This window comes from Dyadobacter sp. 3J3, assembly GCF_009801115.1.
Lineage (GTDB): Bacteria > Bacteroidota > Bacteroidia > Cytophagales > Spirosomataceae > Dyadobacter.
Map to the genome: position 1 here is coordinate 1 of NZ_VTOL01000026.1, position 47,956 is coordinate 47,956.

The window sequence follows — 47,956 nt, forward strand, 5'->3', positions numbered from 1 at the left end:
CATATAACCTAAAAAGGCTCTTTAAGCTATCATTAGCTTAAAAACGATGATCAACCGCCACTAAAATCCCTAAAGTTACCAATATTAAGTATACAAATGGATCCTTAATCGAGCCGCCGAGTTTTCTTCGATCAAAATTTGAAAAAAGAAATTTAAAAATCATGAGTCCGACAGGCTCCTAGGTTCTCATCATTTTGATTAGTTGCTTCTTTTAAACCCAGTACGATGTCGTGTTCAACAAGAGTATTAATGCATTTCAATTTAAGTTCTTCAAAAGTAATTGAATCACCGGAAGCTTTCTTATTAGTGATGAGTTCCTCAAATATTCCGACCCAAAATTTATCGGTAAAAAAATCGTCTATTTGCTGAAAATCATTATGGAATGAGCGAACAAATGCGGATAACTTGTTACTCGAGTCATGCAAGCCAATATCGACATACCGTGAATCGTACGATATACTATCAATAACGGGAGATATAATTAGCTGGCGAATTAACTCGTTAAATGAAGGAATGTGAATTTCTAAGGTGTCTGCTCCGATGTTCGGTTCAATATTAAATATTGTAATATTTCTTGTTCGATTTACTCTCCCTATGGCATTTTTAATTATGTATCTTGTCTGGGTTGAAAACGGAAACATAACTCCGTTATTGCCATTATTTATATCGTCATTTATCTCGATATCCAGCGCCCATTGTTGAGGATAGAATCCAATTTTATTTGTAAAACTCAGTTTCGGTAAATTGAATAAACCATTCTCGGAGAAAATATTTTGAATTAGTACAGTTTCTGTTTTTTGACTTTGGTGAAATCCCTGTAAGTCAGATATTGGGAATGGAAAATTATTTATGTTTTTTGATTTAAATGTTCGATTATGAGACGTTGGGTTTAACTTCGCAACTATTAAATCTTCAATTTCGTCACTACTTAGTGTTAGGGATGTTACAGATATATTGCTACTAGTAGACATGTCATGTATAACATGTCCGAAAAACTTATCTTCAACCAGTAAATTTAGCTCTTCCTGTGTTAGATAGATAACTTTGTCGACCTCAAACAAAATCCTGTTCCAAAAATAAAATAAATCGTCAGTTGTTGATTTGTCTTTGGCAATAACGATTTCAAACTCTCGGTAAGAAGCATTGTCAAAACTTCTTAAAATTTGAGTATTTAGGTTTCGTTTTGATAAGTTAGCTTTATTTATCGGCTTCTGTAAATGAATGATTTCGTTTAAGTTACCGGTTTTATCCTCATTTATAGTTATTTGTCTAAAACTTTTAGTGATTTCATGATCGCTAAAGCTTGCATTGGAAGATATACCAAAGTTCAAATTAAAATAATCCAAAAGAATGCTTTCTGTTTTCCACAAGTCTGATGATAAGATTATTGAGCCAGAATTAAATTGAGAAAGAAAGTAAAATGTATCAACTCCTGTCAGATCGTGTTTTGTTGGAGACTCGTCCAAATTATAATAGCCTTTAGGGTTGAATAAATTGAGATTTGTAATTATTGTTGGATCTACCAGGTCTGAATAGAAAATAAAATCTGGATCGTAAGAGCCTGTTTAAATTTTACTCAATAAATGTTTTATGGCCGATAATTTGACCATTTCTTCGGCAGTTTCCATTAGAAGTTCATAATTCCTACATAACCTGCGGTCGTTGTCGAACCAAGCGAAAGTTCGTTCAATGATCCATCTTTTATGAACAGGTTTGAAGTCTTTTTCAAACTTATCTGATCTTAATACAACCTGAATTATATATCCAAATTTCTTTTTTACTTCCGCTATTGTTTCACCGCGATACCCGCCATCAGCAAGTATAATTCTAATTCCGCAAAGCATGTCTTTTAAAACTCGCATTAGCAATAAAATTGCTTTTGAATCGTGAACATTAGCGATTGAAACCATTACTGCAATTAAGAAACCATTTTTATCTACTACCACATGGCGCTTTATTCCCTTGACTTTTTTATTGCCGTCAAAACCGTTTAAAGACCTATTGTTACCCCAACGGACACTTTGGCTGTCAACAATACCTAAGGAAGGATCAGCCTTTTGACCCATTTTTAGCCGCACTTTGCCCCTTAATTGTTCCAAAAGCAGGTCAAATTGTTCGGTATCTGACCACTTCTTGTAGTAGTAGTAAACTAGTTGCCACTTGGGGAAATCTGATGGTAACATTCGCCATTGACATCCGGTTTTGACAAGATAAAGAATCCCATTCCAAATCGTACGAAGGCTATGCTTTCGCTTTCTGTCGTCGTATTGTAATGTTTTTTTTATATATTTCCACCGGGCATCTGATAAGTCTGTTGGGTACATTTTTTAAAGTTTGGTCGCTTCAAAGAACGTTACTTTAACTTACTTGCCGATGCCCATATTCTTTTTTCATTCTAATTTTTAAACAGGCTCTAAGACTTAATAAGATTAACATAGCCATCCGCTATTGAATTATTTTTTACAGGTACTATTGGATTGTATCTTCCTCCCCAGAAATTCTGGTTATTATTCATTAATTTTAATAAATCCGAATAAGAATATCTTTCGTCAATGAAATATAAATAACGAAGGTGCCTGGCCCTTGATTTAATTTGAAATTTTTTCATAAGAGAACAAAATTGTTAAGTCTAATTGTAATCGTTTGAGCATTGTTTAACTACTTTGTAATATGTATTTTTCTTTAATTATCTAAAGTTCGTTGGAGGGATCCTTATACTTTTAATCTATTTAACTTTTATTGGTAACTTTTTCAAGAATGAAAGTCGGTATCAACTTAATAACTTGGATTTAAATGGATATTTGTCCATTTATAATATAAAGAAGCATGTGGGAATTTACGAGTAAACTATTTGGAATATGCTGTGGTATAATCTTTTAAAAAAATCTCAATTAATTCAATGCGATACATTGACCTTTCCTTTTTTATTAGGAGCATATCGGGTGAGAAATGGATCCAACTCTTTTAACTTCGAGGATTTGTTAAACGAGATTGGCGAAACGATACTTGACTCTAATGGACTTGTTGCTATAAGTAGATGTTCACTCATATCTCAACACGTCATCGGTCAAAGAATTAATTATGGAAAGCAGAGTCTTAGAGTTAGCCCCTTGATCTTTAATTCATATGAAAATGAACCAATTTATTATTATCCTGGGGGAGAAGATTTAGGCGGAGGTTGGGAGGATGTTTTAAACAATCTAAACGTTCTTTACTCAGAAGTTTCCAAGGAAGAGCTTTATTCCTTCGATGGTAAAACTAAGTGTTGGAGGGAATTTTCGAGGAAAGAGAATGATTTTGTTGCATTGATGTCCGACAAGTAATTTTATAAGTCAAAGGATTCTTAAGTCAGATTGATTATTCAAAAATAGGGGAGTCGAAAAAATCTTTCAAAGATAGATTGATGGATTTACAAAATTTCTGTATCGAATAAATAGAAGCTCCTCTACCTGATTCTAAACGTTGTAACATCTGCTTATCTGTATCAAGGTTCTCGTTGGCAAAATGGTTCTGCTTTTTGCCAGAAGATTTCCGTAGTTCCTTAATCCTCTTGGCAATAGCATTCTTAAGCAATAAATCTCGATCATCCAATTTTGCACTCATGGATGCAAAGAGTAGAATTTTCAAAAATAAAAAGTCAGCCATTTGGATGACTTTTTATTTTTTTCTATATTTGTTTAAGTTTAAAAACTGCGAAACTTCACAAAGAAATTGAAGCATTCGCTTAGAGTCTCACATTAGAAAACTGGTAATTTTTGGAACGAGACCATAAGTAGAATAGCTCACGACCTAGGCGTGGGTTTGCTTATTAGTTCCAGGGTATACCAGTACCTCTAATGTAATAGGTGAGTTCCACGCCTTCTAAGGCGTTCATTAGCTGCCGCACCAATGATGAACTCACCACAATGCTATTGTTTCACGCTCCGTTTTAGGAAGCAAAACTGGTAATGCATTATGGTATCGATTCTTTCACTTGTCATTTGTCCACCGGAATAGATTATCTATTTCTGCTGATTTTTGTTTTCCTTTTCTAAAAGGAATGGGGAAGAATGCGCCCAAAATATCTTTTTGAATCCATGTTGTATTTTAATTTGTAAGCTATGCAGCGGTACACCAATTATATCTTTCAACTGATTATCCGAAATCCGGAGTAGAGCCGTTATGCTTCGTTGATTTCATTGCTACCTTTCCAAGGGAAGAGAACAGGTATGCACCATTTTTTCACTCCATAACTACTGCCTGCAATGAAACTACTTTATTGCTCACCAGGGAAGCTATTGCCCTTTTTACTGTATCTGCTGCTGATCGTGCTTGCCAGCAGCAGACAAAACCCACTTTACGCCCAATCAGTCTGGGTCAAAGGAAAGATCATCGAAGCCAAAAACGGTCAGCCTTTAACGGGTGCAACGATTCAAATACGCGGTGGACTTGCCGGAACAACATCCGATGCCAGCGGCCTTTTTTCGCTTGCGGTCCCAGCAGATAATGCCCATTTGGTTGTGTCATTTATAGGCTACCGTTCAATTGATACGCTAGTTCAAGTGCCGCTTCAAAAGCCGTTGGTTTTCTCTATGCAGCAGGACGCTGCGGTGATTAATGAAATTGCTGTGACAGGCTACCAGAGCATTCCCAAAGAAAGGGCAACAGGCTCTTTTGTGCAGATCGATAACGAACTTGTTAACCGCAGGGTGTCAACCAATATTTTGGACAGGCTGGACGGTATTTCCAGCGGGCTTCAATTTAACAGCAGTGTGTCCACAGCTAAAAGCGCAAACCCGTTAGGGAGAAACCTGGGGATCAGGATCCGGGGTGAAAGCACACTGGCTGACGGCACGCAGGTAAGCCGGGATCCGCTGATCGTGCTGGATAATTTTCCCTTCGAAGGAAATCTGGATAATATCAATCCGAACGATGTGGAATCAATCACGATTTTAAAAGATGCAGCGGCTGCTTCGATCTGGGGAGCCAGGGCAGGAAACGGAGTCATCGTCATTGTGACCAAAAAAGGGAAAGCCAACCAGCCTGTGAAGTTTGAATTTAACACGAATCTGACTGTCTCTAACAAGCCCAATATCCATTATGATCAAAGTTTTTTAAAATCAGCGGGGTACCTTGATGCCGAGCAGTATCTGTTCTCAAAGGGCTACTTTGATGCTGATCTTGTCAATACATCCAACCGTCCACCTATTTCTCCGGCAGTTCAAACAATGTCTTTGGCTAAGGCCGGTACGATCTCGCAGCAGCAGTTAAACAGTCAGCTCGATGATTTGCGTGGTACTGATGTAAGAGATGACTTTGAAAAATATGTGTATCAGAAGTCAGTGAAACAGCAGTATTCACTTGGTCTTCGGGGCGGAACTGCTAATGCCACCTATCACCTTTCGGCAGGCTACGATAAAAACATAGCATCCGCGGTAGGTAACAGTTATCACCGTTTTACAGTCAACTCCCTGAGCACCTATTCGCCCTTGAAAGGATTGAAGATCACGGCGGGTCTAAATTACAGCACCAATAAGACCACCGAAAATAATTACCAAAACCAGTATGGCTCAATGTCGGTAGGAGGCAGATATACCGACCTTTTTCCTTACGCAAGACTGGCAGATGCAAATGGAAATGCTCTGGCTGTTACTAAAAATTACAGTGATGCCTATACAACAAGCGCAGCGTCACGGGGATTTTTGGACTGGAAGTATAGACCACTGGATGAAATTGCACTGGCCGACAACAGCACCAGTGCTTCAGATCTAATTTTAAAGACTGCTGTTTCCTACGCTTTCAGCAAGTTTTTGAATGCTGAAATTCAGTACCAGAATGAAAGGCAGCTGATTGCGGTTAATAATTACCACAGCCCGGATACCTATTATGCAAGGGATCTGGTCAACCGATTTTCGGTAGCCGGCAGCGCAGGGGATTTTACTTACCCGGTTCCCAAAGGCGGGGTTCTGGAATTTAACCAGGCTGAATACAATGCCAACAACCTTCGCACGCAGCTTAATTTTGATCAGACTTTCGGCAAGAAACACGTAGTCCGCGCGATCGCAGGAGCGGAAATCCGTCAGCTGAAAACAAGTGGATTTAACAGATTATCCTACGGTTACCAAAACGAAACGGGTATTGCGGTCAATAACCTTGATTATTCCCAGTATCTGCCTACAAATCCGGCAGGAAGCTCAATGATCCCTTATCCGGATGGTAATGTGTCTGGCTTTACCAACCGCTTTATTTCCTATTATGCGAACGGAAGTTACACCTTTGACAAAAAGTATACGCTCACTTTAAGCGGTCGCAGGGATGGGGCCAATATCTTTGGGGCAAAAACCAATGACCGAATCACGCCGCTTTGGTCGGCAGGCGCCGGCTGGGATATTTCCTCGGAGCGTTTCTACCATGCAAGCTGGCTTCCTTACCTGAAACTGAGGGTTTCGTATGGAACAAGCGGAAACGTTTACCAGGGCTCTGTGTATGTAAAAGGGAATTACCTGCCCAGTGATCTGACCGGAGCGCTGTACATTAATAACATCACCGCGCCTAATGCGGAGCTGAAATGGGAAACGATTAAAACCCTCAATCTGGGTGTGGACTTTGCGCTGATTAAAGACCGGATTTCAGGCACGGCCGAATATTACATCAAAAGGGGAACAGACCTGATCCAGAACCAACCCCTGGCGCCTTCGGCGGGTTTTGGGTCGTTCTATGGAAATTCAGCGGGCACCAAAACACAGGGGATTGATTTGACTCTGCACTCCAATAATCTTACGGGCAGATTTAAATGGTCGACCACTGCCTTGATTAGTCATCTGGCTGATAAGATTACAAAGTTTGATGCCAAAATGAACGCAGTAAGTATGCAAGGAACCAGCAGCAGCAGGGTAGGCGTGGTAGGCAAACCAATATATGGTCTTTACAGTTATAAATGGGCAGGTCTTGATCCTTTGAGCGGAGACCCGCAGGGGTATTTGAATGGCGAAGTCAGCAAGAATTATGCCGGGATCATCAACAATTTTACGGCTGATAGCCTGGTCTATCACGGCTCAGCGGTGCCAACCTGGTTTGGCTCGATACGAAATGATTTCAGCTTTCGCCGCTGGTCGCTTTCTTTGAATTTGGTCTACAAGCTGGGTTATGTCATGCGCCGACCGGGAACTTCGATCAACTACACAGAAATCTTGTCCGGATTTGCGCATCAGGATTTTGAAAACCGCTGGCAGAATCCAGGTGATGCGTTGAAGACCCAGGTACCCTCCATGGTTTATCCTTCCAACGCCCAGCGAAACACATTTTACCGCTATTCACAGGCACTTATTGAGAAAGCGGACCATCTTCGTTTGCAAGACATCCGGCTTTCTTACGCGCTTGCAGGCAAAGCGAAGAAGACTTTGCGGTTTGACAACGCGCAGTTATACCTGTATGCCAGTAACCTGGGAATCCTTTGGAGGGCAAATAAACCCGGGCTTGACCCTGACTATGTGGATGCTACCCAGCGGCACCTTTTGCCAAATCCTGCATCTGTTTCCCTTGGCCTAAGGGCAGAATTTTAAACCCAAAGCAATCTGATCATGAAAAACAGTAATTCCTCATTTTTCCTGCCTACGGTGGTATGTCTTGTGGTAATGTTTGCGCTCGGCAGCTGCCACAAGCAAGACGACTGGTTGAATGTCAAACGCGACAAATCCGATATCAGCCCCAAAACGCTGGATGATTTTCAGGCTGTTCTTGACAATACCAACACAATGAATATGGGCTACCCCATGCTCGGACTGACAGGTACTGACAACCTGTATTTGCCAGACAATATCCTGGGCTCAGTGAGTGAGCCAGAGCGGAATGCATACGGCTGGGCGAAAAGTATTTATGGCGGCGTGTCCACCGGAGATTTCAGCAGTCCTTATGTTGCGATCGAGTTTTGCAATATTGTACTCGATGGCATATCGGGCCTTACAATTTCCAGCAGTCAGCAGGCCCAATTCAATAACCTGAAAGGACAAGCACTATTTCACCGGGCGATGTCTCTATACAATCTTTCCCAGCTGTTCTGTAAACCCTACAATGTTTCTACGGCGGGCACAGACCTTGGTCTGCAATTAAAAGTAAGCTCAGACCCGAATGAAAAAGTGGATCGCTCTTCGGTGAAAGAGACCTACGATTTCATACTATCGGATTTAAAAACAGCCCTGACACTGCTGCCACAGAATCAGCGGTATGCCACCAGACCTTCTAGCAGGGCTGCGCAGGGACTTTTGGCAAAAGTTTATCTTTCCATGCAGCAGTATCAGGATGCACTTGAATCCGCTGACGCTTCTTTGGGTAAAGATCCGGTTCTGCTGGATTTTAACAGCAGTAAGATCGATCCTTCTGAAACGTTTGTGTTTCCACCGTACAGCAACCAGCTTGCCAATCAGGAGATCCTTTATTTCGCTTGCGGGCAGACCATGGTCTCTCTTTGGCCGGTGTATACGGTGGGATTTGCCGATTCGCTTTTATTCAAATCCTATGATAAAAACGATCTTAGAAAAACCCTTTTCTACAACGTCAGCAGCACCGGGACGGCCCAATTTAAAGGTTCGTACAGTGGGACCTACATGAATTTTTCTGGCATTGCAGCCAATGAGCTTTTGCTGATCCAGGCCGAGTGTCTGGCAAGGAACAGCCAGCCAGCCAAAGCCAAAGTGCTTCTTGATGCGCTGCTTGTCAAACGGTTTAAAGCGGGCACCTACAAGGCGCTGAGTGTTTCTGATGACAAGGTGCTTGCTGCCGTGCTGACAGAACGCAGAAAGGAGTTGGCTTTCACAGGGCAAATCCGTTGGGAGGACCTTCGCCGTTTAAACCAGGATCCGGTCTTTGCCAAAACAATTAGCCGGACCATCAACGGGGTCAAAGTTGAGCTGCCGCCCAATGATGGCCGCTATGTTTTCGAGCTTCCACAACAGGAGATCCAGCTCAGCGGCGTGCAGCAGAATATCAGATAATAAATCTAAAAATCAGACAGAATGAAAAAAATAATTAGCGCTTTATGCCTCTTTTTTGTTTTGTCCTCAGGTTTCTGCCTGGGGCAAAAATCTGCCTCTTCAATGGTTGCGATCACCGTGCGGTTTACTGAAAGCGGGCCTGGCGATTCGCTCTTCCTTTCCTTTCAAGATGAACTTCTTAGCTTTGGCGATATAACTGAACAGAAGCTTGTCAGGCAACTGGTCGATCAAAATGGAAATTGCAGCTTTCACATTCCTGTTAAAACGCCCAAAGGCAGGTTTGTCATCTACAAATATTATGATGTGAACACGCAGCAGGATAGCACTGGAAATGGAAAGATTCTGGCCCCGTTGACACCTGATTTCTTCTGGCATCCGGCAGATAAACTGCGCATTGAAATAACGCGAAATAAAAACAGTATCAAAAGTAATCACACCACCAGTTATGATTTTCATTATCAGGTGTCAGGGCATGGGGCCCTGAAAAATATCGTTAAATGTAAAGTTGACTCGGCGTATAATTACGGGCCTTACCACTCCGAAAGAACTTTTAGTATGTTTGACCAGGATTTTAATTATCAGGACGCTTCCCAGGATATGCAAAAGGCGGCAGAACTTACCCTGGAATCGTACAAGACTAAGATCGGTAAGCTTTACTACAACGTGATCAAATCTGATGCGGTCTTTGCTGCAAGCTCGAGCCGGTTTTCCTTGATGAAACAGTTCTTTGAGCAAAAGGTAAAAAATGATCCAAAACTTTTACAGAAGTTTCTCACTAATTATGATCGTAGCTTAAACGCGCATTTTCTACCGGCAGTGGATTCCAATAGTATCGCTGGTTTAAGGTACCTATACAGGAAGGCCGTATTCGATGATTATGTCCATCACGGTGAGGTGGATGCTGACCGGCTCATTCATAAGATATACAAAAACTATCAGGGAGCCTATCAAGATAGGCTGGTAAGTTTTGCTTTGAGTGAGACAGCACCTGCAAATTTTAACAGCCTTCTTGACAGCGCGCTTACTGTTGTCAAAGATCCCGCAAGTCTGATGCTGCTTAAAAAGTTAAGCGCAAGAAGGTCCGGACAGACTCCTTTCGCCTTTAGTCTGCCTGATGCTTCGGGCAATTATATTAAACTCGAAGATCTTAAAGGGAAGGTCGTGTTTGTTGATTTTTGGTTTACAGGCTGCGGGGGATGCACGGACTATTTCAGTAAAGTACTTTCAAAAGCAGAAGAGCATTTCGAAGGAAAAGATATCGTTTTTGTAACGATCAGTGGCGACTTGGGTAAACCACTTTGGTTAAGAAGCGTAAAATCCGGAACTTATGTGTCTGATAAATCAGTCAATCTTTTTACGGAAGGTAAGGGATTCAAACATCCTGCCATCAGCCATTATAATTTCGAAAGCTACCCGTCGCTTCTTCTGATCGACCGAAATGGGAAAATACAGGAGTTTAATACCCAGGCACTGTTAAAAAGAGACCCCGATCATTTGATCAGGGTCCTTCAGAATGCAATCGATAAATAGGTAATTACGTTAGAAGTTTTCCTAAAGGGGATCTTCTAACGTTTCTTAGTTTTTCCAGCCGCTTGCAGTAGCCTGGGTCTTTTCAATCCGGTTGTTCGCGTCGGGTGTTGCACTGGTCGTAATTTTACAAACCTGTGATCCGGCGGACAAACAATTTGGATCAGGTGTGGTTGTTACCTGGTAAGAGGTAGCGTTCTCATTTACAACATAGAAAGTTGCCACAGCCGCCTTACTTTTTTCCTCCTTTTTCTCACTTGCTGCAAAAGCCGCTCCGATGGCAATCATGGCTGCCAAAACCGGGAAAATGATTTTTTTCGTTGTCATAATCGTACTTTGAGTAAACTGTGAATTACTACGCCTACTATCTTACAGGTCTTCGGCTTTCTCCTGATTCACCTTGCGCAATGGAATATCTTTAAGCGGGTTATTCTAATACCTTGTAAATTGCCTACCAGACATTGATGCTTAAAAGTACCAGCTGGCAAAGCTGGGATACTGCACAAAAGGCAAGAAATGAAACGGAAGCTATTTTCTTTTTGCACGGATTCTGCTGAGCGTGTAGGGACGGATGTTTAGAAAATAGGCAATGTCCTGAAGAAGAATCCTGTTACAAGGAAAATGCTGACAGAAAGCCGGGTATGCTTTAACCGCTGGCAGCACCAGAAGCGCAGCGCGCTGATACTGTTTTCTGCTGTCCTTGAAATGGATTTTGCGGCCAAGCTTGTAGGTTTCACTAAACGCGTGATAGGCAAATTCAATTTGCTTGTTGTGGATGGAAAGCAGCTTGCAATCTTCCAAAAGAATGATATCTTCCAGGGATTCCATGTTTTCCATAAACCCGCCTTTGGGAAGCACAATCTCGTTTTCTTTCCAAAAACGGGTAACCACCTGTTTGCCGTCTTCATCAAAATATCGGGACTTGATCAGGCCAGCCAGCACAAAAAAGGTTTGGCTGAATTTATCGCCGCTTTGTAGCAGGATAGTCCCCTTTGGTAGATCTGCCCTTGTGGCCGATTTATGAAGATAATTTTTAAACTCACTGCTCAGCGGCATAAGTGCAGAGAGGTATTCATTTAAGTTGGTGTCCATATTTGGCATATTTAATATTCCTTGACCCATTCAATGATGCTTTCGAGCGTTTTTATCAAAACTTCCTTGTCGCGCTGCTCAACCGAGTAGGATTTATTACGCATACTTTCCCAGGATATGTCCTGCTTTCTGGGCGTGGACAAATAGGGTGTAATGCTTTGATAGACCTGGTTCAGCGAGCGGGCTTTCAGGATCCGAAGTGAGTCCATGGCCCTGAAAAGCAGACCGATCTGGTCAACCGACAGAAAGCATAGAATTTTGAAGCGTTCCGATAAACTGTTTGCCGGTGGGGATGGATTATAATCCTGCAGCGGACTTACATCCCACTGGTTTTTCTTTTCCAGATACAGGATCTCCTGGGCAAACCAGTTTCCAATGACCTTTTTTACGTCTGCATAGTTAGGGTTCAATTTTACGCCCGGCTTTCGGTGCATCTGGTTAAATTCCTTATAACAAAGAAGTAGCTGCGTCATCTTATCACGTATCGGGCCATAGGCATTTATCTTCTGGGCGAGCTTCTGGGTGTAATAGTTCATAAAGGACCGGGAGTTGAAATTCAGATAGACCAGAAGCTCGATCACCGCATCGTGCACCTTGTCCTGATCTTTGATAGCATGAATTTTTTCAAGGCCTTTGATCACTTCTTTTTTATAGAATACTTCCCGCAGCGAAACCGGCCGGCTGTGATGCTCGCTATTAAAGTTGCCAAGCACACCCAGCAGAATATCCGTCAGGTTTTTATTTCCGACCCGCTGAATCAGACCCGGCCTGATAGAATCAATCCGATTGGCCACTTCCTTTTTGATCTGGGTAAGGTAGGCGGCCGGGACGCGCTCGTCCAGACTGATATATTCCCAGAAATGGTTTTCAATAAAGGTCAATAACTCATCGACGCATCCGATGATCGTTTGGATGGTGCTGATCATGACCGGATTTGAGGTACTGAGTTTTAATGCATTTTCACAGGCCTGGTCTAGTAAAATAACCAGTGTACTATGATGCTGTTTGATCAGATGCTGAATTTTACGTTTACTGGATACCGTAAATGTCTGCTGCTTCAGAAATGTCTTGTTTATGTGGATTTCAGATAATGCCTTGGCAATGATCGTTTCGGCTTCTTTTTGTCCCAAAGCATCGACATTGGTTTTGGATGGATCCAATGTGAAGGTGATGATCAGATCAAGCCACTGGAGTGTATACTTTTTTTCTTGCATGGCACGCTGAGTGTTTTAGTAACTAAAATTTCATCAGCGAGAAGGGTATGATTTTGTACTTTATCTGCAAAATTCCATGGTAACTTTTAAAGTCCTAACATCTGGGATAAGCCGCTTAATCCTGGGACGAAGCATAGGTTTTGGGGACTAAGTAAATTAGAATTCACCTGGGTGGGTCATTCTGTCAATCGATTAGACAAAAAAGTAAGACCCATAGCTATGCCATAGGTCTTTGCTCTTTAACGTTTACCATGTTTGAGGATCGTGCTGATAATGGTGCATGTGGTGATACCATCCAGGGTTCTTCTGGCTGGTTGATCCAGCCAGATGTTACCTGTGAAGTTTGCGACAGGATACTTTTTGATCTTCAGGTCCTTTTTCATAATAAAAATTGTTTTGGTGGGTAGATTTATTTTGAACTTCCCAAAACAATACTTTACAGGCCTGATCTAAAAATTCGTGGTTTATAAAACCCCGGATTAGGTAAGAATGCCAAGTTCGTCCCCGGAAATTGGGACGAAGGGCATATAAAGCTCCATTTTAAAACTTCGCGCTGCGTTTGTGCTTTGAAGGGAGTAGCGCCCTGGAAAATTATGCTCCAGAATTCTTTCAATGTTCACAAGACCAATACCGGAATATTTTTCCTGTTTCGCCGCAGTCGCCTCAGCAGGCTTGCTATTACTAATCTGAAACTTTACCCCCTTTTCTTCAACGCTTAAAAAGATCTTAATCCAATTGTCATCCACAGGACTTCCCACCGAGTGTTTAAAAGCGTTTTCAGTAATAGTAAAAAGAATCAGGGAAAGGATTTTATGCTTTGGTTTGATGACGCCACGCTGCTGGAAGGATATCTGCGGGCAATTACCTCTGCGCATTTTTTCGAGTTCCAGATAACTTTTGATGCTATACAGCTCGTCTTGCAGCGGAATTGATTCATTTCTTGTGTCATACACATTATGACGAAGCAGGTTTGATAATTTCCGAAGATAGAATGCAGATTCTTTCGATACCGGCTCTATTTGCGCATAAGCTGCATTGATCAGATTGTAGATTAAGTGCGGAGCTAAGGTGGCCCTTAGACTTTTTAATTCCGCGCGGATCAGATCGTTTTCAGCACTGATTTTCAGCGCGTTTTGCCTGGTGCCATATTTTGCCATCTTTAATCCAAGCGGTAGAAAGAGAAGCTGCATTTCCATCATATCGTAAAAGAAGATAGCCGGATCAGCGCTGCCATGAGAATCCACCTGCCTGACATACAAACTCCCGATTTCAAGCAATATCGGCGATAAATTGCTAAAACCGTATAAATAATCGATCAAAATAAAGTTAAGCGTCGTAACGATATGCATTAAAATGAGCGATGAGATAAGACTGAGTACGTACAAGAAAAATGTATTTACCCTTTTCTTTAAAAAGTTAAATATCCACTCATAACAATAAAAGATCGGTACCAATCTAAGATAATGAAGGATGTAAGCCATCTTGAGTGGAGCCGAAATTAAACCGCTCCGAAAAGCAGGCATGAAATAAGAAACAAGAGCCAGAAAAGTACATGTAGCGGTATTTTTTGGCTGAAAGGCTCGTTTTCAAAACGGAACGGGATGCTTAAAAAGCGGTATCGTCTGTCATCCATTGAATGTCAATTTAGAAAGTACAAGGGCTCTTAAATCTTTTGAAATTCTCACGCGCTGGTCATTATTCATCAACATATCATTCCCCTCAATTTCTTTTACCGCCAGACGGTTCACTATAAACGAGCGGTTGGTGGTAATAAAAAGTGAGCTGGGAAGGTTGCGCATCATCACCGAAATCGGGATCCGGCAGTAACGGGTGCTGTCACCCATATAAATTTTCACATAATTTTTTGCCCCCTCTATAAAAGTGACATCCATATAGGAAATCTGAACAATACGTCCTGCTACTTTCACGATCATGGTCTCCTTGTGAAAAGCCGGGAATTTCCCCTGACTATCGTCGCTACTTTCCAGATCGATATCAAAATCTGTCGAAATGCTGTGCGGAGATAGTAATGCCTCATTATTCACTATTTCCCGCTGCTGTCTTATCCTAAATACTGTTTCGAGGAACTTGTCAAAGTAAATGGGTTTTAAAAGGAAACCTTTGACAGCATAGTCATACCCGTCGATGGCGAAATTCTGGTGCGCGGTCGTCAGAATAACCGACGCGCTAACCTTCTTTAAAAGGTCCAGTACCCTGAGTCCGCTTAAATCAGGCATCTGAACATCCAGAAAAAGAATGTCAGGTTTTAGAACCGGGATTTTTTCGAGCGCATCCAGGGCCAGGTAGGCACCATCAATACTATGCAAACCAGGGACCCGCTCTATGTACTGGTTTAGAACCTGATGTGCAGGTTTTTCGTCGTCAACGATCATGCAGGTTACCGCATTTTTGATTTGATCTTCCATTGTCAATTGGTGTTATAAGCGTGAATAACATTCAACGAGGTAGAAGGAGGTTAATACAATTTAAAGAACTAACGGTTACTTATAAAATGACTTTGATCTTTTTTTGCCATTTTTTTCAAATTCAAAACCATGTCGTAATATTTCTTCAGAAAGTGATACATGATCCATTCCTGTTTTCTGTGCATATCATTAAACCAGCGGTTTAAAAATAAGTGCATTACATGGGCTGCCGTTTCAATCAACTGCTCACCGGGCAGGATGTTAGTAGAAGACAAAGCGAGCTTGATGCAAGCGGAGAGCGAATCGAAATTTTTTGTGAACGAGGTAATAGCATTCATGTGATCCGCTTCCGGATCTAAAAAGGAGATGATCATTTTTTTCTGTGTCCTGTATTTTTGATCGAGCAGGGTAATCTCGTCAATACCTGCATGAAACTCCTGGCTAAAATCCGAGTGCAGTCTTTTGACTAGTACGAATTTTTCAAGGACCGTCAGACCTGCTCCGTTTAACAGGGTTTCACATCCCCTGAGCGCAAGCAGCCAACGCAGATCAGGATCTTTGTGCTCAGACAGTAAACCAAGCGAACTGCATACCAAATAGCTGTCAACAAAAAAGATCGTTTCGGTTTTGTCGTACGGCAGAAGGTTGTAGCGGTCAGTTTCGCGGACATACTGGTCGGTCGTAAAAGCGCTGATAAGCCCGTTTTCCAGGTAGGGCTGGACTTTGTTTTGAAAAGCCTCCAAAAGTCTGCTCCAGGACATTTTGCCCTCATTGACATTAAACCGGACACGTAGGTGCGGCTTTGGATCGTAATACCGGATGAAAAACCATTTGTTAAGCTCATCTTTTCCGTGAAGTGCTTCACAGAACGGGGCAATGATTTCAGTAAGCAGAAAGTCTGCAGCTTGTCCGCTGCAATAAAGCTTCACATAAAGCCACTCACTTCCCATATGAAAAACTGCTGGCGTGGTCTGGATGTTATCCGGGCCTTTTTGCCCTAGCTTTGGCCTGGGGTTTAGAAAAGGAATGATCACTTCGTTTGCCAGGCTACTTGATTTCTCTGATGGAAATCCCTGGCCTTCTTTTTCAAGATATTCGGTCAATGTCAGCCAGCTGTTTTTTTTAAGGGAGTCCTCAAGTAGCTGCAAGGAAAAAAGACTTTGACCGTCAATCAGAAGCTCGTTATCACCCTGTTGGATCTGAAAATACCTGGGCAGTTTTTTCTTGCTTGCAAACGCTGCCCAAGACTTTAGCTGGTCATCGCTTTTACCCATAACCGTTTCAAATTCATCGGATTCCAAATGCCAGGTGGCTTTTTGAAGGATCAGATGTTTGTAGCTCACCCTGGGAAGCATGGGCTCTGCGGAAAATTCGCTCCAGTCCCAGCCCATACTGGCACTGTCTGACTGCTGGGCAAGCTCGCACAGAAAGCGGTAAAACGGAAGGCCGTTTGCATAATAATGAGCACTGGTGAGCCTTGGGATTATTCTTTTGTCAACACGCGTGCAGCTGAGAATGATTTCCTTACCATCAGGTGAGCTTACCAGAAGCTCACCAGGTAGGATCTGGTTGGCTTGCGGCAGACTGCTATGGGACAGGTAGGGGATCTCATACGATCTAAGCGAAGGACGGCTTATTACTTTTAAGACGCTCGCATCCGGCACGTGGCAAATCTCAGCAAAGATAACATCCGGATTTTGTGCTTCTTCGAGCCGGGCGGCGTTTACAAGCTGATCCGCTAGATACGGGTCAGACTGCGCAAATCTGCTCATCAGGTTTAAAGCCGAAGGACCAGCTACCGCTTTTAAATCAAAGATAAATTCACCTGTGTCAAAGTCGGACTCCGTGCTGCTGACAACACTACCGAAAATATAAAAGCTTTCGGGCAGCGGGGTAGGAAGTTCATTTTCGAAAGCTGCAATATCCATAGGGCTAATATCGTACGCAATGCAACCGGTTTGCCTGGTTTTTTCAAGGATTTTCTTTTTAAGTCTGCAAAGCAGCGTGTCAGATTTATTTCCAACCTCTTTGTACCCTGGCTCAGCGAGGCCCGTTAGTAGTGTCAGGCTGCTCATTACCGAGGGCTCGAGCATTCCGTAGCCAATGCCGCTTGCAGGATCCAGTACGGGTAAAAGCGGAACGGACTTATTTCCAAAATGCGAAAATAGCCTGCTGGCAAATTCGGTCAGGTCGGGGTTTTCTGCTTTGTTTGAAAGGAAAGTTAGCTCCTGAATTTCAGATGATAGCATGTGGACGGTATCTCGGCTGATTTCACAGCAGCTGGTGCGGAAAGCTAAATCGGTTTGCAGAAAACTTTTCTCAGGTGACTTCACACCGGCCCTTTCAAACTCAGTTTTTAAAGCCTGCTGAACCAGCACAGGCCCGGAGCTGCTCTTAGCGAGCGACTGGATTTTGACGATTGTTGCAAGATGCTGCTTAGAACCAGTCATGTTTTTTAGCTGATTTTTTACGCGCTCTAAATAATTTTCACCCGTAGCATTCATTTCAAAGCTGCTAACAAGAAACTGGGATTCGATCAGAGAATCTATAAAGGTTTTTGCAGTTTTCTTTCCGAGGTTAGATTGCAGAAGAATTTGGATCAGTTCTGCCATAGTTCGCCCGTCTTTTGCATGTTCTAACACGTTTGCCAGATACGGGTTTGTTTTGATGGCAGATAAACCCAGCGTTTTACCGTCAGCTCCCCGCTCAATATAGCGGTAAGAATCCATGATTTTGTAAAGGGAAGTGTTCGGGAAAAATTTTAGCTGACTGACCACCTGAGGTGATTTCAAGATTTGATTCACCAGCTGCCAGCAGATGTCTGCATCTACTTTTGTATGCAGCGCCAAACTGTTTTCACCCTCGAAACGGATCGTGGTGTTTTCGGCAAGGACTCCCAAACTATATCCGGCAAATAAACCAAAAGGGGTGCAGCGGGTGCTCATACGGATCAGGTATTTATACAGTGTTTTCAAAAGGTGCTTTTTCCCGTTTTGCAGCTCGCCGTTTACAAGCCGCTGGACCTGCTGATACAATGCAGGCGAAGCCAGATGCAGAGCGTGCTGTAATAGGGGATCTGAATAGATAAGTTTTAAATACGATTCAAAGGCCGTTGGGTCATTGCCAACCGCTTTTTGAAAACTAAAAAAGAAATCTAAGCAGAGCAGTGGCCTTCGTACAACAAAAAAGTCTTGTGGTTTCATAATCAGGTTTGATTGGTGTCATAGATCCAATCAAATTCGCCACGGGACACAAGGGGCTCAACTGTTTGGGAAAAGATGGCCGGCTTTGGGTACGAAGAGGTCTTAAAGTGCTTCGTCCCAGCATATTTGGTATTAAAAGAAAACGGGCTGTAGACTTGAGGAAAACCATTCTGAAGAGTCCTGACTTAATTACGCTACAAAGTTAGGCTCACCCGGCGCTGGAACGCTCACAAAATTCCGGCATAAACACCGCGCGCGCACAGGCATTCCATGCCGGAGCTATCCTTTATTCCGTTGCTTTATGAGCGTTAGCGCCGCTCGCCAATCAGGGCACCATAATAAATTCATAAACCTTAAATTCAAATGTTATGGAAAATGGTGCTAACGTTTCAGCAATTTATCAGTTTGCAGAGGTTGAACTGGTTTACAAAAATCATGTTAAAGCAAGCGAGCGTTTTACAATTACACGTTCGCATGATGCCTACTCTGTGTTAAGACAATCCTGGGATGAAAATAAAATCGGGTTTGTTGAGCAGTTTAAAATTATACTGATCAACCGCGCCAATCGAGTACTTGGTATTTATGAAGTTAGTCAGGGAGGAACCTGCGGTGTGGTAGTCGATTTAAAACTGATTTTTGCAGCGGCTTTAAAAGCGAATGCACACGGGATAATACTGTCACATAACCATCCATCGGGAAACCTGATAGCCAGTGAACCAGATAGACTGCTGACAGAAAGAATAAAAAAGGCGGGGCAACTGCTGGATATTTTAGTAATGGATCATATCATCATAACCAGTGAAGGATATTATTCATTTGTAGATGATGATATAATGCCTTAGAAAAAAGTGAAAAACCGTAGGTCACAAACCTACGGTTTTTCACTTTTTTAACAGAGCCGTCCGCACAGTTTACTGTTAGCTACACCATGGCTTTCAGCTTTTGACTCAACATATCCAGGCCAGACTTTTCAAGACAGTCTTTTGAGATTCCAAGCAGCAGCCCAGCGAACTCGTTTAAAATGCTCTCGGGAAGGCTTGGAAGTCCTGCTTTTCCTGTTTGATCTATACCCTTCTCAATAGCGTGACAAAGAATAAGAACGGCCTTCCGTGAAATTTTCAAATCAATCTTTACGATCTCATCCATGCCAGGGCTGCAAAGCAGGGTATCATATACATTGGCAATATCAATTTTCGAATCCATATTCCAGGCGTTTAAGTGAACAGTTTTACCACTGTAAAATTACGGCGGGCTAGCCAGATGGGCCTAAGCAATAAACAGTCAGGATGCCTGAATACAGAGGACTGTCTTTAAATTGCCAGTATAAAACAATGAGCTTAAAACGCTATTTGCTAGCAGGTGATTTCTGGCAACTGACAGTAAAAAAATCATTCAAACTTATAAAAAGTAAGGAAGGCAAATGAAACGGGGTAACAGACATTTTATAGTACCTAAAGAAACCGATGTCATGGTTTTGGAAGGTTTTAAAAATAGTCTAAAAACAGGAGAGCTATTGAAAAAATCTGGGGTAATGCCTGCTTTGCTGCAAACTGCCAGATGTCAGAATGTTTAACAACATTCTTCCGGACTGGTAACCCATTCCGGATCTGGCCGCCGCAAAATCACTCCGAAGTCGTGGGCGGGGGAGTCTAAAAAGTAATAGTGTTTGAGACGGAAAGGATAGAGAAGATGGGAAATCAGAAATCAAACAAAACAAGAATTGTCGCGCTGAGACTTAGCCCGCAGGAGTTCACGCTGCTGGAACGGAAATTCAAGGGCAGCACGTGCCGTAAGCTTAGTGAATACATCCGCAAAGTCATTCTGGAAAAACCGGTCGTGGTGTACTACCGAAATGGTTCGCTCGACGATTCTGTCAAAGAGCTGATAAGGCTGAGAAATGAGCTTAATAACATCGGCAATAACTTCAACCAGGCGGTCAAAAAGCTTCACGCACTCGATCAGATTGCTGAGTTTAAATCCTGGATTATTACCTACGAGCTCGATAAAAGAAGGGTGCTTTCCCAGATCGAGGAGATCAAAAAACAGATCAATAAAACGGCAGATCAATGGTTGCGATTATAAAAACCGGACACTCGGTCCAGCGCAGTTTTTACTACAACGAAAATAAAATCTGGCAAGGGGATGCGCAGTGTATTATGGCAGCGAATTACCCAAAAGATCTGACGGAACTTAATCAGATGCAGCGGCTGAATATGCTTCTTAAAACCGCTGCTTTGAACGAGAATGTGAAAAGAAACAGTGTTCATATTTCACTGAATTTTGATCCATCTGAGAAGCTAACCAAGGATCAATTAACACAAATTGCAGGCGTCTATATGCATAAGATCGGCTTTAAAGATCAGCCCTTTTTGGTCTATGAACATTACGATGCGGGGCATCCGCATATCCACATTGTATCTGTGAAAGTCCGTCCCGATGGCAGCCGGATCGAGACCAATAACATCGGAAGAAACGAGTCTGAAAAAGCCAGAAAACAAATCGAAATGGATTTTGGGCTCGTTAAAGCAGAAGCCCATAAGCGGCAGGTTTTTGAGCTCAAACCAGTGAATACCGCCAAGGCTCAGTACGGAAAATCGCAGACCAAACAGGCGATCAGTAACGTGCTAAATACGGTGCTAAATTCCTACAAATATACCTCTGTGGCAGAGCTTAATGCAGTGCTAAAACAGTACAATGTGCTGGCGGATACCGGAGGTAAAGAATCGCGGATCAGCAAGAGTAATGGTCTTGTCTACAGGATTTTAGATGAGGGAGGAAGGTCCGTCGGAGTGCCGATCAAAGCGAGCGACTTTCATTTTAATCCGGGGCTCAAATATCTTAATGAGCGTTTCGCCCTTAATGAAACTGCGCGGCAGCCGCATAAGGCAAGAGTAAAAAATGCCATTGATTTAGCACTGATGGGGACCCCGAAGCTGGATATTCGAGGACTTGCTTCGGCCCTTGATAAGCAGGGCATCAAAATGGTTTTCAGACAGAATGAATCCGGAATTATTTATGGAATTACTTATGTTGACCACCGAACCAAATCGGTTTTCAATGGCAGCATCCTTGGGAAACAGTATAGTGCAAATGCAATTCAAGAGCGTTGCAGACCGGTGTTATTAGCCCAAGCTTTCCGCCAGGAAAAGGCGCAGCAGCATGCTAAACGCAGGGCTTATAACGAACCTGAAACTTTCAAAATAAAAGATCAGGCAGCACCTTTTGAGTCCAATTCCGGCAGCAGTAGTGGGCAAAATGAAATGCTGGATTCACTGCTTGATCCTGTAAAAGATGACAGTTCGCAGCCATTCGCGCTGCGAAGAAAAAAGAAAAGAAAGCAGAAAAATATCAGTAATCACCTTTAAACAATCCTACCATGGCTTCACAAACTGGAGAAAATCAGCAGGCGCTGCACAGGATTACCGACATGACCAGGCTAATCAGTATTCTTATTTTAGCGCTACATTTTTACTATTTTTTCTATGGCGTTTTCGCGCACTGGAAACTTTCCTCCGTATTTAGCGACCGGATACTTTCCAATATTTATGGGACCGGGCTTTTCAACGGATTTAATAAAACTAAGCTGATCGCACTGGGCCTTCTTCTGATTTCATTAATGGGGGCGAAGGGTAAAAAAGAGGAAAAGCTTAGTGTCAAAAAAGGACTTATCGTCATCGGTATCGGTACATTTCTATACTTTGTAAGCCAGATTTTTGTGGATAGAACCAGCGATTTGGTTATGATTTCCATGACTTATATGCTGATCACCACAACCGGTTTTTGCCTGGTTTTGACAGGCGGGACACTGCTATCGCGTGTGATCCATTTAAAGATGAACAGCAAAGATATTTTCAACAAAGAGAACGAGACCTTTCCGCAGGAGCAGCGGCTTTTAGAGAATGAATTTTCGATTAACCTTCCTGCCCGGTATCATTTAAAAGACAAAGTTCATCATAGTTGGATTAACATTATTAATCCGTTCCGAGGTCTTCTGGTTTTGGGATCACCAGGTGCGGGGAAGAGTTATTTCGTCATACGCCATGTGATCACCCAGCACATTATAAAAGGTTTTTCTATGTTTGTGTATGATTTCAAGTTCGATGATCTCTCTGTTATTACCTACAACACCTGGCTTAATAACCAGGACGCGTACCAGATTGTTCCTAAGTTTTATGTGATCAATTTCGATGATCTGGCCCGCACGCACCGCTGTAATCCGCTGGATCCGCAGAGCCTTCTGGATATCACCGATGCCGCTGAATCAGCCCGTACCATTCTTATGGGATTAAACCGGGAATGGATCAAAAGACAAGGCGATTTTTTCGTAGAATCACCCATCAACTTTCTTACAGCGATCATCTGGTTTTTACGACGGTATCAGAACGGCGAGTACTGCACACTGCCACACGTGATTGAGCTGATGCAGGTCCCTTATGATAAACTTTTTACCATCCTTCGCGCGGAAAAAGAGATTGAGGTTCTAATCAATCCGTTCGTATCTGCTTATTTAAATGATGCGATGCAGCAGCTGGAAGGACAGATCGCCTCAGCGCAGATTTCGATGGCCAGGCTTTCTTCGCCTCAGTTATATTATGTGCTATCAGGTAGTGATTTCACCCTGGATATTAATAACCCTGACGAGCCCAAGATTGTCTGCATGGGAAATAATCCGCAGAAAATCTCAGTGTACGGTGCGGTGTTATCACTTTATGTAACACGTTTGATCAAGCTTGTTAACAAGAAAGGTAAGCTGAAAAGCAGTCTGATCTTTGATGAGTTTCCGACGATCTATCTAAACAACATGGATAGTCTAATTGCTACCGCCCGGTCAAACAAAGTCTCAACCACCTTGGGCGTGCAGGACTTCAGTCAACTTAGAAAAGATTACGGAAAAGAGCAGGCGGATGTTATTATGAACATCACCGGAAATATCATTAGCGGCCAGGTCACTGGGGATACAGCGAAGCAGTTGTCGGAGCGTTTTGGCAAGATCATGCAGGACCGTACAAGCTTTTCGATTAACCGAATGGATACTTCGGTTAGCAAATCCAAGCAGTTGGATTCCGCTATTCCCCCTTCGAAGATTTCCGCGCTTTCTTCTGGAGAGTTTGTAGGTTTAGTTGCCGACAATCCGGAGCAGAAAATTGATTTAAAAGCTTTTCACAGCGAAATTCTAAATGATCATCAGGCACTGAAAGAGGAGCAGGAAAATTATCAACCGATACCGCAAATAAGAAAAATAGATCAGTCGACGGTACTTAGGAATTACATGCAGGTTAAGCAGGACGTTCTTGACATCATTGAATTTGAGATGGAGAAGATAATGGATGATCCTGCTTTACAACATCTTATTGTAAAAAAATGATAAGTTAGATTTGGGTCATTTATTTCAGTATAATATAAGAACATATATGGTTTGCATTTCCGAGATATTATTAACCATTTAGTTAAACTTGCGCTACATGGATTTGGATGGATGAAGGGTATAATCGGAGACTTCGCTTCCTCCCCATTTGGATTCTATTCTAAATTCCCAGAGCGATAAACAGTTGAATTGAATGTGAAGAAGATTATATGTAACTTTTCTTTATATCCACAGTTACGCAGAGAAAGTGGAAAAATGGATTATGAAGAAAGATGAAGTAGCCATTAGTTATAAATAAGCGATCATATAAATGATAACGATAAATTTGGCAAAAAATCATAATATTAAGTTAACATTGTTATCTATTAAATTAATACATAGGGTTTCATCTAAACACTTAATATGCCCAAGAATATCGCCTCTTTACGTGTCTCCGCAGTGGACCAGGACCTTGAAAAGAACAAATCCCAGATACTGCACTTTGCCAATGAGAAAAATCTTGGTAAAGTCGAGTTTTTGCAGGAAAAGGTTTCTGTCAAAGTTACTTCGCGCAATCGTAAAGTCGACCCAAATCTAGTTGATAATATGGGAAGGATGGCAAGGGAAATGAAGTTTTTTCTAGAGAAAAACCCAATCCCAGAAAAGTTCTTAAAAAGAGGAGCTCCGAAAATTTAATTGTCTAACGGGAGCCTTTGGAGCTCTAGGCCCATTTCGATGTTGTGTCAGATCCACCGAGCGATATACTGTCTGAAAAAAAATGTGCAATTTACTGGCTCTTCAATTTTTCTTGGTTGCCATGTTATACTACACCAATTTTGTGTTATAATGTAATGGTCCAGAATGGAAAGTATCATTTTACAAGCACTGCCTGGTACGGATATTCGGTGGTTAAAATGTAATGTATAGGATTATCAGAAATGGGCCGTTGTGAACTTCAGAATTGTTTTGCACTATTTTAACAGAAATAATTTGACCAGCCGCGTTCATTCAAACTGTGGTTTTATTAAAATTTGATGGGATGGCCGGAAAAGCTCGCTAGGAATCAATGTGATCTTCACAGAATATTTGTTCTTTATTTTCCGAATTATTTTGTCATCTATTAACAATAGATTTTGACAGGCTCCATGTATTCAGTTGCCAATTGAAGTTTCTGCTTTACCTGCAATGGAATGTACATTTATGGGAGGTCAAATTGAACTCATAGGCCGCCCGGGTAAAAGGCGGCCAGATTTGGTTAGCATCGCTAGCATTTTTGCGAATTACTGTAAAAAGAAACTTCTGTCCCCTGTGAAGTATAAGCTATGGTGCTGATAAATAATATTGTACCTAATGCTTTTGTTGGTTGATGATCTCGTTAACTTCACTTATTGCTTGATTTAATACAACCATTGTTCCCTGATCTTTTAAGTTTCCTTTTAACTTTATTTCATTGAGAAAATCGGCTATTCTGGGCGCAATAGTTGAATTTTTTTGAACGGTGACAACTTCCTTTATGGCAATCACACCGTCTTTCACATATTTCGGATTGGTAATTCGTTGTATAAATCCAGCGAATTGTCTTGTAAAAGCATACTGAACAGGAGAGTTTCCATTTGTGTAACAGTCATATACGTATTCCCATTGAGAATCACTTCCCAAAATTATGTAGCTTTGAAGGACTGCCTCCCTTAGTTTCCCCTTACTATTTTCCTGATAGATTTTGGCAAGCTGAAACTGCTTCTCTGGGTCGAAGGTGCCAATTGCAATTAAGGCTTCTCCCTGTACTGCATAACTTTCACTCTTCATTAAATCATTGAATAGGGTTAAAAATTCGGGATTCTTCAAGCTTCCCATTTTTTTTATAGCAGCCACACGAGTTGAGTTATTGGGATCAGATTTCGCAATGCGGATCACATCGGATAAAGCAGATTCTCGATAAAAATTAGCGTTAAGGTCAATGTTGTTAATCGCATGCGTCCTTATCCCATAATAGTTGTCTTTGAGGGCAGACAGCAGAATCTTTTTGGAATATGGGTCATTTGGGTCATTTTTAGCCGCTTCAACAGCTTCATAACGATCTTGAAAAAGTGGAGCATTAAAATATTGAAACGCAAACTGCATTAATGTTTTATGATCTGTCTTTTTTGCAATAAGAATCTTGCTTGCATCGACATTTACTAATAAAGGTACTTCCTTGTAGTCTAATCTGATGGTATCACTTCTTTTGTTTAGCCAGACTTTTATAGTCTCCTTTCCATTTTTAAGATAAATATCAATATTTACCGGTAGCCTAAATACGTTTGTTTTTTGAGTTTGTTCAATGACGACATAGGTTATTTTTTGGCCCGTTTCAAATCCATAACGAATATCAAGCTCAGGATGTCCCGCACCAAAAAACCACTGGTTGAAAAACCAGTTCAGATCTTGGCCGGATGCATCTTCCAAGGCTAATCTTAAATCTTGAACTTCGGCACTTTGTAGCGCATTCTTTTTAAGATAAAGCGTTAACCCTTTATAAAATGTTTCATTTCCAAGGTAGTAGCGAAGCATGTTAAGAATTCGCCCTCCTTTCTGATAACTTATCCCGTCAAATACTTCTTGAGGGTTTTCATAGTGATACCTTACCAGGTTTTTAGACCAACCGTCCTGATTGTTGAGATATCCTTGCATACCTTTTAAAACATGATCACCAGCAACATCTGAACCATATTTATGCTCGGCCCAGATAATTTCACTGAGATCTGCAAACGATTCATTAAGACAAATGTTAGCCCAGCTTTCAGCAGTAACATAATTTCCAAACCATTGATGAAAAAGCTCATGTATGTTTCCTGACTCGTAATTTTGATCGGATAACTCCTTAAGACTACTCTGCCGGTCCTCATTAAACGCCGAAGCTGTGGTGTTCTCTATAGCTCCACTAAATCCGCGTAGTTTGATCTGGCTATATTTGCTCCACGGATAATCTACGGCAAGTAATTTGGAAAAATAGTCAATGGCTTCCAGGGTATTAGGAAATACAGCTTTGACCGCATTCTCATTCTGAGCAAATTGAGGTTCCACATAATAGCTGACTTCCTTTCCCTTCCATAACTCTTTTACAATACTAAATTTCCCAACAGCAAACATAGATAAATATGGAGCATGCGGCTGTGCCATTTGCCAGGTATCCTTGCGCATGTCCTTGGATACCATTATTTTTTTGACCAGTTTACCATTTGAAAGGGTCTGGAATTCATTAGGAACCGTTATTGATAGTACTTGTTTAGTTTTTTGATTTGGTTTATCAATAGTAGGGAACCAGGAAGAATTTTTTTCTGGCTGACCACTGGTCCAAACTTGAATAGGAGTACCTTTTTGTTTTCCATCCGGGTTGATGAAATGTACAGCTGATTCTCCAATGGCAGGTTTGGTTTCATACTCTATATAAATCAGATATTGCTCCTTAGGACCATAGGATTTATCTAGTGTAATGTTCAGCATTTGGTCATCAGCGAAATAACGGAGCGGCATATTCACTTGCCCCTGATGCAGCTCAACTTTTTTTATGATCAATCTTTTTGCATCAAGCTCAACAGTATTGACCCTGCGAGAGTAAGGTCTGATCGTCAGCCATTCTTTTCCAGCCAGAACTTGTTTCTTAAAATCCACTAAAATATCCAGTTTGGTATCAATTATCATGTTAAACTTCAAAGCGGACTCTTTGTAGCTTTCATTTACAGGTTGTGAGAAATAGGTGTTCTGTGAAATTGCTGTGAAACTTGTTATGCACAGGCAAATAATCAACATAAGCTGATGGGTAATCAAAATTTTCATAATTCATGTTTTCATGGTTTAAGCAAAGATATATAAAATAGTACCATGTATCACATAGTACTATGCATTATTTGTAAATTTAATTTATCCTTTATAACAGCTAATATTTTGACTAAGAGTTTTATGCTGCTTTCTGATATTTCTTGACACCGTTCTTTTTAATCCAGTTAGATAAAGTCGCTTCCGTCACCCGATAACGGTCTGCAATGTACTTCTGACTCGAACCACTGAGCAGCAACGCTTCGATCTCTGGCTTGAACTGATCAAGTTTGCTTTTGCCTGGGCCCGTTGGCCTTCCTAATTTTGTTCCAGATAGTTTCTTAGCCGCAAGGGACTCTTTCGTCCGCTTGCTGATCAGGTCTCTTTCAATTTCGGAAGCCATTGCAAAAACCATGGCCATCACTTTACTCTGGATCGAATCGTCCAGTTGCCATGCGCCTTTCACTGTGTAGATCCGGATTCCTTTCTGCATGGCTATTGATATAATCTCCATCACTTCAAGCATCGACCTTCCAAGTCTGGAAAATTCACTAAGCAAAATCACGTCTCCTTTTTTAAGCTGGTCCAGGATTGGTCCGATTTTGCGGTTGCGCCACGAAACTTTGCCGGAAACCTTTTCCTGGACAAACTCGACTTTTCCTAAATTTTTCTCATTGGCCAGGTGCAGTATGTCAGCTTTGTTCTTTTCCAGGTCTTGATCAATAGTAGAGACACGTAAATAAGCAATATTCCGGGGCATTTTCGAAGGATTAGATGAAAACCTAATTATGGTATTTATTTTATAATAATAATGATGTAATATTAAATGATTTTTGCTAAATTATCCTTACTATTTATATGAACGTTTATTTTATAATATTTTTGCTACTACTTTTTCCCAAATTGTTATGGCAAAGCGAACCCCATGGGATAAGTATCAACTTATTCTGCCATCTCTCAGTCAGGATGTTTCTATAACAGAATTATCCCGGACTTACAATATACCGGTGCGGACTCTGCGTGACTGGAAGAAAAAATTTATAAACCGGGGTCTTCCGGGACTGGATCATATAAAAAGAAGAGACCAAGGAACCCGAAGGTGTATGTCACAGCAAATGCAAGAGCTGATTGACGGATTCGCTTTACTCAAACCCAAACTGAAGATTACGGCTATCTATCAGAAAATTGTTTTGTTAGCTGAGCAGGCCAATCAAAAGCCCCCTTCCTATACAACAGTATATAATGTTGTACGCCAGATCAAGCCGGCATTGTTGACGCTATCTCATGAAGGCGTTAAAGCTTATCGACAAAAATATGAACTCATATATCGTAGAGAGTGCAGGGAACCCAATGAAATATGGCAATGTGACCACACAGAGCTGGACATTTATATCCTGGATAGCGATGGAAGGGAAATAAAAACCTGGCTTACTATTATAATGGATGATTATAGCCGGGCGATTGCAGGATTTTTATTATCAGTGGAAGCTCCAAGCTCTATTAATACCGCTTTGGCATTAAGACAGGCGATTTCCAGGAAAGAGGATCCATGCTGGCAGATTTGTGGGATACCACAGGTTCTCTACACTGACCATGGTACTGATTTCATGTCTGTACATATTCAGCAGGTATGTGTCAATTTAAAGATTCGTCACTTCAATTCAGCTGTGGGCCGTCCACAAGGCCGTGGTAAAATTGAACGGTTTTTTAGAACAATGAATGACATGCTTCTATCAAACCTACCTGGTTATAGCCAGAATGGCAAACCTTTTTCTAAACCACAGTTGACTTTTACGGAGCTTAATTCTTCTATAAAAGACTTTATAACGACAACTTACAACCAGCAAATACATAGGACAACCGGCGTTTCGCCCCTTCAAAGATGGTCAGAAGGTTTTTTGCCTCAAATGCCTGAGTCATTTGAAGAACTTGATCTTTTACTATTGTATATCCAAAAGCCACGCAAGGTGCAAAGGGATGGAATCCGCTTCCACGGCATGAGATACATTTCTATCGTTTTGGCAGCGTTTGTTGGAGAAACCGTAACTATCCGATATGACCCTAATGATCTGGGTGAGATTAAAGTCTACCACCAGGATCATTTCCTATGCAAAGCTGTCTGTCAGGATCTTTCTGACATGACTATAAGCCTTAAAGAGATTAAGGCAGCCAGAAGCTCTGTAAAAAAGGATTTATTTGATCAGCTCAGACAGTCAAAAGCCTTCATTAAAGGTATCACAGGCAAGAAAGGTCCATCATCTCATAAGCAATCCGTAGTCAGTGAGCCGAAAACATGTAAACTTCGTATTTATGAAAATGAATGATTTAAAGATTCCAGGAAAATTTCTGTCTTCATTTATTCTCACGCAGGAATTTAAAAGGTTTGAGGAATTTGTTAACTCATGTGTAGACTACCGGTATATAGGAGTCTGTTACGGAGAACCAGGAGTTGGAAAATCGCTGGCTGCTGCATATTATACTAAATGGAGGGAAGAATTAACTTCTGAGAACCTTGTCAGTGATATTTCCTTAGAGAATAGTTCAATGGCGAAAATTTGCAAAGGTGTTTTTGTCACAGTTCCAGTTACCAACACACCAAAAACTATTAGGCATGAAATACGCCGGCGCTACTTCGGTTATGGCTCATCCGTTGCAAAAGCAAATGGAATAACGGATTTGGAAGTAAGAGTCAAATACGCAGATTCATTTTGCCCATTGGTCATACTTGATGAATCAGACAGGCTTAGTTTCAATAGTCTGGAAGAAGTCAGGCATATGTATGATTATTTACATTTCGGTTTAGTACTGATCGGCATGCCTGGCTTTGAGAAAAGACTTTCGAGATATCCCCAGTTGTTTTCCCGGATCGGATTTGCTCATCAGTATAAATCCTTGGGAGAAGATGAAATGCGGTTTGTGTTTTCTAAAATATGGGGCAAAATGGGTAAAGAATATGATCCAGAGTACTTTGCCGACTATGAAGCAATGAATACTATTATACGAATTACTGGTGGCAACTTTAGATTGATTGATCGTATATTCAGCCAGATATGTAGGATTATGAAAATAAATAAGCTGCAAACAGTAACCAAAGAGGTTGTTGAAGCTGCCAGAAAGTGTCTGCTTATTGGGTGAAGTAACATTCAAGTTTGATGCGTGATAATACCGCGATTTGATGTTGAAACAAATACGCAAATTATCGTTGAAGTTAAAACCAAAATTTTTACTTTCATTAGAAGTACAGCTTAGCGACCGGTTCTTTTAGAGCTGTCTAAGCGGTTACATATTATTTTTAAAAAATAAAATACATTGGGCCGAGAGCTAGTAATATACGGGGCTAGAAAGTAGCCCTAGACAAAGGTTCACTTATAGCACAGACACGATTTAGTGTTAGGGTTGAGCGGCAAATCTCCTGCACCAATCAAGCATTCTGGGATACAGTGCATAAACGTTTGATGACGGATGTTCCTTTTTTAAACTTACTAGTGCTTTGTTGAAAGCTGGGAATTCAGTGAAACCCCGATGAGATACCATAAGTTGCTCCCGTGCTGCAATTAGAAATGCGGCCGTCTGTGGTTCGAAACGGCCTGAAGCATACAAACAGAACAAAGCGTGGGTCATATATTCATTGAATACGCTTACCGGGGAGCCATAATACCCGGTTTCCCGCTTGGGGTCCACCCATAATGCTCTTTTTGAAAATATACTGTCTATGGATTCTACATAATCGCCGGACCGCTCGTTGACATAATTGTGGTCTATTTCTGTAAATACGATACCGCTTACAAAGCCTGACTTCTGCATTTCGGAAAGTTCTTTTCTCGTGTCGTAAATTTCGGGGCCGGAAACAAACATCACGCATTCCTGAAAGCGCTGCTCTGCCTGAAAATCCCATACAGCAAAGCGCTGGGTGCTGTGGCTGGCCAGTATGAGCGGAGAAAATATGACTTTGTAAGACCTGAACTTCGGGCGGGGAAACTCCTTTTCCAGCCAAGTCCACATATCTTCTGCGTCCATCATTTCCCGCTCCTTGCTGATCAGCTTTTCATAATATCCGGTGTGCTTTTTGTAAAAATTCCGAAAGCCGGAGATTTTTACAAAATCGGCTATTTCTTTGAGGTTATTGCTAAACAAATTGGAATAGGTGGAGTCATCCGACCCATAAATAAAAAAGTAGTTTTCAGATCCGACAAGCTTGTCTCCTTCGAAATTAAAACAAATGCTGTTTTCACGAAACTCGTAATAGCTCTTCATGTAAGCGGCAGTTTCAAAATCCAGCTTTTTGAACAGTGGATGATCCTGAAATGGCTTGAAATACGTCATCACCTCATTGTAGTAATCGCCTTCCTTTCGAATATTCGTGGCTTTCCTTCCCGCAGGGGACAGCGCAAGAATCACGTTCGCAAGTTCAAAAACTTCCGGCACAATTATCTGAACCTTGCCGTCGTGCTCTGTGATATAGTCTTTTGTAAAATAGCCGCGAACGTCATTGAAATGCCAGCGAAATATATAGGGCTTTCCTGCAAGCACAATGGGGATATAGTGAACCTGGAAGTATGGAAAGGACGAATTTTGAATAGTAATCGAATCTTTTCCAATCCATGCGGTAATAGAAGCACCGCGCCTGCCATCCATTCCGTAGTCGATCGTATCCCTGCTGCCGGCGGATAGTGTGTGCCGCTTGTCCGATGTCGAAAATTTCATCGTAAAAGCCCGATCCTCACTGCGCAACGTATCCTTGTGAGCTGTATACACCGGCTGTGCATAAAGATGATTAAAAGCAGAAAAAATCGAAACTACAAGTATCCAAAATCTCATGTCATTACAATTTTAAGTAGAATGAAGCGTCAGCAATATAACCATTTCAATTAAATGTGTAATTATAATTTGATGTTTGTTAATTAGTTTGAGGCTTCTTAATTCTAGGCTTATAGAGTACACTTTAACTAGGGATTGAATGAACACGCTTGTGCAAAATAGTTCTGTTAAAACAGTGCAAAACAATTCTAAAATTTACATAATTAAGTTCTCAAAATGCCACTTTTAAATTACAGATTAGTGGTATTCCAAAACAAATTTCATTATATTGCAAAATGGTGGGTTAAACTGTAATATTAATGATAATAGGATACGTACGAGTTTCAAAAAACGAGCAAAATCAGGATTTGCAATTTGATGCTCTGAAAAAGGCGGGTTGTGAGAAAGTATTTCATGAAAAAGTTTCCGGAGCTTCCAAGCAAAGACCGGAATATATGAAGATGGTTGCCGAGTTAAGAAAAGGAGATATTATTGTGGTTTGGAGAGTCGACCGGTTAGGAAGGACGACTTATGAACTGATCAAATTAATGGTCGAGTGGAAAGAACTGGGAGTGGAGTTCCGGAGTATTTCTGAGGGGATTGATACTTCTACTAAAATGGGTCGACTTTGGTATATGCTTAGTTCTGTGTTTGCAGAAAATGAAAGAGAGATTTTGATGGAAAGGACTTTGGCCGGAATGGAAGCAGCAAGGGCGAGAGGTAGGGTAGGAGGTAGACCAAAAGGACTGACAAAAAGATCCAAAGAACTTGCGAGCCTCGCAGCAACTTTATACCAAAGTAAAAAATATACAACTAATCAGATTTGCGAACAGTTAAAGATAGGGAGTAAGGCTACGTTGTATAATTATTTAAGACATGAAGGAATTGAAATTGAGGGGTGGACTAGAATAAGGAAGTTATCCTAAATTAATTACAAAACTAGTATTAAAGTTTCCTGATATCTGATGTGGCGTTATTTATTGGTTATATTTCATTTTATACCTGTTTACTTCTCCTATAAATACATCATATTATGTGTCTTAAAAACAAGAGGCCATAACTGTGTCTGTATATGATTTTGAGTCCCAAAGGGTCATCGCGGTCTTGCATCAAGTAAGGTTACCTAAGCATAAGACTTAAAGTAGCAAATAACTCTTTTGTTCCCGATACACTTCATTCCTTTCCCGCTTAACTTATTATTACCTTTGCTCTGCTAATTAAGAGGTATAATTGATGTGTTGTTTTGAATAACAAAATAATAACACAAAATATTTATATAAATACTTGCATAACGGGTTTTTGCATTTATATTTGCATTCAACCTTGTTGAATGAAGTGAAACAAATTATAATTTAGTAAACAAGGTTGAAAGAATATGTTAACAGGTGAAAGTAATACGCTTAATATCGGAGACCGGATACGAATATTAAGAACGAGTCAAAAAAGAACATTGCAAGAGGTAGCTGATGGCAGCGAATTGTCCAAAAGCATGATCTCTAAAATTGAGAATAATAAAACGGTACCCTCTGTTGCTGCCTTAATAAAAATCGCGCAGACGCTGGGTACCAACATTTCCAGTTTGCTGGAAACAGAAGAGTGGCTCAATGCAATTCTGACCACAAAGCAAAAGGCTGAGGAGAATCTGACGAAGACGGAAAAGGGCTATTTTATTTATCCGTTTGGCCCGGAGTATCATCAGAAGAAAATGCAGCCGATGCTTTTCATGGCAAAAAAAGGAGAGGTAAAGCCCCACGAACTTTTTCATGAAGGTGAAGAATTCATTTATGTGATTGAAGGAGAAATGAAAATGACTGTTGGGGATGCAGAATATCTTTTGAAAGCAGGAGATAGCATGTATTTCAATTGTCTTCAAAAACATGGTATTATGCCTGTTTCTGATGAAGTCCGCTATTTGGATATATTCGTATAGTTAGTATCGTTCAATTAATTTTCGTCGAAAGCACACATTGAAACAGGCAGCATTGCTTCTAAGCATGCTGTACTGAGATTATCGTTTTTCACATCGACTGACTTGTCGGTACCATTGTCTGCTTTATTTAAATAGAGCCAGAGGAGGTGTATTGTGTTCATTTATAATTTATTCCAAACAGTTTTCCAACTGGTGGGAGCGTTTTTGCCCGGCTTTTCCGGTAAGCCAGGGTAAGGGATGATACTGCCTACATTTTTAGCTTTATTAAGAGCCTGTTTAAATTTTACTCAATAAATGTTTTATGGCCGATAATTTGACCATTTCTTCGGCAGTTTCCATTAGAAGTTCATAATTCCTACATAACCTGCGGTCGTTGTCGAACCAAGCGAAAGTTCGTTCAATGATCCATCTTTTATGAACAGGTTTGAAGTCTTTTTCAAACTTATCTGATCTTAATACAACCTGAATTATATATCCAAATTTCTTTTTTACTTCCGCTATTGTTTCACCGCGATACCCGCCATCAGCAAGTATAATTCTAATTCCGCAAAGCATGTCTTTTAAAACTCGCATTAGCAATAAAATTGCTTTTGAATCGTGAACATTAGCGATTGAAACCATTACTGCAATTAAGAAACCATTTTTATCTACTACCACATGGCGCTTTATTCCCTTGACTTTTTTATTGCCGTCAAAACCGTTTAAAGACCTATTGTTACCCCAACGGACACTTTGGCTGTCAACAATACCTAAGGAAGGATCAGCCTTTTGACCCATTTTTAGCCGCACTTTGCCCCTTAATTGTTCCAAAAGCAGGTCAAATTGTTCGGTATCTGACCACTTCTTGTAGTAGTAGTAAACTAGTTGCCACTTGGGGAAATCTGATGGTAACATTCGCCATTGACATCCGGTTTTGACAAGATAAAGAATCCCATTCCAAATCGTACGAAGGCTATGCTTTCGCTTTCTGTCGTCGTATTGTAATGTTTTTTTTATATATTTCCACCGGGCATCTGATAAGTCTGTTGGGTACATTTTTTAAAGTTTGGTCGCTTCAAAGAACGTTACTTTAACTTACTTGCCGATGCCCATATTCTTTTTTCATTCTAATTTTTAAACAGGCTCTAAGATTATGAAAATTTTTATAAAAAATCCCTTCAGGGGTATAAGGCTATGCCTTTACTTTCTATCTGTGAGCTGCTTTTTCGCAATTCCGGCAAACGCCCTGAACAGAGTAAGACCCAAATTGTTGCTGATGTCGCCATCCGCTGATAATCCGGTCAAAGGTAGAATTACGGACGAAAAAGGCCAGTCGCTGGTAGGTGTGAATGTGGTAGTGAAGGGAACTTCAACCGGAACAACATCCAATGTCGACGGTAAATACGAACTTATTAATGTAACTGTGGGGCAAGTATTGGTATTTTCCTTTATAGGTTATATCCAGCAGGAAATAAAAATTCAGAATCAGACGAGTATTGATATTCAGCTTCTTCCCAATTCGGAACAATTAAATGAAGTGGTTGTGGTTGGTTATGGAACCGTACAAAAGAAAGACCTGACCGGCGCTGTTGGTTCCATTTCCGGAAAAGACATTGAGCAGGGAGCAATCAATACGCCTGATAAAGCATTACAGGGAAAAATTGCCGGGGTGCAGGTTCATACTAATTCTCATGCGCCAGGCGGAGGAATTTCAGTGCAAGTAAGGGGAACTGCTTCTTTATCTGCCGGGGGGTCACCTTTGTATGTGATTGATGGAATGCCAATTAGCAATGGTTTCCAAACAGGGGGAAGTAGCGATGCAGGTTCGTTTGGCGGCACGGCCAATCCAATGAACTCGATCGATCCTTCGGATATCGAATCCATTCAGGTTTTGAAAGATGCTTCTGCGTCAGCCATTTATGGGTCAAGAGCAGCAAATGGTGTTGTTTTAATTACGACTAAAAGAGGAAAATCTGGTCAGCAGCGAACTGATCTTGAGTACTCCTTTGGCTTGCAGACGATCCGAAAAAAACTGGATTTCATGGATGCAACCCAATGGGCAACCCAGGTGAATGAGCGCGCTTCGCTTTTAGGACAATCTCAGGTTTATACACCTCAACAAGTTTCAGGATTTGGGAAAGGAACCAATTGGCAGAATGAAATTTATCAATCTGCACCAAAGCAAACCTACAAGCTTTCTTTTTCGGGTGGCAGTCAGAATGTACGTTACATGCTGGCGGAAAATGTGACACTTCAGCAAGGAATAATTCCGGGATCAGGATTCAAACGCTACGGTACTTCGATTAATGTTGATGCAGACGTTAGCAAGAAATTACGAGTTGGACAAAGTTTGATGTTTACCTTAACAGACGAAAAAGTAGTGCCCACTGATACAAAGGGTTACGAAGGTATATCTAATATTGTAGATGCCATTTACGAAGCTCCACCAACCATTCCGGCCAGAGATGAACTAGGGCAAATCAATAATTTAAGAAACTTTCCGATGGGTGGCGGACTTGAAAATCCGTTGACGATGACTGAAAAATACCGTGAGGTGAACAATACCATGCGGATACTGGGTAATATCTATGCAGATTACAATATCATTCCCGGACTGGATCTGAACATACGTTTTGGTGCAGATATTCGCGACTGGAAATTTCATCAGTACTTTCCAATTGGCTCAGAAGCAGCTGCGGGAACCAATGGAAAAGCAAGGCAGATTGGTGTACGGAATTTGAATTATACCAATGCCAACACGCTGACTTATTCGAAGACTTTTAACAACATTCACCAGCTTAAAGTATTGGGCGGATTTACATACCAAAAGGAAAAGAATGAAACCATGGATGCATCCTCATTCGGTTTCCCAAGTGATATTTTTGAATATTATAATCTGGGTTTAGGAAGCAGTCCGCAAACACCCGGAAGTAATATGAACGAGTGGACATTGATTTCTTACCTGGGTCGTGTCAATTATTCACTAAAAGATAAATACTTGTTTACTGCGTCGGTCAGGGCGGATGGTTCTTCAAAGTTTGGAGCGAATAATAAGTTTGGTGTTTTTCCCGCGGTAGCTTTCGGATGGCAGCTGGGTGATGAAAAATTTATTCAAAAACTAGATGTCTTTGACCAGTTGAAACTGAGGGCAAGTTATGGTAAAACCGGAAATGAGGCCATTGGTGTTTACCGCTCGTTATCACTTCTTGGAACCTCTTTTGGTACACGTAGTTCCTATATTTATGGTGGAGGAAAAGTACCAATTGCTTATCCTTCAAATATCGCCAATCCGGATTTGAGCTGGGAGAAAACAGGAGAATTCAACGTTGGACTTGATGCAGGAGTTCTCAATGGAAGACTTAGTTTTTCAGTTGATTATTATCACAAAAAGACAACTGATTTATTGCTTGACGTACCTATACCATCACAAACCGGTTTTGGAAGCGTGTTGAAAAATACGGGTGCCATGCTCAACAAAGGTTTTGAATTTGGTATCAACAGTGTGAATACATCAGGAAAACTAAATTGGACCACCAATTTCAACATTTCCTTTAACCGAAACAAAATTCTTTCTTTGGGAGGAGCGGAGTATTTATATACAGGTTGGGTAGGCGGTGCCAATGTCAATCCGCATGCGAAAAACACGGTACGTTTGCAGCCGGGGCATTCGGTTGGAGAATTCTACGGATCGGTGTTTGACGGGATCTGGCGTTCGCAGGAACAAATTAAAGAAGTTGGTACTATGCCTGCTGCAAAACCAGGTGATATACGCTATAAAGATGTGAACGGGGACGGGACTTATGATACGGAAAAAGATGACGTTTTCCTGGGAAGTCCGCTGCCAAAATTTAGTTACGGTCTAACAAATGATTTATCCTTTGGTCCTTTGAGCCTGCATGTTTTTCTGTATGGCGATTATGGCAATAAAGTATTGAATCTTGCTGCACAGCAATATGTGCTGGACGGAATCGGTGTTTCTGCCAAACGTCTTGACCGTTGGACACCAGAAAAACCGGATAATCCATTACCTGCCGCAAGCGCTACCAATCCCCAGCGTGTAAGCTCTTACTTAATTGAAGATGGTTCATTTCTCCGTGTCCAAAATGTAACGCTGAGCTATAAAATTCCAGGTTTTATCAAATTTGTTAAAAATGCAAAACTGGGATTTGGAATTGATAATCTTGCGCTGCTCACAAAATACTCAGGTTATGAGCCGGAAGTAAATTCTTTTGGAGGAAGCAATACAACCAAAGGTATGGACAGGTTTGGTTACCCGTCATCAAGAACATATCGTCTTGAAATTAAGCTTGGATTTTAACGCTAAACAAAGCATTTAACATGATCTCATTAATCAAAAAAACAAAATATTTTCTGCTGGCATCAACTACTGCTCTAGTCATGCTGGGTGCCAGTGGATGCGAAGATGCGTTGCAGGAAAAAGTATACAGCCAGGTAGCTACGGATGATTTTTACAAAACGCTGGATCAGGCACAGCTTGCACTCAATGGCGTTTATACATATCTGTGGAATGATAATTATCGTGACGGACAATGGGTTACATTGGGTGATGTCACCGCTTTTACGCTGATTGGTGGCGGTTCCGCCAATGGGTCAGGTGACCGTTCTGGTATTCAGAATGAATGGAACACATTTTCCTGGACGCCCGATGCAAATGAACTGGTAACAGCCTGGGATTATTTTTATCAGGTTATAAACAGAAGCAACACCCTAATTGACAAACTGGAAGTAGCTGATTTTCAGGGTAAAGATAAAATATTGGGTGAAGCTAAATTTCTACGTGCTTTATTTTATTTCAATCTGGTCAGGATATTTGGTGGTGTTCCGTTGCATATAAAAGCGACCACTGATTTAAGCGAAATAAACAAACCAAGAAGTACAGAAGCCGAAGTTTATACGCAGATTGTAAATGACCTGAAGTCCTCTGTTGAATTACTCAGCCCGCTTAACAAAGCCGATCTTACTGCCGGAAAAGCAACGGCAATTTCAGCAACTTCCCTTCTTGCGAAAGTATACCTTCAGCAGCGCAACTGGAAACAAGCAGCAGAAGAAGCCAAAAAGGTGATGGATCAGAATGTTTTTGATCTTTTTGCAGATTATGAGAACATCAATAATCCAGATTTTCAAAATGGTAAAGAGCATATTTTCTCTATCCAGCACGGTGGAAATGCAAACAGTACTTCACAGATCTATCAAACCCGGATGATTTATTTGTTCGGTCCTCCTGCGCAAACAGTAAAAGGTGTAAATGTACAGTTCCACTCTTTGAAAGATCTTGTCATATTTCAGGCTAAAAAATCTTTCTTTACCGAAAGTCCTGATACATATCGCAAGTGGCAATCCGTGCGCGATAAAATGCCATATTATTATAAAAATGGGATTAAGGAATTGGTGCGTGATACAGTAACGATGTATGCTCCCTTTTTAACGAAGTTTCACCGCGTAGATTTTGCAACCGGCTTTCTGAAAGAAGGCGTAAATTATCCTCTCATTCGTTATGCAGACATTTTGCTGACATACGCAGAAGCCACCAATGAAACGGAAGGCCCAACTGCACCAGCATCGGAAGCGCTCAATAAAGTAAGAAGGAGGGCCAGAGCCGTGGGGACCGCATCTGAACAAAGTGTAAAAGTATATCCTGACCTGACTGGTCTTACAAAGGAAAGTTTCAGAGATGCAATTTTGAAAGAAAGGGCGCAGGAGTTTGTAGGAGAAGGTCATTACCGCTGGGATCTGATCCGACATAACCGGCTTATTAGTAATGCCAAAGCCAACGGTGTAGCAGCAGCAACAGAGAAGCATAATCTGTTTCCGATACCTACCCAGCAAATCAGTAGAAATAATCAGATAAAACAAAATCCCGGATATTAATTTACCGCTTAAACCGTATCAAATGTTTCGACAAAAAACAATATCACTTCTGCTCAATGCTGCATTGTGCTTTGCATTGGCTCTGCCTGTTTTTAGCCAATCGCAGCAGGCACCTGTAACGATTGAGGTAAATCTTGCTACAGTGAAAGAACCAATGAAACCAATATGGGCATTTTTTGGCTACGATGAGCCGAATTATACCTATATGAAAGATGGCAAAAAATTACTGACCGAGATTTCTCAGTTTAGTAAAGGACCCGTGTATGTACGGGTACATAGCCTGCTCGTAACCGGCGATGGTGAAGCAGCACTGAAATGGGGATCTACCAATGCGTATACCGAAGACGCTCAGGGAAATCCGGTATACGACTGGACCATTGTGGATAAAATATTTGACACATTCCTGGAAAGAGGCATGAAACCCATTGCGCAGATCGGCTTTATGCCGCAGGCTCTTTCCAGCCAGCCAGAGCCTTACCGCCACAATTGGAAACCGGGAGATAACTACAATGATATTTATCTGGGCTGGGCGTATCCTCCGAAGGATTACAATAAATGGTCGGAACTGGTATTTCAGTGGGTAAAACATTCTGTTGCCAAATACGGCCAGAAAGAAGTGGAAAGCTGGTACTGGGAACTCTGGAACGAGCCTAACATCAGTTACTGGAAAGGTACAACGGATGAATACATCAAGCTGTACGATTACACGGCCGATGCTGTGAAACGTGCGCTTCCAACTGCTAAAATGGGTGGGCCGGAAGTAACGGGACCATCATGGGATAAGTCAGAAATATTCATGAAAAAGTTTTTGGATCATGTTACAAAAGGTAAAAACTATGTAACCGGAAAAACGGGTTCGCCTATTGATTTCATAACGTATCATGCAAAAGGAGCTCCTAAGCTTTTAGATGGACACATACAAATGAATATGGGCACACAGCTACGTGATCTGGACAAAGGTTTTGAAATTGTGGCTTCTTATCCAACATTGAAAAAACTGCCGATCATCATCGGCGAATCTGATCCCGAAGGCTGTGCGGCTTGTTCTGAGGATATGAGTCCGCAAAATGCGTATCGGAACGGGACGATGTATTCCAGTTACACAGCGGCATCTTTTGCCAGAAAATATGACTTGGCACTAGCCAGAGGTGTGAATCTTTTGGGTGCCGTAAGCTGGTCGTTCGAGTTTGAAGATCAGGCATGGTTCCGCGGTTTCCGCGATCTGGCAACCAACGGCATAGATAAGCCGGTCCTGAACGTATTCAGGATGTTTGGTATGATGGAAGGAAACCGTGTGGAAGTGAAGCAAAATCTGGCTTATGATTTCAAAAAAGTACGGGATGAGAGTGTTCGTGGAGAAGCAGATATCAATGGTCTTGCATCAAAAAGTTCCAACTCCGCGGGTGTGATGGTGTGGAATTATCATGACGACAATGTGCCTGTTGCTGATGCACCTGTTAAGGTTTCGGTGAAAGGATTGCCATCTCAAAAAGTGATGATGCACCATTACCGCATCGACAAAGAAAACAGCAATTCCTATGAGGTTTGGAAAAAAATGGGTTCTCCAGAAGCGCCTTCGGCAGAACAGATCAGACAGCTGGAAAAAGCGGGCCAATTGGAATTGCTTACTTCACCCGAATGGATCACACCCAAAAATGGAGCTGCAACAATAGAAATGCAACTTCCCCGTCAGGCGGTTTCCTTTCTTCATTTCAAGTGGTAAAACAGGACTTGAATAATTAAATCTGATATTAGTTATAACGATATTTCAATGAAAATTACAAAAGTAAGAACCAAGCTATATCAATGGAACGGGCCGGTTTTGACCAGCAATACCGTATTTGCAACACCACTAAGTCCGCTACATTTTCAGAGCGACACCCAGGCTGCTTTCCGGTTTTTTAGCTGGTTGGTTGTGGAGGTAGAAACAGACGAAGGGCACGTTGGATATGGTAATGCAGGACTTAGTCCGGACATCACAAAGGCAGTGATCGATAGTAAATTGTCCTCCCTTTTAATAGGCGAAAATCCACTAAATACGGAATACCTTTTTGAGAAAATGTATCGTTCCACTGTCGCTTTTGGCAGGAAAGGAACGGTTATCGCGGCGATCAGTGCGATCGATATTGCCCTTTGGGACATCAAGGGGAAAGTGATGAAGCAGCCTGTTTTTATGCTGATGGGCGGGCGCACCAGACCCAACATCGAAACTTATTACAGTCGGCTTTACACCCGTGATCTGGATAGTCTGCAGGCGGAAGCCATTCACTATAAAGAACAGGGATTTTCGGGCATGAAACTGCGCTGCGGTTATCCGCTGACCGAAGGCGTTGCCGGCATACGGAAAAATGTGGAAATGGTAAAAGTGGTGCGGGAAGCTGTGGGTGATGATGTGAACGTGATGCTGGAAGGTTACATGGGTTTTAATCTGGCTTATGCGAAGCAGTTTTTGAAAGCACTGGAACCTTACAACCTGCGTTGGGCGGAAGAGCTTTTGCTGCCTGATGAAATTCACAATTTTGCCAAGCTGCGCCAGTATACGGATATTCCGTTGTCAGGTGGTGAACATGAATATACCCGTTATGGTTTTCACGATCTGTTGCAAACAGGTGCACTGGATATTTTCCAGTTTGATACCAACAGGGTAGGAGGATTCACCGAAGCGCAAAAAATATGTAACATGGCATTGGCACATGGTGTGGAAGTGATTCCGCATGGCGGGCAGATGCATAACCTGCATGTGGTTATGAGCTCGTTTGCGAGTCCGATGGCGGAGTATTTCCCGCAAACAGAAATAGAAGTAGGCAACGAGATGTTCTGGTACATTTTCGATGGCGAAGCCATTGCAGAAAATGGTAGATTGCAACTCGATGATACATTGCCTGGCGTAGGACTTACGCTGAAAACCGAAGGACTTGAACATTTCATTATTACGGAATAAACAAATGGAAACACAACACAGCATTCTTGACCTGTTTAAACTCAACGGGCAAACTGCGCTGGTCATCGGCGGGAACCGTGGCCTGGGCCTGTCAATGGCCAAAGCACTTGCAGAAGCAGGTGCCAATATTGTAATCGCAGCACGGGACGAAGCGGTGAATAAAGAGTCTGAACAGTTACTTAAAGATTCTTATGCTATCAAATGCATCAGTGTGTCCTGTGATGTAACATCAGAAGAAAGCATCAGATCTGCGGTGAATATGGCAGTGAAAGCTTTTGGGAAAATTGATATTTTAGTCAACTCGGCTGGAATCAATATTCGTGGGCCAATTGAATCACTTTCCCTGGATGATTTTAATAAAGTACAGGAGGTCAATGTAACCGGTACCTGGCTTGCCTGTCGGGAAGTGGTTCCGATTATGAAACAAAATGGTTATGGGCGGATCATTAACATGGGCTCCATGCTGGCGCTCACTGCCATTCCGGAACGAACACCTTATGCAACGAGCAAAGGCGCGATCTTGCAGCTGACACGCGCTTTGGCGATGGAAGTGGCACTGGACGGTGTGACTGTCAATGCCATTTTACCTGGTCCGTTCGCAACAGATCTGAACCTTCCGCTGATCAACGATCCGGAAAAATACAAGGCTTTTATTTCTAAAATTCCAATGGGGCGCTGGGGAGAGTTGCACGAGATTGGCGGAATTGCATTATACCTCGCCAGCAAAGCGTCGAGTTATACAACAGGAGGATGTTTCTCAATTGATGGCGGCTGGGTTACACAGTAAATCTGTCGTCATCATAAATACGTATTCAATATGATGAAAAATGAACTAAGGGTTGTGCAGATCTGTGATCATAAAAAAGGAAGGGCTGTGGCGGTTGTTCAGGAACCATGGCTTATTTTGGTCAATAAATTCACTTCCGTATATGCCGCCGCGTTAGAAGCAGTAACCTCTAATACAAAATTAGCGAACTTGCTGACTGAGAATCTGTCTGAAACAAAACTTGACTACAATACGGTTTATGAAGGCAGCAGCTCCTGGAAACTTTTGCCCGCTTTTGACTGTCCGCATAATCCTTTCGCATGTCTGGTTGCCGGCACAGGATTAACGCATAAAAACAGTGCACTAAATCGCCAGATGATGCACGCTTCAACAGGCGATGCAAAGCCGACCGATAGTATTGTGATGTACGATTGGGGAGTGAAACAGGGTTTTCCTGACCCGGGTAAAATAGGTGTTCAGCCAGAGTGGTTTTACAAAGGGAATGGTTCCGTTTTAAAGGCTCATGGAGCATATCTTGAAGTCCCAGAATATGCCAATGATGGCGGGGAAGAACCTGAAATAGCCGGTATATATATTGTGGACGAAACTGGTAAACCGCATCGCATCGGTTTTGCTACAGGAAATGAATTCTCAGACCATGTGATGGAAAAAAAGAATTATCTCTATCTGGCGCCTTCCAAATTAAGGCAATGTTCGATAGGGCCGGAGCTGGTCATTGGCGGGGATTTTACTGATATCCAAGGTAGGGTCAGTGTTACCAATGACGAGGCGACCAGGTGGAGTTCGGATATTAAAACCGGTGAAAAAAACATGGCGCACAGTCTGGAAAATCTGGAATACCATCATTTCAAATATGCGGGACACCGTTTGCCGTTGCAGGCACATGTTCACTTTTTGGGAGCCGATGCTTTTAGTTTTGGGAATAATGTGACTTTGCAGCACAACGACCTCATGGCCGTGCACTGGGACGGGATGGGTCGTGCTTTGCAAAACAGAATTTCAATAGCTACTGAAACAGAAACGCTTTTGCCGGTTTGTCAGCTTTAAGTCAACACGCAGATTGCCTAAACCTTACTTTTAATGGCAGAGAATTATATACCTTTAACCCCGGCAGTGAAGCTTTCCAAAATGCGGTGGGTCATGGTCGGGATGGCATTTTTGGCTACCGTTTTGAACTATGTTCACAGGCTTTCATTCAATTACCTGAGTGCCGAAGGTGAGCTCAGAGCACTAATTCCGGATGAAGCTTTTGGCTACATCGGTACGGCTTTTTTCGTGGCCTACATGATTTCAAATGCGTTTTCAGGATTTTTAATCGACCGATTTGGCACTCGGGTAGGCTATTCACTTTGTATGGCTTTCTGGACCACTGCCGGACTGGTACATGCATTTGCTGTTACGCCACTGCAATTTGGTATCTGTCGTTTTATGTTGGGAATTGGCGAAGCGGGAAACTGGCCAGCCGCCATTAAATTAACAACAGAATGGTTTCCGCCTCACGAAAGGTCGACTGCTTCGGGAATTTTCAACAGCGGTTCGGCATTGGGTGCGGTCATTGTGCCGCCACTGGTTGCATATCTGGGAATCAGTTATGGCTGGCAAGCTACATTCATTATTCTGGCAGCTTGTGGTTATCTCTGGCTGGTTATTTTCTGGTTTTTGTACTACACACCAAAAGAAACCGAGGTAAAAGTGAAAACATTCGCCATTCCGCCACTTAAACTTTTGAAGACCCGATTTGTACTGATGTTTACCCTGTCGAAAACCTTTATGGATCCGGTTTGGTATTTTGTTACTTTCTGGATCGGCAGATATCTGGTAGATGTCCATCATCTGGAATTAAAGGAGATTGGTATGCTGGCAGTAATTCCATTTCTGATAGCCGATGTGGGAAATCTGGCAGGTGGTTATTTTACACAATACATCATCAAAAAGGGAACACCAATACCGAAAGCCAGGAAAATTGCCGTTACCATTGCAGGTTTAATAATGGGTATTCCGCTGCTGGCAGGTCCTTTTGTGATTTCTTCGCCTATATCGGCGCTGCTCGTTTTTGGATTTGCGGGTTTTGGATATACGGCTTATACCGCTAATTCACTTACTTTTCCAGCAGATGTTGTTCCTAAAAATTCAGCCGCTTCGGTGTGGGGAATGGCTTGCGTAGGAACTGGTCTTGGCGGTGCTATATTTCAATCTGTTTCAGGAATTGTGCTCAAAACCTACGCTGTTGACATGGGTTACGATTATGCTTATAGTATTTTGTTTATGGGCTTCGGAATCATTGCGCTCATTGGTCTTGCGATTATGTTGTTTTTCATGGGGCCGCTGGTTCCCAACGAGGAGTTACACAGATATGCCGAAACGGGAGAAAGTGGGAAATAAGTCAATGATACAATTTGTAGTTTTAAATTGTCGAATAAAAGGGAGTTCTTTTTGGCATAAAAGAAAGCCGTAATTTTTTTAAATTAATTCATGATGCAAAAATTAATTGTTGTTGTCGTTTTAAACTGTTTACTATTATCGTTTCCCAATGTTTTTGCGCAAAAAAACCAAGCCGTTGTGCAGGTCGATTTTAATAAAACAGTTGGTGAAATGACGCCTATTTGGGCATGGTTTGGCTATGATGAACCCAACTACACGTACATGAAAGACGGCAAAAAACTGCTTACCGAAATAGCAGCGCTCAGCCCCGTACCCGTTTATGTAAGAACACACAACCTGATGACTTCTGGTGATGGTACATCTTCCTTAAAATGGGGTTCGACGAATATGTACACCGAAGATGCCAACGGGAAGCCGGTCTATAACTGGGCAATTGTCGACAGTATTTTTGATTCCTACGTCAGTCGGAAAATGAAACCGCTGGCTCAGATCGGTTTTATGCCTGAAGCCTTATCGACCAATCCACAGCCTTACAAGCATGATTGGAAACCAGGTGATAAATTTGAAAAATTGCTTACAGGATGGACTTACCCGCCCAAGGACTATAATAAATGGAATGAGCTGGTATTCCAATGGGTTACGCATTGTGTAGAGCGTTATGGAAAAGCAGAAGTGGAGAGCTGGTATTGGGAACTTTGGAATGAGCCCGATGGTGTGTACTGGAAAGGTACGCGGCAGGAATTTTTTAAGTTATATGATTATACGGCTGATGCAGTAAAGCGCGCACTTCCCAAAGCAAAAATCGGTGGCAGTAATGTGACTGGTGGCGGTATGAAATTCCTGGATGCTTTTTTGAAGCATTGTGTTTCGGATACAAATTATGTGACAGGTAAAATTGGGTCACCGCTAGACGTGATCTTGTTCCATGCAAAAGGCTCGCCCAAGGTCATAGATGGTAAAGTGGTGATGAACGTAAAAGCGCAGCTCAAAAACATCGTGGATAATTTTGCTGTGATTGCTAAATATCCAGAGCTAAAAAATGTACCTGTGATATTAGGTGAATCGGATCCGGAAGGTTGTGCAGCTTGCAGTATGCTAACAAATCCTGAAAATGCATACCGCAACGGAACCATGTTTTCAAGCTATACCGCCGCTTCTTTTGCCCGTGTATACCAACTGGCAGATCGGCATCAGAAGGATCTTATCGGTGCGGTCAGCTGGTCTTTCGAATTTGAAAACCAACCTTGGTTTGCCGGATTTCGTGATTTAGCAACCAATGGCGTTGATAAACCTGTTTTAAATGTGTTCAGGATGTTTGGTAAAATGTCGGGAAAAAGAGTAGCAGTAAATTCCAACAGAATGTATCCTTTGGATTCAATTTTAACTAGCAGCATCAGGAATAAGTCTGATATTGGATCTTTGGCAGCCATTGACAAAAACACAGCCTCCGTAATGGTGTGGAACTATCATGACGTGGATCAGCCGGGAGCTCAGGAAAGTGTTGCGGTGCAATTGAAAGGTTTGCCTGTGGGTAAAAAAATATTTGTAAGTCAATAGTCAATATCACGAATGATTTACTATTGGCTTTCTGAATTTATTTCTAAGGTTGTGCAATCCAACAGCCAACATCATGATTAAGTGTCTGGCTTTGGAACACTTTAACCGTACCTTATTTCTGACG

Annotated in this window: 37 protein-coding genes; 21 read left to right on the forward strand and 16 right to left on the reverse strand. The window is 41.8% G+C overall.

Features of this window, described 5'->3' with window-relative positions; all coding sequences use genetic code 11:
* Positions 1 to 152 precede the first annotated feature (152 nt).
* From FZF08_RS30020 to FZF08_RS30030, 3 genes are all read right to left on the reverse strand, one after another.
* Positions 153 to 1,466, reverse strand: coding sequence for a hypothetical protein (locus FZF08_RS30020; RefSeq protein WP_159478064.1), 1,314 nt, complete (start codon positions 1,464 to 1,466; stop codon positions 153 to 155).
* Between the two features lie 99 nt (positions 1,467 to 1,565).
* Positions 1,566 to 2,324, reverse strand: a complete 759-nt coding sequence (locus FZF08_RS30025) for an IS5 family transposase (protein WP_159478066.1) — start codon at positions 2,322 to 2,324, stop codon at positions 1,566 to 1,568.
* An 89-nt stretch (positions 2,325 to 2,413) separates the two neighbouring features.
* Positions 2,414 to 2,608, reverse strand: coding sequence for a hypothetical protein (locus FZF08_RS30030; RefSeq protein ID WP_159478068.1), 195 nt, complete (start codon positions 2,606 to 2,608; stop codon positions 2,414 to 2,416).
* 370 nt (positions 2,609 to 2,978) lie between these two features.
* On the opposite strand from FZF08_RS30030, the gene FZF08_RS30035 reads away from it, so the two are divergent.
* Positions 2,979 to 3,323: a hypothetical protein gene (locus tag FZF08_RS30035; RefSeq protein ID WP_159478070.1), complete on the forward strand. Its 345-nt coding sequence runs from the start codon at positions 2,979 to 2,981 to the stop codon at positions 3,321 to 3,323.
* 34 nt (positions 3,324 to 3,357) lie between these two features.
* Here FZF08_RS30035 and FZF08_RS30040 read toward each other — a convergent pair whose 3' ends face one another.
* Positions 3,358 to 3,645 carry a helix-turn-helix domain-containing protein gene (locus tag FZF08_RS30040; RefSeq protein WP_200837201.1) on the reverse strand — a complete coding sequence of 96 codons (288 nt, stop codon included), beginning with the start codon at positions 3,643 to 3,645 and terminating at the stop codon, positions 3,358 to 3,360.
* A gap of 599 nt (positions 3,646 to 4,244) precedes the next feature.
* On the opposite strand from FZF08_RS30040, the gene FZF08_RS30045 reads away from it, so the two are divergent.
* From FZF08_RS30045 to FZF08_RS30055, 3 genes are all read left to right on the forward strand, one after another.
* Positions 4,245 to 7,541, forward strand: a complete 3,297-nt coding sequence (locus FZF08_RS30045; RefSeq protein WP_159478072.1) for a SusC/RagA family TonB-linked outer membrane protein — start codon at positions 4,245 to 4,247, stop codon at positions 7,539 to 7,541.
* A gap of 111 nt (positions 7,542 to 7,652) precedes the next feature.
* A complete protein-coding gene (locus FZF08_RS30050; RefSeq protein ID WP_159478075.1) occupies positions 7,653 to 8,969 on the forward strand; it encodes a RagB/SusD family nutrient uptake outer membrane protein in 1,317 nt (438 codons plus the stop codon).
* A 21-nt stretch (positions 8,970 to 8,990) separates the two neighbouring features.
* Positions 8,991 to 10,499, forward strand: coding sequence for a peroxiredoxin (locus tag FZF08_RS30055; RefSeq protein ID WP_159478078.1), 1,509 nt, complete (start codon positions 8,991 to 8,993; stop codon positions 10,497 to 10,499).
* A gap of 45 nt (positions 10,500 to 10,544) precedes the next feature.
* On the opposite strand, the gene FZF08_RS30060 is transcribed toward FZF08_RS30055, so the two are convergent.
* The 7 genes from FZF08_RS30060 to FZF08_RS30090 all read right to left on the reverse strand — a co-directional run bounded on the left by FZF08_RS30060 (position 10,545) and on the right by FZF08_RS30090 (position 18,431).
* Positions 10,545 to 10,823, reverse strand: coding sequence for a DUF6520 family protein (locus FZF08_RS30060; RefSeq protein WP_159478081.1), 279 nt, complete (start codon positions 10,821 to 10,823; stop codon positions 10,545 to 10,547).
* Between the two features lie 201 nt (positions 10,824 to 11,024).
* Positions 11,025 to 11,588, reverse strand: a complete 564-nt coding sequence (locus FZF08_RS30065; protein WP_159478084.1) for a Crp/Fnr family transcriptional regulator — start codon at positions 11,586 to 11,588, stop codon at positions 11,025 to 11,027.
* Positions 11,589 to 11,599: 11 nt separating this feature from the next.
* Positions 11,600 to 12,802, reverse strand: coding sequence for a hypothetical protein (locus tag FZF08_RS30070; RefSeq protein ID WP_159478087.1), 1,203 nt, complete (start codon positions 12,800 to 12,802; stop codon positions 11,600 to 11,602).
* A 239-nt stretch (positions 12,803 to 13,041) separates the two neighbouring features.
* On the reverse strand, positions 13,042 to 13,185 hold the full coding sequence (locus FZF08_RS30075) for a hypothetical protein (protein WP_159478090.1): 144 nt from the start codon (positions 13,183 to 13,185) through the stop codon (positions 13,042 to 13,044).
* A 96-nt stretch (positions 13,186 to 13,281) separates the two neighbouring features.
* Positions 13,282 to 14,151: a sensor histidine kinase gene (locus FZF08_RS30080; protein WP_159478093.1), complete on the reverse strand. Its 870-nt coding sequence runs from the start codon at positions 14,149 to 14,151 to the stop codon at positions 13,282 to 13,284.
* Positions 14,152 to 14,427: 276 nt separating this feature from the next.
* A complete protein-coding gene (locus FZF08_RS30085) occupies positions 14,428 to 15,228 on the reverse strand; it encodes a LytTR family DNA-binding domain-containing protein (RefSeq protein WP_159478096.1) in 801 nt (266 codons plus the stop codon).
* A gap of 68 nt (positions 15,229 to 15,296) precedes the next feature.
* Positions 15,297 to 18,431, reverse strand: coding sequence for a lantibiotic dehydratase (locus FZF08_RS30090; RefSeq protein ID WP_159478099.1), 3,135 nt, complete (start codon positions 18,429 to 18,431; stop codon positions 15,297 to 15,299).
* A gap of 368 nt (positions 18,432 to 18,799) precedes the next feature.
* On the opposite strand from FZF08_RS30090, the gene FZF08_RS30095 reads away from it, so the two are divergent.
* Positions 18,800 to 19,273 carry a JAB domain-containing protein gene (locus FZF08_RS30095; protein ID WP_159478102.1) on the forward strand — a complete coding sequence of 158 codons (474 nt, stop codon included), beginning with the start codon at positions 18,800 to 18,802 and terminating at the stop codon, positions 19,271 to 19,273.
* A 79-nt stretch (positions 19,274 to 19,352) separates the two neighbouring features.
* On the opposite strand, the gene FZF08_RS30100 is transcribed toward FZF08_RS30095, so the two are convergent.
* Entirely contained in the window at positions 19,353 to 19,634 is a 282-nt protein-coding gene (locus FZF08_RS30100) for a hypothetical protein (RefSeq protein WP_159478105.1), read from the reverse strand.
* A 486-nt stretch (positions 19,635 to 20,120) separates the two neighbouring features.
* On the opposite strand from FZF08_RS30100, the gene FZF08_RS30105 reads away from it, so the two are divergent.
* The 4 genes from FZF08_RS30105 to FZF08_RS30120 all read left to right on the forward strand — a co-directional run bounded on the left by FZF08_RS30105 (position 20,121) and on the right by FZF08_RS30120 (position 24,471).
* Complete coding sequence (locus FZF08_RS30105; RefSeq protein WP_159478108.1) at positions 20,121 to 20,513, forward strand: plasmid mobilization protein; 393 nt, start codon at positions 20,121 to 20,123, stop codon at positions 20,511 to 20,513.
* Positions 20,498 to 21,796, forward strand: a complete 1,299-nt coding sequence (locus FZF08_RS30110) for a relaxase/mobilization nuclease domain-containing protein (RefSeq protein WP_159478111.1) — start codon at positions 20,498 to 20,500, stop codon at positions 21,794 to 21,796. Before FZF08_RS30105 ends, FZF08_RS30110 begins: the two co-directional genes overlap by 16 nt.
* A gap of 11 nt (positions 21,797 to 21,807) precedes the next feature.
* Positions 21,808 to 23,796, forward strand: a complete 1,989-nt coding sequence (mobC, locus tag FZF08_RS30115) for a conjugal transfer protein MobC (protein WP_159478114.1) — start codon at positions 21,808 to 21,810, stop codon at positions 23,794 to 23,796.
* A 402-nt stretch (positions 23,797 to 24,198) separates the two neighbouring features.
* Positions 24,199 to 24,471 carry a hypothetical protein gene (locus tag FZF08_RS30120; RefSeq protein ID WP_159478117.1) on the forward strand — a complete coding sequence of 91 codons (273 nt, stop codon included), beginning with the start codon at positions 24,199 to 24,201 and terminating at the stop codon, positions 24,469 to 24,471.
* A 651-nt stretch (positions 24,472 to 25,122) separates the two neighbouring features.
* Here the strand turns inward: FZF08_RS30120 and FZF08_RS30125 are convergent.
* Both FZF08_RS30125 and FZF08_RS30130 read right to left on the reverse strand, forming a co-directional pair.
* The gene (locus FZF08_RS30125; protein ID WP_159478120.1) at positions 25,123 to 27,591 is read right to left on the reverse strand and encodes a M1 family aminopeptidase; all 2,469 of its coding nucleotides are present in this window, start codon (positions 27,589 to 27,591) and stop codon (positions 25,123 to 25,125) included.
* Between the two features lie 121 nt (positions 27,592 to 27,712).
* A complete protein-coding gene (locus FZF08_RS30130; RefSeq protein ID WP_159478123.1) occupies positions 27,713 to 28,330 on the reverse strand; it encodes a recombinase family protein in 618 nt (205 codons plus the stop codon).
* A 148-nt stretch (positions 28,331 to 28,478) separates the two neighbouring features.
* On the opposite strand from FZF08_RS30130, the gene FZF08_RS30135 reads away from it, so the two are divergent.
* Both FZF08_RS30135 and FZF08_RS30140 read left to right on the forward strand, forming a co-directional pair.
* Positions 28,479 to 29,894 (forward strand): Mu transposase C-terminal domain-containing protein, encoded by a 1,416-nt coding sequence (locus FZF08_RS30135; RefSeq protein ID WP_159478126.1) that lies wholly within the window; start codon positions 28,479 to 28,481, stop codon positions 29,892 to 29,894.
* Positions 29,881 to 30,705 carry an AAA family ATPase gene (locus tag FZF08_RS30140; protein ID WP_159478129.1) on the forward strand — a complete coding sequence of 275 codons (825 nt, stop codon included), beginning with the start codon at positions 29,881 to 29,883 and terminating at the stop codon, positions 30,703 to 30,705. Before FZF08_RS30135 ends, FZF08_RS30140 begins: the two co-directional genes overlap by 14 nt.
* Before the next feature lie 255 nt (positions 30,706 to 30,960).
* Here FZF08_RS30140 and FZF08_RS30145 read toward each other — a convergent pair whose 3' ends face one another.
* The gene (locus tag FZF08_RS30145; protein ID WP_159478132.1) at positions 30,961 to 32,388 is read right to left on the reverse strand and encodes a DUF4932 domain-containing protein; all 1,428 of its coding nucleotides are present in this window, start codon (positions 32,386 to 32,388) and stop codon (positions 30,961 to 30,963) included.
* A gap of 299 nt (positions 32,389 to 32,687) precedes the next feature.
* On the opposite strand from FZF08_RS30145, the gene FZF08_RS30150 reads away from it, so the two are divergent.
* Positions 32,688 to 33,293, forward strand: coding sequence for a recombinase family protein (locus FZF08_RS30150; RefSeq protein WP_159478135.1), 606 nt, complete (start codon positions 32,688 to 32,690; stop codon positions 33,291 to 33,293).
* A 449-nt stretch (positions 33,294 to 33,742) separates the two neighbouring features.
* Positions 33,743 to 34,297: a helix-turn-helix domain-containing protein gene (locus FZF08_RS30155; RefSeq protein WP_159478138.1), complete on the forward strand. Its 555-nt coding sequence runs from the start codon at positions 33,743 to 33,745 to the stop codon at positions 34,295 to 34,297.
* 276 nt (positions 34,298 to 34,573) lie between these two features.
* Here the strand turns inward: FZF08_RS30155 and FZF08_RS30160 are convergent, their stop codons facing one another.
* Positions 34,574 to 35,332: an IS5 family transposase gene (locus tag FZF08_RS30160; protein ID WP_159478066.1), complete on the reverse strand. Its 759-nt coding sequence runs from the start codon at positions 35,330 to 35,332 to the stop codon at positions 34,574 to 34,576.
* A gap of 220 nt (positions 35,333 to 35,552) precedes the next feature.
* Between FZF08_RS30160 and FZF08_RS30165 the strand changes: the two genes are divergently transcribed.
* From FZF08_RS30165 to FZF08_RS30200, 8 genes are all read left to right on the forward strand, one after another.
* Positions 35,553 to 38,594, forward strand: a complete 3,042-nt coding sequence (locus FZF08_RS30165; RefSeq protein ID WP_229216761.1) for a TonB-dependent receptor — start codon at positions 35,553 to 35,555, stop codon at positions 38,592 to 38,594.
* Positions 38,595 to 38,614: 20 nt separating this feature from the next.
* Complete coding sequence (locus tag FZF08_RS30170) at positions 38,615 to 40,165, forward strand: RagB/SusD family nutrient uptake outer membrane protein (RefSeq protein ID WP_159478147.1); 1,551 nt, start codon at positions 38,615 to 38,617, stop codon at positions 40,163 to 40,165.
* Between the two features lie 22 nt (positions 40,166 to 40,187).
* Positions 40,188 to 41,888 (forward strand): GH39 family glycosyl hydrolase, encoded by a 1,701-nt coding sequence (locus FZF08_RS30175; RefSeq protein WP_159478150.1) that lies wholly within the window; start codon positions 40,188 to 40,190, stop codon positions 41,886 to 41,888.
* A 48-nt stretch (positions 41,889 to 41,936) separates the two neighbouring features.
* On the forward strand, positions 41,937 to 43,106 hold the full coding sequence (locus FZF08_RS30180; protein ID WP_159478153.1) for an enolase C-terminal domain-like protein: 1,170 nt from the start codon (positions 41,937 to 41,939) through the stop codon (positions 43,104 to 43,106).
* A 4-nt stretch (positions 43,107 to 43,110) separates the two neighbouring features.
* Positions 43,111 to 43,893, forward strand: coding sequence for an SDR family NAD(P)-dependent oxidoreductase (locus tag FZF08_RS30185; RefSeq protein ID WP_159478156.1), 783 nt, complete (start codon positions 43,111 to 43,113; stop codon positions 43,891 to 43,893).
* A 30-nt stretch (positions 43,894 to 43,923) separates the two neighbouring features.
* Positions 43,924 to 44,940 carry an AraD1 family protein gene (araD1, locus tag FZF08_RS30190; protein WP_229216762.1) on the forward strand — a complete coding sequence of 339 codons (1,017 nt, stop codon included), beginning with the start codon at positions 43,924 to 43,926 and terminating at the stop codon, positions 44,938 to 44,940.
* 33 nt (positions 44,941 to 44,973) lie between these two features.
* Positions 44,974 to 46,275 (forward strand): MFS transporter, encoded by a 1,302-nt coding sequence (locus FZF08_RS30195; protein WP_159478159.1) that lies wholly within the window; start codon positions 44,974 to 44,976, stop codon positions 46,273 to 46,275.
* 90 nt (positions 46,276 to 46,365) lie between these two features.
* The gene (locus tag FZF08_RS30200) at positions 46,366 to 47,832 is read left to right on the forward strand and encodes a GH39 family glycosyl hydrolase (protein WP_159478162.1); all 1,467 of its coding nucleotides are present in this window, start codon (positions 46,366 to 46,368) and stop codon (positions 47,830 to 47,832) included.
* Positions 47,833 to 47,956 lie beyond the last annotated feature (124 nt).

Coding starts and splice junctions, on each gene's coding strand:
- FZF08_RS30080 (WP_159478093.1), bottom strand. CDS start 14,151: ATGCATATCGTTACGACGCTTAACTTTATTTTGATCGATTATTTATAC.
- FZF08_RS30060 (WP_159478081.1), bottom strand. CDS start 10,823: ATGACAACGAAAAAAATCATTTTCCCGGTTTTGGCAGCCATGATTGCC.
- FZF08_RS30145 (WP_159478132.1), bottom strand. CDS start 32,388: ATGAGATTTTGGATACTTGTAGTTTCGATTTTTTCTGCTTTTAATCAT.
- FZF08_RS30095 (WP_159478102.1), top strand. CDS start 18,800: ATGGAAAATGGTGCTAACGTTTCAGCAATTTATCAGTTTGCAGAGGTT.
- araD1 (WP_229216762.1), top strand. CDS start 43,924: ATGATGAAAAATGAACTAAGGGTTGTGCAGATCTGTGATCATAAAAAA.
- FZF08_RS30045 (WP_159478072.1), top strand. CDS start 4,245: ATGAAACTACTTTATTGCTCACCAGGGAAGCTATTGCCCTTTTTACTG.
- FZF08_RS30195 (WP_159478159.1), top strand. CDS start 44,974: ATGGCAGAGAATTATATACCTTTAACCCCGGCAGTGAAGCTTTCCAAA.
- FZF08_RS30200 (WP_159478162.1), top strand. CDS start 46,366: ATGATGCAAAAATTAATTGTTGTTGTCGTTTTAAACTGTTTACTATTA.
- FZF08_RS30090 (WP_159478099.1), bottom strand. CDS start 18,431: ATGAAACCACAAGACTTTTTTGTTGTACGAAGGCCACTGCTCTGCTTA.
- FZF08_RS30025 (WP_159478066.1), bottom strand. CDS start 2,324: ATGTACCCAACAGACTTATCAGATGCCCGGTGGAAATATATAAAAAAA.
- FZF08_RS30120 (WP_159478117.1), top strand. CDS start 24,199: ATGCCCAAGAATATCGCCTCTTTACGTGTCTCCGCAGTGGACCAGGAC.
- FZF08_RS30185 (WP_159478156.1), top strand. CDS start 43,111: ATGGAAACACAACACAGCATTCTTGACCTGTTTAAACTCAACGGGCAA.
- FZF08_RS30170 (WP_159478147.1), top strand. CDS start 38,615: ATGATCTCATTAATCAAAAAAACAAAATATTTTCTGCTGGCATCAACT.
- FZF08_RS30040 (WP_200837201.1), bottom strand. CDS start 3,645: ATGGCTGACTTTTTATTTTTGAAAATTCTACTCTTTGCATCCATGAGT.
- FZF08_RS30110 (WP_159478111.1), top strand. CDS start 20,498: ATGGTTGCGATTATAAAAACCGGACACTCGGTCCAGCGCAGTTTTTAC.
- FZF08_RS30180 (WP_159478153.1), top strand. CDS start 41,937: ATGAAAATTACAAAAGTAAGAACCAAGCTATATCAATGGAACGGGCCG.
- FZF08_RS30030 (WP_159478068.1), bottom strand. CDS start 2,608: ATGAAAAAATTTCAAATTAAATCAAGGGCCAGGCACCTTCGTTATTTA.
- FZF08_RS30175 (WP_159478150.1), top strand. CDS start 40,188: ATGTTTCGACAAAAAACAATATCACTTCTGCTCAATGCTGCATTGTGC.
- FZF08_RS30135 (WP_159478126.1), top strand. CDS start 28,479: ATGGCAAAGCGAACCCCATGGGATAAGTATCAACTTATTCTGCCATCT.
- FZF08_RS30085 (WP_159478096.1), bottom strand. CDS start 15,228: ATGGAAGATCAAATCAAAAATGCGGTAACCTGCATGATCGTTGACGAC.
- FZF08_RS30130 (WP_159478123.1), bottom strand. CDS start 28,330: ATGCCCCGGAATATTGCTTATTTACGTGTCTCTACTATTGATCAAGAC.
- FZF08_RS30155 (WP_159478138.1), top strand. CDS start 33,743: ATGTTAACAGGTGAAAGTAATACGCTTAATATCGGAGACCGGATACGA.
- FZF08_RS30055 (WP_159478078.1), top strand. CDS start 8,991: ATGAAAAAAATAATTAGCGCTTTATGCCTCTTTTTTGTTTTGTCCTCA.
- FZF08_RS30075 (WP_159478090.1), bottom strand. CDS start 13,185: ATGAAAAAGGACCTGAAGATCAAAAAGTATCCTGTCGCAAACTTCACA.
- FZF08_RS30165 (WP_229216761.1), top strand. CDS start 35,553: ATGTCGCCATCCGCTGATAATCCGGTCAAAGGTAGAATTACGGACGAA.
- FZF08_RS30125 (WP_159478120.1), bottom strand. CDS start 27,591: ATGAAAATTTTGATTACCCATCAGCTTATGTTGATTATTTGCCTGTGC.
- FZF08_RS30100 (WP_159478105.1), bottom strand. CDS start 19,634: ATGGATTCGAAAATTGATATTGCCAATGTATATGATACCCTGCTTTGC.
- FZF08_RS30160 (WP_159478066.1), bottom strand. CDS start 35,332: ATGTACCCAACAGACTTATCAGATGCCCGGTGGAAATATATAAAAAAA.
- FZF08_RS30065 (WP_159478084.1), bottom strand. CDS start 11,588: ATGGACACCAACTTAAATGAATACCTCTCTGCACTTATGCCGCTGAGC.
- mobC (WP_159478114.1), top strand. CDS start 21,808: ATGGCTTCACAAACTGGAGAAAATCAGCAGGCGCTGCACAGGATTACC.
- FZF08_RS30105 (WP_159478108.1), top strand. CDS start 20,121: ATGGGAAATCAGAAATCAAACAAAACAAGAATTGTCGCGCTGAGACTT.
- FZF08_RS30140 (WP_159478129.1), top strand. CDS start 29,881: ATGAAAATGAATGATTTAAAGATTCCAGGAAAATTTCTGTCTTCATTT.
- FZF08_RS30070 (WP_159478087.1), bottom strand. CDS start 12,802: ATGCAAGAAAAAAAGTATACACTCCAGTGGCTTGATCTGATCATCACC.
- FZF08_RS30150 (WP_159478135.1), top strand. CDS start 32,688: ATGATAATAGGATACGTACGAGTTTCAAAAAACGAGCAAAATCAGGAT.